The sequence below is a fragment of the Variovorax sucrosi genome, from assembly GCF_051216635.1.
In the GTDB taxonomy this organism is placed as follows: Bacteria; Pseudomonadota; Gammaproteobacteria; order Burkholderiales; family Burkholderiaceae_C; genus Variovorax.
Map to the genome: position 1 here is coordinate 1 of NZ_JBPJZU010000013.1, position 55,283 is coordinate 55,283.

The window sequence follows — 55,283 nt, forward strand, 5'->3', positions numbered from 1 at the left end:
CCCGGTCGACGGTTCGATGAACGCGAGCGCGCCGATCATTCACCACCCTGACGTCAAGCGCATGCTGATGACGATGCGTGCTTACACGGAAGGCTGCCGCGCGATGGCGAGTGTGGCAGCTGCAGCCTACGACGCGTCGCATCACCACCCCGATGCAGAGGCGCGCCAGCAGAACCAGGCCTTCTACGAATTCATGGTGCCGCTCGTGAAGGGCTACAGCACCGAGATGAGCCTGGAGGTCACTTCGCTGGGCGTGCAGGTGCACGGCGGCATGGGCTTCATCGAGGAGACGGGTGCGGCGCAGTACTACCGCGACGCGAAGATCCTCACGATCTACGAAGGAACGACCGCCATCCAGGCCAACGACCTGGTCGGGCGCAAGACGGCGCGCGACGGCGGCCGCACGGCCAAGGCCATCGCCGCGCAGATCGAGACGACGGAGGCCGAGCTTGCCAAGCGTGACAGTGCCGATGCGCACGCCGTGGCCAAGTGCCTGAAGGCGGCGCGCGAAGCCTTCGTCGAGGTGGTCGACTTCGTCGCGGGCCAGACCAAGGCCGGACCGAAGTCAGCGAACGCGGTGTTCGCAGGCAGCGTGCCCTACCTGATGCTGGCCGGCAACCTGGTAGCCGGCTGGCAACTGGCCCGTTCGCTGCTGATCGCCGAAGACCTGGCGAAGGCCGGCACCGATGTCGCCTTCATGCAGGCCAAGGTCGTCACCGCGCGCTTCTATGCCGAGCACATCCTGAACAAGGCGCCGGGCATCCGCGACAGCATCGTCGACGGCGCCGAAAGCGTGACGGCGCTGGCACTCGACGCCTTCTGAGCCGCGCGCTGCGCACCGCTGTCACCCAGACGACGCGCGTGCCCGGCGCCTTCTTATAAAAGCCATCTCGACTCAACCGACGGAGACCTCATGTCCAAGCTGCCCCCCGTGCTCGCGAACCTGCCGCTGCCCATCATCGGCTCGCCGCTGTTCATCATCAGCAACCCGAAGATGGTGGTCGCCCAGTGCAAGGCCGGCGTGGTCGGGGCGATGCCGGCGCTCAACGCGCGTCCGGCGGAACAGCTCGAAGAGTGGCTGATCGAGATCACCGGAGAACTCGCGGCCTACAACAAGGCGAACCCGGACAAGCCGGCCGCGCCCTTCGCCATCAACCAGATCGTGCACAAGAGCAACGATCGGCTCGAGCACGACATGGCGATGGTCGTGAAGTACAAGGTGCCGATCGTCATCACCTCGCTGGGCGCGCGCACCGACGTCAACGATGCGGTGCACAGCTACGGCGGCGTGACGCTGCACGACATCATCAACGACAAGTTCGCACGGAAGGCGATCGAGAAGGGCGCCGACGGCCTGATCGCGGTAGCCGCCGGTGCCGGCGGCCATGCGGGCGTGAAAAGCCCCTTCGCGCTGATCCAGGAAATCCGCCAGTGGTTCGATGGTCCGGTGGCCTTGTCGGGTTCGATCGCCAGCGGCGACGCGGTGCTCGCCGCGCAGGCCATGGGTGCCGACTTTGCCTACATCGGCACCGCCTTCATCGCGACCGAAGAAGCGCGCGCCAGCGAGGCCTACAAGCAAGCGATCGTCGACGGCAGCTCGGACGACATCGTCTACTCGAACCTCTTCACCGGCGTGCACGGCAACTACCTGGCGCCGTCGATCGTCGCCGCGGGCATGGACCCGGCGAACCTGCCCGAAGGCGACCTGAAGACCATGAACTTCGCCAGCGGCGACGGCAGCAAGGCCAAGGCCTGGAAGGACATCTGGGGCTCGGGCCAGGGCATCGGCGCGATCACGGAGGTGACCAGCGTGGCGGCTTACGTCGAGAAGCTCAAGCGCGAATACCAGGCGGCACGCCAGCGGCTGGCACTCTAGGTGCCGCGCAACCGCCGCATGGCAGCTGTTCCGCGCGTCCCGATGCCGATCGATTCGGCGGCCGTGCGCATGCCGTTGCTCGATGCGGTCAAGGGTGTGGCCTGCGCGCTGATCGTCGGCCACCACCTGGCGCGTTACGGACCGATGGCCGAAAGCGCCTCGGTGCTGGCGCCGTCGCTCTTCGGTTGGCTTGCGCAGCACGGGCGGCTTGCCGTGCAGATTTTTCTTGTTCTTGCCGGCTTTCTGGCAGCGAGCAGCCTCGCGCCGGATGGGCGCTTGCGCGTCGAGCGTCCGATGGTGCGCGTGTTGCGCCGCTATGCGCGGCTCGTCATGCCCTATCTGGCTGCGCTGTCCTGCAGCGTCGTCGTCGCTGCGCTCGTGCGCCCCTGGCTGAACGACGAGGCGGTGCCCGATGCCCCGGTGATCGCGCAACTCGTCGCCCATGCGCTGCTTTTGCAGGACCTGCTGGGCTATGACGCGCTGTCGACCGGGGTCTGGTATGTGGCCATCGACTTCCAGCTCTTCGTGCTCGCGCTGGCGGCGTTCTGGTGGGTGCATTGGCTCGAGCGGCGGTGGAAGGTCGACGCCGCGCGCGCACGTTGGCTGGCCGTCGCGCTGGTGCTGGGGCTCGTTGCCGCATCGCTCGCGGTCTTCAACCGCGATTCGGCGCTCGACGACACCGCGCTCTACTTCTTCGGTGCCTATGGACTCGGCATGCTGGTCTTCTGGATCGGCCGCGCCACGCGCGACAGCACATGGCGGCTGGCCGCACTCACGCTGGCGTTGTTCGGTGCGGGTGCGCTGGCGATCGATTGGCGCAGCCGCATCGCAGTTGCACTGGTGGCGGCACTGGCCATTGCCGTGGCGCAGCGCCGGCAGTGGCTGCGGCCGACGGCCTGGCCCGCCTTGTGGCAGCCGTTGGTGCACCTCGGCGAGATTTCCTATTCGCTGTTTCTGATCCACTTTCCAGTGATCCTGCTGGCCAACGCGGTCGTCGACCGCTGGTGGCCGGACCAAGCGTGGATGGCCCTCTGGGGCATGGCCTTCGCGTTCGCGCTGTCGTTGGCGGCAGGCACCTTGCTGCACCGGCAAGTGGAAATGCGGGCCGCCACGTGGAGAGCCGTGCTGGCGCTTTTCGCCGGCCTGCTCGCTTGCGGCGCGCTGAGCGCCGCCTGATGCGCCCACATCTGGCGGCCCATCGTCTGCCCCTGCACCCTGGCCACGCCTGCCTGCCTGCGTCGCAGGGGGTAGGCATTCCAGGCCGCAATGGCCTGCCGTTTCTCTGATCTTCATGCCATAACCGGGCTTGCACCGACTTGCGTGCGCGCAAGCGGCAAAAGTCGAACCCCGTTAAACTTCATGAAGTTTCAGGAAATACTGAAACTTCGAAAGCACAACCGATGACTTCCTCTCCCGCCCGCTCTGCTGGTTCGACCGTGCTGTCGACCGACAGCCTGCGCCGACTGGCGGCGCCACGGGTGGGAAGCCTGGTGCAGGGTGGGGCTGCGCTTTTCTGGCTCCCACAAGCGGCGTTGCTGGCCTGGGCGGTTCAGCGCCTGGGCGCGGGCGAGGGCATCGACGCGGTGTGGTTGCCCGCGCTCGGTATCGGCGTGCTGGGCGCCCTGCGCGCCGCCTGCGAGGCTTGGGGCACGCGCCGCATCTTCGGCGAGGTGCGGGGGCAGCTCTCGGTGCTGCGCGCACAGGTCGCCGCCGCGTTGGCCGCGCGCTCGCCGCTCGACATGGCGCGGCCCGCGTCCGGGCAGGCCGCCAGCGCGATCGCCGAGCAGGCGGAGGCCGTGCTGCCGTACCTGGTGCGCTACCAGCCGGCCCGCTGGCGCGCGATGCTGGTGCCGATCTTCATCCTCGTCGCGGTGGCCTGTTTCTCGTGGGTCGCCGCGCTGATCCTGCTGCTGGCCGCGCCGCTCATTCCGATGTTCATGGCCATCGTCGGCTGGCGTGCGCAGGCGGCAAGCCAGCAGCAGATGGTCGAGATGGGCGCGATGAACGCCTTCCTGCTCGATCGCCTGCGCGGCCTCGCGACGCTGCGCGCGCTCGGCGCGGTGGATGCGACGGCACGCCGCCTCGGCGATGTCGCGCAGTCGCTGCGCCGCCGCACCATGGCGGTGTTGCGCATCGCGTTTCTCTCGTCCGCGGTGCTCGAACTGTTCGCCGCGCTGGGTGTGGCGATGGTCGCGGTGTACATCGGCTTCCACCTGCTCGGCACGCTGGAGTTCGGCAGCTGGGGCCGCCGGCTGAGCCTGGCGGAAGGCCTGTTCGTGCTACTGCTGGCGCCCGCCTTCTTCGAGCCGCTGCGTGAACTTTCGGCGGTGTGGCACGACCGCGCCGCCGGCGAGGCGGCCCTCGATGCGCTCGACGCGCTGGCCGAAGCGGGCGTGCCGATGCCGGGTCGCGCGAACGCGCATGCGCCGGCCGTCGTGCGACGTGGTGCGCCCTCGGTGCACATTGCCGATCTGCACTTCGCGCACCCCGGAGAGGCCGTGCTGTTCAACGGACTCGACCTGCATGTGGCGCCCGGCGAGCACATCGCGCTCACGGGCCCGAGCGGCGCCGGCAAGACGGCCTTGCTGAGCCTGATCGCCGGCCTGATGCCCGCCGCGTCGGGCGACATCGCCATCGGTGGCGTGTCGCTGAACGACGAAACTGCGCTGGCGCTGCGTCGCCGCATCGGCTGGATGGGCCAGCGCCCACATGTCTTCGCGGCGTCGGTGCACGACAACGTGGCCATGGGGCGCGCCGGCGTGGCGACCGATGACGTGGCGCAGGCCATGCGCGACGCCGGGCTCGGCGACGTGGCGCAGGCGCGGCCGGCCACGGCGCTGGGCGAGGGCGGTGGCGGCCTGTCGGGCGGTGAACTCGTGCGGCTGGCGTTGGCCCGGCTGGCGGTGCAACCCGAGGCGGACCTGTGGTTGGTCGACGAGCCGACGGCGCACCTGGACACCGACACCGCCGAGCGCGTGGTCGACGCGCTGCTGCGGCTGGCGCAGGGCAAGACGCTGATCGCGGTGACGCACGATCCCATCCTGGCCGCGCGCATGCAACGTGAGGTGCGGCTCGGCGACGTACGGTCCGTGATGGCACGGGAGGCTGCATGACGCGCGCCCGCCATCGCCGCCTGCGCGAACTGCGCACCGTGCTGCAGCCCTTCATTGCCACTGCTCCGCGCCGCCTCGCGCTGGGCGCGGCGCTCGCTGCACTCACCGTGCTCATGGGCATGGCGCTGCTGGGCCTGTCGGGGTGGTTCATCACGGCGACGGCCCTGGCCGGGCTGAGCGCCACGACCGCCATCGTCTTCGACGTCTTCATGCCGTCCGCCGGCATCCGGCTGCTGGCCCTGGGCCGCACCGGCGCGCGCTACGGCGAGCGCCTGGTGACGCACGACGCCACCTTTGCCGCGCTGGCCGACCTGCGCGAGCGTCTCTTCCGCGGATGGGCGCAGCCCGCGGCGGCGCGCGCGCTGATGGCGCGGCCGGCCCGGCTGCTGTTCCGGCTGACGGCCGACATCGACGCGCTCGAATCGCTGTACCTGCGCCTGGGCGTTCCGGCCATCGCTGCGCTCGGCGCCGCGCTGCTGGCCGGCGTGGTGACGGGCTTCATGAACCTGTGGATGGGCGTCGCGCTGGCGGCCTGGCTGCTGGTGGCGGGCTGGGGCATCGCGCTGTGGCTCACGCGGCAGGCGCGCCCGCATGCCATGCGGCGCGCCCAGGCTGCCGAGTTGCTGCGTGCGCGCGCCGTGGACCTGGTGTCGGGCCAGACCGAGCTCGCGATGGCGGGCCGGCTCGATGCGCAGCGCGAAGCGCTCGCCGCGGCGGACCGACGCCTGGCACGTGCCGACCTGGCGCTCAACCGGCTCGACGTGCGCGCTGGTGCCGCCTACAGCATGGCCGGCACGCTGACGCTCGCCGCCGTGCTGCTGGCCGTCGGTGCGCTGGTGGACGAGGGCGCCATCGGCGCACCGGCCGCCGCGCTGGCGCTGCTCGTGGCCCTGACCGCGACCGAACCCTTCGCGGCGCTCCGCCGCGGCGCGCTCGAAGCCGGGCGCACCTGGCTCGCCGTGCATCGGCTGGCGCCGCGCATGGTCGAAGCTGTCTCTCCGGTGGCTCTCGACGCGACAGGTCCGGACGTGACACTGCATGACGTGCATGCAACCCATGCCGGCAGCACCGCAGCGGCGCTGCAGGGCATCTCGCTGCGCATCGCCGCGGGCGAGCGCGTCGCGCTGGTCGGCCCCAGCGGCGCCGGCAAGTCCACCTTGCTGGCCGTGCTGGCCGGCGAGATCGCACCGACGCACGGCGAGGTGCACGTGCCGCCGCACTGCCTGCTCACGCAGCGCTCCGAAGTCTTCCAGGACAGCCTTCGCGACAACCTGCGCCTGGCCGATGCGTCGGCCGACGATGCGCGTCTGTGGGCGGTGCTCGATGCCGCCGGGCTCGCGGGCGAGGTGCGCGCCATGTCGGGTGGCCTCGGCACGCTGCTCGGCGAGGGCGGCCTCGGCCTCTCCGGCGGCCAGTTGCGCCGTCTGGCGTTGGCTCGTCTGCTGCTGCGCGACTCTCTCTTTTGGCTTCTCGACGAGGCCACCGAAGCGGTGGACACTCGCACCGCGCACGACGTGCTTCACCGCCTGGCGGCCCGGGCGTCCGGCCGCACGCTGCTCATCGCGACCCACCTTCGCCGCGAGGCGGCTCTGGCGGACCGACTGATCCGCATCGAGCAGGGCCGCCTGGTGGCCGACCTGCATCGCGGCACCCCGGCCTTCGACGCCGCCCTGCGCACGCTGCGTCCCGATTGACGCCGGACCGACGAACAAAGGAAAAAAGGAACTCCCATGGACCTCGACATCGTTGCCCTCTCGCGATTGCAGTTCGCGCTGACGGCGCTCTACCACTTCCTCTTCGTGCCGCTCACGATCGGGCTGGCCGTGATCCTCGCGATCATGGAGACGGTCTACGTCATGACGGGCCGCACCGTCTGGCGCGACATGACGAAGTTCTGGGGCGTGCTCTTCGGCATCAACTTCGCGATGGGCGTGGCCACCGGCATCGTCATGGAGTTCCAGTTCGGCATGAACTGGAGCTACTACAGCCACTACGTCGGCGACATCTTCGGCGCGCCGCTGGCCATCGAAGGGCTGATGGCCTTCTTCCTCGAAGCCACCTTCGTCGGCCTGTTCTTCTTCGGCTGGGACAAGCTCAGCAAGGTCGGCCATCTGATGACCACCTGGGCGGTGGCCATCGGCTCGAACTTCTCGGCGCTGTGGATACTGATCGCCAACGGCTGGATGCAGAACCCGGTCGGCTCGGCCTTCAACCCGCAGACCATGCGCATGGAGGTGACCGACTTCTTCGCGGTCTTGACGAACCCCGTGGCGCAGGCCAAGTTCGTGCACACGGTGTCGGCGGGCTACACGGTTGCGGCGATCTTCGTGCTCGGCGTGTCGGCCTGGTACCTGCTCAAGGGCCGGCATGTGCAGCTCGCCAAGCGCTCGATGACGGTGGCCGCGTCCTTCGGCCTGGCCGCGTCGCTGTCGGTCGTCGTGCTGGGCGACGAGAGCGGTTACCTGTCGACCGAGCACCAGAAGATGAAGCTGGCGTCGATCGAGGCGATGTGGAAGACCGAGCCCGCCCCGGCCGCCTTCACCGTCTTCGGCTTCCCCGACCAGGAAGCGCGCGAGACGCACTATGCGATCCACATTCCCGCGGTGATGGGGCTGATCGGCACGCGTTCGCTCGACACCCAGATCCCTGGCATCGAAGATTTGGTCAAGCTCGCCGAGCAGCGCATCAAGGACGGCATCAAGGCCTACGACGCGCTGCAGACCATCCGCGCTGCGGGCAGCGATGCGGCCGTGCCCGCCGCCGCCCGCGAAGCCTTTGATCGTGATGGTCGCTCGATGGGCTATGCCCTGCTGCTCAAGCGCTATGTCGACGATCCGCGGCAGGCCACGCCCGAGCAGATCAGCAAGGCTGCGTGGGACACGGTGCCGGCGGTGGCGCCGCTGTACTGGTCGTTCCGCATCATGGTCGCCTTGGGCATGTTCTTCATCGTGCTGACCGCCACCTTCTTCGTGTTGTCGACGCGGCGCCGACTCGACGCGCACCCGTGGCTGCTCAAGCTGGCCGTGTTCTCGATCCCATTGCCGTGGATCGCGGCCGAGGCCGGCTGGATCGTGGCCGAGGTCGGCCGCCAGCCCTGGGTGATCGAAGGCGTGCTGCCGACAGCGGTGGCCGTGTCCAGCCTGGGCGCGACCACGCTGCTCATCACCATCGCGGGCTTCGCGCTGATCTACACCGTGCTGTTCGTCATCGAGATGAAGCTGATGCTCAAGGCGATCGGCAAGGGCCCGGAGGAGCATCCCGTGCCGCCGCCGGCGGCCTTCCGCGCCGAAGCGGCGCCCGACCAGCGCCCCCCGTCGAGGCCCCTGGCGGGCGCGGCCGAATAACCGAGGAGCACCCATCATGATTCTGAGTGAACTGATCTCCTACGAAACACTGCGCTTCATCTGGTGGCTGCTGATCGGCGTGCTGCTGGTCGCGTATGCGGTCACCGACGGCTTCGACCTCGGCGTCGGCATGCTGCTGCCCTTCGCGGGGCGCGACGACCACGAGCGCCGTGTGATGATCAACAGTGTCGGCCCGGTGTGGGAAGGCAACCAGGTCTGGCTGATCTTCGGCGGCGGTGCGATCTTCGCGGCCTGGCCACAGCTCTACGCCGTGTCCTTCTCCGGCTTCTACCTGGCGATGTTCGTGATCCTGGTCGCGCTCATCCTGCGGCCGGTGGCCTTCAAGTTCCGCGGCAAGCGCGAAGAGCCGGCCTGGCGCGCGCGCTGGGACGCGGTGCTTTTTCTGAGCGGCCTGGTGCCGGCGCTGATCTACGGCGTGGCCGTGGGCAACGTGCTGCAGGGCGTGCCCTTCCGCTTCTCGTCGGACATGCACATCTTCTACGACGGCAGCTTCTTCGGCCTGCTCAACCCCTTCGCGCTGCTGTGCGGGCTGGTGTCGGTGATGATGATGCTGATGCACGGCGCGGCCTGGCTGCAGCTCAAGACCACCGGCCCCGTGGCCGAACGCGCACGGCGCTACGGCAGCTGGGCGGCCGTCGCGACGCTGGTGCTCTACGCGCTGGCCGGCGTCGCGCTGTGGCTGTGGATCGACGGCTACCGCGTGACCAGTGCGCTGCCGACCGGCGGCCCGTCGAACCCGATGCTCAAGACAGCGGCACTGCAGCCCGGCGCCTGGTTCGCCAACTACGCGGCGCGGCCGTGGTTGTGGGCCGCACCGGTGCTCGGCCTGCTGGGCGCGTTGCTGGCGCTGGTCGGCCTGCGGGCGCGGCGCGAGGTTGCCACGCTGCTGGCGAGCGGGCTTTCCATCACCGGCATCGTGCTGAGCGTGGGCGCGTCGATGTTCCCGTTCATCCTGCCGTCGTCGATCGACCCGCGCGCCAGCCTCACGGTGTGGGATTCGTCGTCGAGCCACCTCACGCTCTTCAACATGTTGGTCGCCACTGCCATCTTCCTGCCGCTCATCATTGCCTACACCAGCTGGGTCTACCACGTGCTGTGGGGCAAGGTCGACGCCGACGCGATCCGCGAAGAGCGCGGCCACGCCTACTGAACGCCCACAAATCAACGAAAGAGAAAACCATGTGGTACTTCGCCTGGATCCTGGGGCTGCCGCTGGCGGCCACCTTCGCGGTGCTCAACGCGATGTGGTACGAGCTGATGGAAGACGATGCCATTCGGCGGGACAAGATGGAGAGGCCTTGACGCGGTAGAACAAGGCCGCGGATCATCAGCGCGAACGTCCGCTTCGCAGCGGCTCAAACACCCGCTTTGGGCCCGGGGCTCCGATCGACCGACTGGCCTCAGTCGGCCAAAAGCGGACGGTCGACTGCGCCGCAGAACTCGCCAGATAGCTGCCGTTCGCACGGTCGGCGAGAAAGCAGGACATGCAGTTTCGAGCTGAACTCGCACTGCTTCGAAAAGACGAAGCGCGTCGACCCTCCGCATAGAAACGCCTGCTAAAGCAACTCGTTGAAGGCATGAAAGAAACCGTCTTTGCAACGGTGCCACAACCCTCGCTGCGCCCACTGCGCCGCATCGAGCTCGACGCAGTGCTGCATATCCTCCACGAACGATGCCTCCAGCCGACGGGCGATCGTAGTGTCCTTGACGCCCAGGGTGATCTCGTCGTTGGTCTCCAGCGACCGATCGTCGAAGTTGCTCGAGCCGATCGCGGACCAGACACCATCGACGGTCATCACCTTCTGATGAAGTAGGCAGTCCTGGAACTCGAAGATGCGGACACCGCCTTCGAGCAAGCGGTGGAAGTTTCGGTGTGCCGCGTGTTGCACCATCGGCATGTCCGAAGCCTCTGCCGAAGGGACCATCACTCGCACGTCCACACCGCGCCGCGCGCTGACGCAAAGCGCTTCGATCGCCTCGTCGTCAGGGAGGAAGTAGGGGTTCTGGATCCAGAGACGTTCACGTGCCATGCAGATAACGAGGTGATGCAGGATCTTCACGGCCGGTGGCGATCCCTCGGCCTTGATGCTGGCCACATGGATGGAAACCTCTCCAGTACGTTCAAGGCTGGGAAAGTACGCGTCGCCGAGGAACAGCTCTCCCGTGTCCTCCACCCAGTTCTCGGCGAAGACGGCTTGAACAGCGTGCACGGCGGGCCCGTCGAGCCGGACGCCCAGGTCACGGACATCGTCCTTTCTTGCCGCGGACTGGCACATCCAACCGTCCACGATGCAATGACCGCCAACGAAGGCGACCCGCCCATCCAGCACGACCAGCTTCCTGTGGTCGCGGTCGTTGAAAACGCCGATGTTGCGTATGTGATGCGGGTGATGAAAGTGGAGACGACAGCCGGCCTCCCGCAATCGGCGAGGCGCCTCGGTGCCGATGTTCTTGCCACCATCCGCGTCCACCAACACCCGGACAGCCACGCCCGCTCGGCAGCGCGCGACGAGCGCGTCCACAAGACGCGTCCCGAGTTCTCCTTCCTTCCACAGGAAGGTTTCGAAGTGGATCGAATGGGTTGCGCTGTCAATGGCACGGAACAGGGCGGCGAAGAAAGCGCCGTCGGCCAGGAGCTCGACAGCGTTGCCGTGGTAAACCGCCCCCTGTGTCAAGCCGGCGATCGACGGAATGAGTTCGTCGATAGAGGCGTCGCAGGCAATCTCGAGTTTGGGATCTCGGTGTCGCCGAATCGACCAGATCACGACGCCGAAGATAGTCGCCACGAACAGCAGCACGAACACGAGTGCTGTCGGCCACGAGGCTTGGTCAAGTAGGTTTTCGGTCACGAGCAAGTTTCGGAAATGGGGGCATGGTAGCGGCCGGCTTTCGCCGACATGCCACGCCTGCTCAGGTGTTCGCCGATACACGTTCGCTTGGCATGGCCGCAGAAGTTGAGCGAGGCAAGTCCACAAGCCACTATGCCGGCGGGAGCTTTCTGCATGGAGGCGACCTGATTCGCGCCTGGTACTTGACCAGCGGCTGCAGGCATTGCGCGCTGTGGCAGGATTTGGGCGCCGCCAGTGAAGCGCGGTGACCCCCACCCCTTGGTGGTCTATGAACTGACTCTCACCTAAGAAGGAGCCCCAATGGCCGAGACGACCAAGGTAAAGGGACCCGCCTCATACTTCCCTTCCATCGAAAAGACTTACGCCAAGCCAATAGCGTATTGGATGGATATTCTGGAGAAGCTGGGTCCGCTTAAGCACATGGAGCTCGTCAATCGCTTAAAAGCCGAGCACCAAGTGGGACACGGACACGCGAACGCCTTGGTGGCGGCGTTTCTCGCGGCCAATTAGCACGTCGAGCGCGTCTGACGACGGCGTGCCACCTGAAACTGAGAACCTCGAGATTTCCAACGTGGTTGTAGGGCCCGTGAGTCGAATCATTCACGACGACGCGTGTCGCATTTTCGAAGTAGTTTGGGAAAGCTACATCTCGTATGCCGTGACGAACGAGTCTTTTCAGCACGGGGACGAACCGGAGACCTTCAGCGGACAGCGACTTAGGCGATACACGCGGTCCCCGTTCCTCGAATACATTGCTCGCGCAACCTTTGCCTCGAGTGACCACCCCGGCCCTTTTGAACACATCGGGGTTACATGCCTCAACCACGGGATTGACGTCGTATCGACAGAGGCGCCGCGGGTCCGACTTCTCAAGCATGGAAGACCATTGCCTGTTCGGGTACGGCATAACGAGCGCCTTTGAGACTTGAGCCCGAGCACAAGGCCGCCTTCGGCCAAAAGCGGACCTTGCTGTCAGGTTCCAGAGTGACAGTCGTAGACTCGGAAAAACCGCTCGCGCCATCGATGCTTCCCGAGGGCACGGCGAGCACGCCACCAACCTGCAAGAGATTGGCCATGAGCATTTTCAAACGTGCAGCTAATGCCTTCGAATGGGTCCAAATGGGACTCTGGCCTTGAACCGGCCTTCAGGTCCACTGTTCTCTATCCATCATGCTTAGACACAGCCTAGCACTACTTTTCGTCTCTGCAATCGTCGCCGGCTGCTCGGCCGTCGGTGCGCCATTCACACCTCATACCGGTCTGCAAGCCAGCCAAGGCGTGGTGTACGTCTTTCGACCGGCCGCACGCCCTTTGTCTGTACTCACGGCGATTATCAAAGTCGACGGAACGGTCGTTGCGTCGCTTGAGAACGGCGCATATGCGCCCATACCTCTTCCAGCCGGCCGCCATGTGATTACCCAGCAATGGAAGGCAGGGCTACTCGCCAACTCCGACTTCGAGAATCGGCCGCTTTCTGTTCCACTCGATGTGGAGGAAGGCCGCGAGAGTTACCTCCGACTCGGAACGCTGGGTTCCTGGCAGGTCACCAGTGGTTGGCCCTTGACGGTTCAAAATGACTGGGAGTGGCAACTTCGCGTCGTCTCAGCCACGCAAGCAAGCGCTGAGCTCTACGCCTGCCGTCTTGCCTCCAATTGAGGGACCAAGCTTCTACGACGCTCCGCTGCAACGCGTGCGACCACCGTCCTCATCGAGGAGTAATGGCATGTGGCAGCAAGCGGACATCCAAGGAACCAGGTCGCGTCAAGTAGGCTTCTTCCATGAGCTACGCAAAGGTCTCGTGGTGCAAAAACGTTATTCCGTTAGCCATTGCGTGGAAGTTTGGTGGCGCTTCAATTCCTGGCCGGGTCAGACGGCCATACCCCTTCCGACAGCTGGATCAAGCGGTTGATCGTCGCCCAGCCGCATCGCCGGGCTTCCGTCAAGCGAGATCGCCGTCGGTTTTGCGACTTTAGAACCCCATCTAGCCAGCACCTCCACCGCAGTGTGTAGAGGCGAACAGTCACTGGGGGTCTTAGAGTCTCTCGTTCTCTTTGAGTACACCGGCTTTGCGCAGTGCGGCTTCCAGCCATTTGGCGGTCGTGTCGCCTTTCTTGATCGCATCAATTCGCGCGGCCTCGTCCTCGACCTTTTTTCCCGCTGCCTGGAGAAGAAGCTCTACCTTCTCCCGCTCCACCACGACCACGCCGTCGGCATCGCCCACCACCAGGTCGCCCGGCCGGACCGCGACGCCGCCGATAGACACCGGATGCCCGATCCGGCCCGACGCCACTTTCGTCGGACCATTGGGATTAGTTCCGACCGAGAAAACGGGAAAGTCCATGTCGTCGATTTCAAGGCTGTCGCGCACCGCACCGTCGATTACCACGCCGGCGATTCCGACTTGCCTGCAGGCCGTCATCATGATCGTCCCCATGAGCGCGGCGCTCAGGTCGCCCTTGCCGTCGATCACCAGCACGTCGCCAGGCCGGGCTAGCGCGATGGCCGCGTGGATCATCAGGTTGTCGCCCGGCCGCACCTCGACCGTGAGCGCACTGCCGGCCAGCTTCATGCGGGGGCGCAGAGCCCGGATGCGACCGTGCAACGCACCGCGGCGGCCCGCGACGTCGGCGAGGATGGCCGGTTGGAAGGCCGAGGCCTGCCGGACCAGATCGGGGGAGACGCGCTCGAAGTCGCGAATGATGTCGGATAGCTGGTTCATTGTCGGTCTCATTTCTATTCGGCTTTGACGTCGGCGTCTTTCACCACGCGGCCCCACTTGCGCTTGTCTGCAGCCAAGAAGGCGCGGAACTGCTCGGGGGTGTTACCCACAGGCTCCAGGCCATCGGCGGCGAGCCGCTTGGCGATCTCGGGCATCGCGAGCACCTTGGCAACTTCCCGCTGGATGCGCTCGACCACGGCCGGCGGCGTGTTCTTCGCCGCGCAGATGCCCGCCCAGGTCACGGGCTCGAAGTCGGGCACGCCGGCTTCCGTCACCGTCGGAATGTCGGGAAAGGCCGCCAGCCGGCGCGGGCTCGCCACCGCCAGCGCGCGCAACTTGCCGGCACGTGCGTACTGCATGGAGCTCACCGGCTGGTCGAAGATCATCGAGACCTGGCCCGCGATGAGATCCGTCATCGCCTGCCCGGTGCCCTTGTAGGCCACGTGAACGATGTCGATGCCCGCGCGGCTCTTGAGCATTTCGCCCGCCAGGTGCCCGCCGGTGCCCGTGCCCGAAGAAGCGAAGTTGATCTCGCCGGGCTTCTGCTTGGCATAGGCCACGAGCTCCTTCACGCTCTTGACCGGCAGCGTCGTGTTCACCAGCAGCATGTAGGGCGCGTTGACGACCTGCGTGACCGGTGTGATGTCCTTCTCGGAATCGAAGGGCATGCTCTTCAGGATGTGCGGCTGGATCGACAGAGTGCCCGTGGTGCACATCAGCAGCGTGTGCCCGTCCGCGGGCGCACCGAGCATGGCCGATGCCGCGATGTTGCCGCCGGCGCCCGGGCGGTTTTCAATCAGGATCGGCTGCCCGAGCCCTTCGGCCAGCTTCGGCGCGATCAGACGTGCGACGACGTCGTTGGAGCCGCCGGGCGAAAAGCCCACGAGGATCTTCACGGGCTTCGACGGAAAGGCATCCGGGCCCTGCGCCCGGGCGGCGCCGAGGCAGACGGTGCCCGCGGCAAGGGCCGGCAGCAGCTTCAGAAAGGATCGCAGTTTCATTTCGGTTCCTGGTTGATGGCTTGGCCCGAGAGTTCGTCGCGCGCCCGTGCGATGCGGCGGCAACCCTCGAGCAGTTGTTCGGTGCTCGCAGCAAACGAGAGGCGGAAATGCGTCGGCACGCCGTAGGCGCTGCCCTGAAGCGCCGCCAGGTTCTGGGCGTCGAGCAGGTGCATCACCCAGTCGTCAGAGGTCTCAATCGCGACGCCCTGCTGCGTGCGAAGACCGAACAGCGCGCTACATGAAGCGAAGACGTAGAACGCGCCATCGGGCACGGCGCAATCGATGCCCTCGATGGCATTGAGCGCCGCAACCACCGTGTCGCGCCGTTCCGCGTATTCGCGCCGGTTAGTAGCAATGGAATCTTGCGGGCCCGTGAGCGCCGCGATGGCCGCCGCCTGGGCGATCGAGTTCGGCCCCGAGGTGCTCTGCGACTGAAGCTTGACCATCGCCTTGATGAGCGCCGACGGCCCTGCGCCGTAGCCGATGCGCCAACCCGTCATGGCGTAGGCCTTGGAAACGCCGTTCACCGTCAGCGTGCGGTCCTTGAGGTCGGGAGTCACCTGCGCCATGGTGGCGAAGCCGGCGTTGCCATAGATGAGGTGCTCGTAGATGTCGTCGGTGAGTATCCAGACATGCGGATGGCGGCGCAGGACCTCGGCCAGCGCCCGCAACTCTGCCCGCGTGTAGGTCGCCCCGCTCGGGTTGTTCGGCGAATTCAGGATCAGCCAGCGCGTCCTGCCGGTGATGGCACGTTCCAGGTCCTCGGGCTGGAGCTTGAAGCCCATGGCCGCCGGGCAGTCGACGCAGACCGGAACGCCGCCGGCGAGCAGCGCGATGTCCGGGTAGGACACCCAGTACGGCGCTGGCACGATCACCTCGTCGCCCGCCGCAACCGTGCACATGAGCGCGTTGAAGATCACCTGCTTTGCCCCGGTGCCGACGATGATTTCGTTCGATGCATAGGTCAGCTGGTTCTCGCCCAGGAACTTCCCTGCGATGGCCTCCTTCAGCGCCGGTGTGCCGCCTACGTCCGTGTAGCGTGTCTGGCCGGCCGCCATGGCGCGGATGGCCGCTTCCTTGACGTGTGCGGGCGTCTCGAAGTCGGGCTCGCCGGCGGTCAGGCTGAGGATGTCCCGGCCGGTCGCGCGCAGCTCACGCGCCCTTTGGCCCGCCATGGAACTGGGGGACGGTTTGATTCGGTTCAGGCGTGGTGCGATGTGAAGCATGCACGCAGTATCGAAGTCTGTTTGCCGCGGGACAAACGAGAAATCGGCGAGGCACGCTATTCCTTTTTTTCCTGGGCAGCTATGGATGTACATTCCGCCGGATGAACTTCACCTTCAAGCAGCTGGAGGCCTTTCTCTTCAGTGCCAAACTCCAGAGCTTCAGCGCTGCGGCGGTGAAGCTGCACACCACGCAATCGGCGGTCTCCAAGCGCCTGGCGGAATTGGAAGAGTCGCTGGGCGGCCCCTTGCTGCATCGCACCTCGCACGGCCTGGAGCTGACCCAAGTCGGCCGCGAATTGCTGCCGCTCGCGGAAGAGGCCCAGCGCCTCTGGCAACGCATTGCGCATGACATCAGCGTCGACAAGACGCTGCGCGGCACCTTCCGCGTCGGCGTGACGGAGCTCATCGCGATGACCTGGCTCACCCGCCTGATCCAGCTGCTGCAGAAGCTCCATCCCCAGGTGACGATCGAGCCCGTGGTGGACGCGGGCCTCACGCTCTTCGAGCGCCTCGAAGCCAACAAGCTCGACCTGGCCGTCATGCCCGGCACCTTCTGGGGCCAGGCCTTCGAATCGATCAAGGTTGCAGAGGTCGAGCAGGTCTGGATTGCGAGCCCGCGCCTGCAGATTCCCGCCCGCGCGCTGAAGCCGCACGAGTTTGCCGACTACCCCGTGATCGAGCAGCCCGCGGGCGCCTCGAAAAACAGGTTCTACGAAGCCTGGCGCGCGGAGCATGGTTTTCGCTTCGGCAAGGTCATGCTGACGAACAGCACGACCGTCCTGCGTGAACTGACCATCAGCGGCTTCGGCCTGAGCCAGCAGGCGCTCGACTATGTGCGACCAGACGTCCGGAGCGGGCTGCTACGCGTGGTCAAGAGCGATCCCATGCCGCCGCCGCTGGTGTACAGCGCGGTCTTCCGGCGCGACAACGTCAGCCCCACGCTGGAGCGCATCGTTGAGTTGGCGGTCAAGACCTGCGATTTCACGCTGCGAGCGAGCCAGCACCACGTAGCCCCGGCACGCGCCCTGCAGCGACAACATGTCGCGAAAAGGGCTAAGACACCCACTGGGAAAACTCGCGGATAACTGCCGCTGGTTGTTGACTGGGAGTGACGCGTCAACCGGACCACTGGCATCGTCAGATGCTTCGTCGGCAAAATCTTCGCCGGCGTCCTCTTGTTCTTCATGAGGGGGCGGCCACTCCGTTACGTTGAAATTATTGGATGGAGCTTAAGGGCGAGCGTCAGTAGACAGTCCTCACGGAGACATGCGGCCCGTCGCCTGTGCGTCCGATCCGGGCCGACAACCGAGTCTAGACACCGCCGCCCCGCAAGATGGGATGTCCGGCCGCTTACTGAGCTACCAAATCTCGTCGAACCGAACGGTCACTTGGCAAGAGTTCGCTGCGCTGGTGGCATCAGTGGGATGGGGAGAGGGGTACGACGAGTTCTCGTTCCGGCGTTCAAACTGCGCCTACCCCCTAGTCGTGCATGTGAAGGCGCTGGGAGATGCCAAGCGATTCTTTCACGCTTGTGGCTATCGCCGTCCGACGAGTGAGATGACGGTCATGTTCAAGAAACCGCCGCTGGTTTCAGCCTAGACCAGCAATGGCAAGATTCGGCCATTACCGGAAGTTCGTCACGCCCGTAGCCCCTGGCTGCAGAGCCTGAGTCATAAGTCACGCGCTAGCCGCCTTTCTACGACCGTAGATAGACGAATGTGAATGGTTCCCATACATTTGTCGCACCCCGAATACAAGTAGCTGGAAACCCGAATGCACTGCGATCTACGGCGCGACACCAACGTCTTGATCGCCACACATGTCCGCTTTGATTGGTCGAGGGCTGGAGCATCTATGAATGCGATCTTGCGCACATGGACGTTTTGGGTCCGAACTGCAGTCGAACAAGAATGCCGTGAGTATTTGGAGACGGTCAAGCTCGAGCAGATGAGGGCATCGCCAGGCAATCACCGCGCTGCTGCACTCTTTCGAGATCGCCAAGACGGGACTACTGTGGTGGTCGTCATGTCGGTTTGGGACTCGATGGAAAGCGTGCGCTCTTTCAGTGGTGATGACCAAGAAGCTCCATCGATTGATCCTGCAGACCGAGGAAAAATCTTTGACCTTGAACCGAAGGTGCGCCACTACGCCATGTCCGACATCGCCGCGCTTGCATTGATTCCACTTGAGTGGCGCGATTCTCTCCTGCCAACCTGAGCTGCCCAGCGTTCGTCAGGAGCGGCCGGGCAGCATGCAGTCGCCGACAGTGCCACGATGAGTCCCCCAGCATGCGCGCCAGGCGGAACATACGGGACAGCAACTGCACGTCCTTGTTCGCCGACGCCGCCCGCTCCCGGTTGTCGTAGAGATGCTTCGTGATGGCCACGGTGTGCGACGATTGATTCCCAAAGGCGCTGCGGGCGCCCGTTGAAAGGTCGTCAGTCGGCCAAAAGCGGAACTTCGGGCCCGCCGCAAATAATTCAGCTTCGCTTGTTTGGTCGAGCGGCCTTGGCATTGAGTGCATGCCGTCAGATTTCAAAGAACCTCGCCAGTGGTTCCGGCCTGGCGTGGAAGGCTACTTGAGCCCTTCTGTGTCGAGCGCTTTGCGGACGGCCGGCCGCTCGCGCATGCGGACATACCAAGTTTCGAGGTTGCGCAGGCCATCGAAATGGATATCGGCCTTGTAGACGGATTCCAACCACGGTGCCTGGGCCCAGCCAGTCAGCGCGTACAGGTAAGCGTCGGCCACAGTAAACCTTTCCCCCATCAGGTAGTCGCGGTCAGCCAACTGTTCGTCAATCCAGGCATAGCGCCTCTCCAACTTCGGCTTGGCAGCTTCGACGTATTTGCCGGCCAGCACCGAGTACAGCAGGGGTATGAAGCCTTTGTGTACTTCAGAAGTCAGAAAGCTCAGCCACTCTTGAAGGCGATAGCGCTCGAGGGTGCCATTCTTCGGCGCAAGGCCCGACTCCGGGTTCAAGTCGGCTAGATATTGCACGATGGCAGGGCCTTCGCGCAGTGCCGTGCCGTCGTCGAGTTCCAGCAGTGGGACATAGCCGAACGGACTGATTTCATGGAAGTCGCGGCCGTCCTCGGTCCTGTGAGTCTTGTAGTTCACCTTGACCAGGATGACGTCCAGGCCGAGTTCATTCAGGACGATATGGGGTGAAAGCGAGCAGGCCCCGGGTATGTAGTACAGCTTCATGCAGGTTCATTCCAATGTAAGAGGCGCCGGATGCGCCGCGAGCGATGCTATGGCGCTGGGCTAAAATTGGAAGAAGGCAATAAAACTGCACGTAGGTTAAAAAAGTATACCGACTGCCCTTTTCGGAAAGAGGTGCTATGAAAGCGAACGTGACGGGCTGCTCGGTGGAGGAAGCCATGCGCCTCTTGGGCGGCAGGTGGCGGCTCCTCCTCGTGTCCTATATCGTCGACGGGCCCAAGCGCTTCAGTGAGTTACGCCGAGACGTTCCAGGTATTTCGCAGCGCTCCCTCACCCTCGACCTCCGCGCGCTCGAGGCGGCGGGTCTGGTGAAGCGCACCGTACATCCCACCGCGCCTGTGAGGGTCGAATATGCGCTGACGGCCGATGGCGAGCGCTTGGAGCCAGTCGTGAAGGTGATGATGGACTTCGGGCTTTGGCTGAAGCAAAAGGCGCAGGCTTGAGTTCATCGGATTTTCGTTCGCCCACACATGCAGGCGGGTCAGGAAACTACGACGAGGGCTGGGTGGCGAGTGGACAGCGCCGGCTGCGGGCATTCCGCTGCCGTCGGGGGGACGGGATGCGGCCACAAGCTGACGGTGAGTTTGCGGGTTCACCCACGCTTCGCCGCCCGGTCCGAATGTGAACTTTCTTTCAAGCCAAGATAGCTCAGAATGCCTCCGGCGAACAAGAGAGCGACCGCCAACGCAATCGACACATGCATGCCGTGCAGAAAGAGGCTTGGTTCTGTGTCTCGCACGAAGAACCCACACACAGCCACGCCCAGCATGCCTCCAATCTGTCGGGCCGAATTGAGGACACCTGAAGCGATGCCGGCGTGCGCCGAGTCGACCGATGACAAGGTCGCGTTGGTCATGGTCGGAACCACCAGCGCGATGCCACTGGCTGCCAGTAGCATCGGCAACACCAGCGTCAGATAGGGGCGGTCTGCGTCGACGCGAAGCAGCAGCAGATAGCCCAACGACGCGAGCGCCAGTCCGGCGACCATCAAGGCGCGCGTACCCACGCGCGTGACCAACCGTCCGGCAGCGATGTTCATGACCATCAGGATGGCTGTCATCGGCAAGAACGCCAGGCCGGTCTGTTGAGGAGTGAACTGCTGGACCGCTTGGAAGAACAGGCTGAAGACGAACACCAGCCCGTAGTACGCAAAGTTCACCACCAGCCCCACGGTAGTTGCTATCGAGAAGGTCGCACTGCGGAACAACGACAGCGGAAGCATCGGCGCCTTGCTATGCTGCTCCAGCCAGTAGAACGCGGTTGCACTGAGGAGCGACGTGGCTATTCCGCCGCAGACCCAGGGATGGCACCATCCCAGCCGACTGGCTTCTGTCAACGCGGCGGTCAGCGAAGCGAGCGTAAGGATGGCTGCGAGCTGACCCGGCAGGTCGAGTCCACGACCTGCCTTCGTGAATGCGGTGGGCACGTTGCGCAAAGTCAGCGCCAACCCGAGCACGCCAACCGGAAGGTTGATGAGAAAGATGCCACGCCATCCCACATGTGCGATGAGCAGGCCGCCCAGGACCGGGCCGGCTGCCAGCGCGATACCTCCGGCTGCTCCCCACCAACCAACTGCGCGGCTGCGTTGTGCAGGATTCGGAAATGCCTGCTGAAGCAGCATCAGGGAACTGGGCACCAGCAGCGCCGCGCCCATGCCCTGGATGATGCGTGCGACCACCAGCAACGCCAGGCTCGGCGCCAGACCGCAGGCGAGGGAGGCCACCGTGAAAACGCCGAAGCCCGCCACGAAGACCCTTTTGGCGCCCATCCGGTCACCCAGCGCGCCGCAGGTCAGTAGCAGCGCCGCGAATACCAGCGTGTAGGCGTTGACGACCCACTGCAGCCCGGCGACATCGGTGCCGAAATTCGTGCGCAACGTTTCAAGTGCGACGTTGACCGCGCTGACATCTAGCAGCACCAAGACGAACCCCAGGCCCGCAGCGACCAAGGTCCATCGCTGGCGGGGGGTTAAAGAAGCGGTAACCATCGAACGGCACCCCATGAGACAGAGAAGGGCTCGAATCTAGGCGCCAAGTCGTCCTGCGTAAATTCTCAGAAAATGCAAGCCATCCTGGAGAAAATGCACAGATGTTCGATTGGGAAGACCTCAGGCATTTCATCGCGGTGGGTCGCGCGGGCACCTTGTCGGGCGCGGCCCGTGAGCTGAAGGTCGACCACGCGACCGTCAGTCGCCGACTGAACTCCTTGGAGCGCGATTTGCAAGTACGCCTCGTGGAGCGGCTTCCGCGGGCTTGCCGCCTGACGGATGCGGGAGCGCATGTGTTTACGCTGGCGCAGGTCTTGCAGGACGATGCATTCGCAATCGAGAGAGCCGTTCGCGCCAGCCAATCGCCACTCGCTGGCAAAGTCTCCCTGAGCGTGCCGCCGGTCTTAGTGGCCAGCTTTCTGGCGCAGCATCTGGCCGAGTTCCGCCAACGGTTTGCTGCCATCCAGCTGTCCGTATCCGGCCAAGCGCAGCAGGTGTCGCTGAGTCGGCGCGAGGCGGACATCGCTGTTCGACTGGTCCGACCCAAGGAGCCAGACAGCGTCGTGCGGAAGTTGGGAACCATGGCTTTCGCTCTGTACGCCAGTCGGAGCTACGAAGCTCTGTCGCACCCGGAGCTTTGGGAGTTCATTGCCTATGACGCGCGCTTCGAAGACATGCCACAGCAAAAGTGGCTTCGCAGCGTGGCTGGCAAGCGCCTCATTGCCTGCGAGCTCGGCGACATCAATAGTCACCACGCGGCGGTCCGTGCGGGCGCAGGCGTGGGCGGGCTTCCTTGCTTTATTGGTGACGCCGATGAGAGGCTGGTGCGCGTCTCCGACGACGAACCTTCGTTTGGCAGAGACATCTGGTTGGTGGTCCATCGCGACCTGAAGAGCGCTGGGCCGGTGCGCGCAGCGATGGACTTTCTTATTGTGGTGTTTGGGCGAAACCCCGCCTTCAACGGTTCCTCGACGTCCGGCTGAACGGGGGATGTCCGCTGCCGAGAATGATGCACGTCCGGCACGGCTCGCTGAAGCCGGGGGGGGCGAGGCCTAGGCGGCAGAATGCGGCCAGAAGCGGACCTTCGCCGCGGGCGCTCAATGAACTCTCGTCTATGAACATCCAGGAAGCGCGCTCCTCCGATGCGCTGATGATTGCCGCCGTCCTACAAGAGGCAGCTGAATGGCTCGCCGGCGACGGTCGAGCTCTTTGGTCAGCAGCCGAAATCGGTCACGAACGCGTCCTGCGGGACGTGAGCAGCGGGCTCTTCTACGTTGCCCGTCAAGGCGAGCACGTGGCTGGTGTCATGAAGTTCGAGTTGGAGGACGCCCATTTTTGGCCCGAGCTCCTGGCTGGCACCTCGGCCTTCGTTCATAAGCTCGCCGTTCGCCGAGCGTGGGCGAAGAAGGGAGTTTCGACCGAGCTGCTGTCCTATGCGCGGACTCGAGCCCAAGAGCTTGGGCGTGCTCACCTTCGCCTGGACTGCGTCGCGGACCGCCAAGGGCTACGAAGTCTTTATGAAGGCTTCGGCTTCGACCTGCACAGCGTGGTCGAGATAGGAGCCACTTCGTTTGCGAGGTATCAACTCTCGACGGCTGAACCGTAGGGCGCGCGAAGGCTCGACCGGCTAAAGTCGGCCATGAGCGGACATTCCAGCGCTGACCCAGTTTCAACTCATGCTGACTTCTAAAGCGAATTCAACGATGCGGCTCGTCTGGCCCTCGCAGGAGTACCTCGCCAGCTATGTCTCTGCACTGGAGCGCGGGTGGTCGCCCAACAATCTTCGCCCAGAAGCCGCCCAAGACGAGCTTGCAGCAATCCTCGCCGACTCTGTACGCTTTCTCGATAGCTTGGTGGACCGAGAAGCAAAAGGCCCTCCCGTCACGCTTCCCGATGGCACCAATGTCCCTCGCCTTCCCGGGTACAGGCGCTGGATGTGGGACGGGCAGTTCTGCGGCAGCATCGGCCTGCGTTGGCAGCGGGATACGAATGGTTTGCCCGACTATTGCTTGGGCCATATCGGATACGGCGTCGTTCCATGGAAGAGCGGGCGGGGCTATGCAACGCAGGCGTTGCGTACGCTGCTATTGGACGCCCCTCGCGAGGGTCTGACCTATGTGGAAATCACGACCAGTCCGGACAATCTCGCATCGCAACGAGTCATACGAGCAAACGGCGGCGTCCTCGTTGAAGAGTTCATCAAGCAGCCCGAACTGGGCGGCACGCCCGAGCTGCGGTTTCGAATCGAAGTTTGAGCGACGCCTTGTGCCCCCGCCACGTCAAGATTCGGCCAAGCCCAGCCGTTGGCTGCTCACTTAAATCAACCCCGTAACCCTTGGTCGAGGGCAGGACTTGTCAGTTTGCGCGTTTCGCTGTCCGCCGGCCTGCTCCAGGTACTCTACAAACCCGTCGAAGGCATCCAACAAGGGCTGGAACCGCGCCGCACCGCCTTCCAGTTGGCACAAGGCGTAGCAGGTCGCCTCCAGCGTGGACAGTTGGTCAGGCCCATGGGCTTTGCGGATACGGTAGTGCGAAGGCGGCAGGTTGCGCAGGGCCAAGCGGGGCAACTGTTGCAGTGGCGGGCTTTGGTAGAGCATCTTTCGGCTTTTGCGCCAGGTGCCGTCCAGCGCGACTAGGCGCAGGCGCGACGGGGCTTGCGGCCACTCGGGCGGTAGCGGGGGTGGGACCCGCAGGTCCGGGGCGGTATCTTGCAGACTGTCCGGGTACAGCAGCAGCGTGTGCTTGCCGTCCACCGGCCAGACCGGCACGGCGAATGCCTCACCCACCACCAAGCGGCAGTGCGCCAAGCTGAGGTGCAGCAGGCGGGCACTGCCTTTGGCCTGGTGTACCTCCAGGGGGTGCTGCAGCACTAGTACCTCCACCGCGTGGGCGGTGGGCGCGACCCAGCGGCAAATGCAGGCGCTGAGCGGGCGCAAGCACGCTGTGCACAGGGGGCGTGCGACCAAAGCTGCGGACATGGCTGGATTTTATTCAGCGTGCCTGGCTAGACAATGCGTGGAAGGGGATGTCTCTCGGCTTTGGCGCGACGACCGGATTTGGACAAAGTCGGAAGACCGCTTCGGGCCGAGGCTGTGTGAAAACGCTTCCCTCCCTCACCCTCCAAAAATAAAATGAGGTTCCCCGTTTCCAGCGAGGTGGCCCATGAAGCGATTCATCGAAGGCGCAGACCGACACCAGGTCACGTTGTTGCCGGAATGCCTTGATGACTACGTCGGCGAAGACAACCCGGTGCGCATCGTCGATGCGTTCGTCAACGAACTGAATCTAGCCGCACTCGGCTTTGACGGCGCGGACCCCGCTACCACTGGTCGCCCTGGGTATCACCCCTCGGTCTTGCTCAAGCTGTACATCTACGGCTATCTCAACCGGATCCAGTCCAGTCGCCGGCTGGAACGCGAGACGCAACGCAATGTCGAACTCATGTGGCTGACCGGTCGCCTGACACCGGACTTCAAGACCATCGCCGACTTCCGCCGTGACAACGGCAAAGGCATTCGCAACGTGTGCCGCAGCTTCATCGTTCTGTGCCGGCAAATGAAGCTCTTCTCGCAAGCCGTGGTGGCCATCGACGGCAGCAAGTTCAAGGCCGTCAACAGCCGCGATCGGAACTTCTCGCCGGGCAAGATCGATGCTCGCAAGGAGCAGATCGAACAAAGCATTCAGCGCTACCTCGACGCCCTGGAGACCGCGGACCGCGTCCAGCCCGCCGACCTCGAAGCCAAGACCGATCGCCTGCAGGAGAAGATCGGCAAGCTGCGCGAACGGATGCGGCAACTTGACGAGACCAAGGAGCAGCTCAAGCGCGAACCAGGTCAACAGCGCTCACTGACCGATCCTGATTCACGCTCGATGCTTCAGTCCGGCAAAAGCACAGGCCTGGTCGGCTACAACGTCCAGACGGCAGTCGAGGGCAAGCACCATCTCATCGTCGCCCACGAGGTCACGAACATCGGCAACGATCGAACTCAGCTCACCAGAATGGCAGTAGCCGCGCGCGAAGCCATGGGCAAGACCAAGCTGCAGGCCTTCGCCGATCGCGGCTACTTCAATAGCCTGGAGATCAAGGCCTGCGAGGACGCTGGAATCGCAGCCTTCGTTCCCAAGCCGATGACCTCCAACGCGAAGGCGCACGGTCGCTTCGGCAAGGCCGACTTCATCTACATCGCAAAGGATGATGAGTACCGGTGCCCTGCCGGTGAGCGAGCCATCTACCGGTTCAGCAGATGGGAGGACAACTTGGACCTTCGCCTCTACTGGCCCAGTGCCTGCCCAGGTTGCGCGTTGAAGGATCAATGCACGACCTCATCCGCCCGACGGATTCGCCGCTGGGAACATGAAGCCGTGATCGATCGTATGCAGCAGCGCTTGGACCGCAAGCCCGATGCGATGACGTTGCGACGCGCGACCATCGAGCATGTGTTCGGAACGCTGAAGCACTGGATGGGCTCGACGCACTTCCTGATGAAGACGATGGCTCACGTCGGGACGGAGATGAGTCTTCACGTGCTTGCTTACAACCTCAAGCGGGTGACGAGCATCTTGGGCATTGCGGGATTAATGAAGGCGATGCGGCTGGTGGGGGCATGAGCCTCTGCGGGCTTCCCATTTACACGTCGATGGGACGGCTCGACGGCCTCGACATCGATCGCAGAGGCCTCGGTGTTGGCAAACGAGATCCGTTGGCCTCAGCACGTTGTCAATCGCATGGCGGCGTCTCGCGTTTTTACACAGCCTCGGCCCATAGCAGCCGGTCGCGGATGGTCCGTCTTGGTCGAGTACCGCACCGGCCTGAGCCCGGCACGGCTTCTCTCCACAAGTCAACCCGCCTTCTTCTTCTCCTTGCCCCCACCCGTCAGCCGGTCCTTCAGCCCCAGCACCTTCGTCACCGTCGCCCCCATGCCCATCAGTTGCATGGCGGTCTCCGGCGCCAGCCGCTGCACGTCGTCGAACCACTTCATCAGCCGATCGATCAGGTCGTGCATCTCGCGCATGCGTTCCTGGGCGTGGCGTTCTGCGCCGTTCGTAGGTTCTTCGAGCAGGGCGCCGCGCAGCATCGACAGCGTGGGTTCAATCTCGCGGCGGCGGCGCTCCTCTGCCAGCACGCGAAAGATCTCCCACACGTCGGAAGGCGCTTCGAAGTACTCGCGGCGGTCGCCGGGCTGGTGGCGCAGGCGCACGAGGCGCCAAGCCTGCAGTTCCTTCAAGCCCATGCTGACGTTGGAGCGCGAGAAGGCGAGCAACTCGGCGATCTCGTCGGCGTTGAGGCCGCGCTCCGACAGGAAGATCAGCGCATAGATCTGACCGACGGTGCGGTTGATGCCCCACTTGCTGCCCATCTCGCCAAAGTGGGCGACGAACTGGCGGTTGAGGGGTGGGAGTTCGGGCAGGGAGGCGGGCATGCGCCCATTGTCGTCCTGCTACCGGAGTTTCAGGAATCCCTGAAAGTCACCGGTCATTTCCAGGGCGTCGGCGACGGCACTTCGGCGGCCGGCTCGCAGTCGACGCTCTTGAAGTCGGCGGGCGAGACGATCTCCAGGTACTCCATGTCGGGCGAGTAGTCGAACAGGTAGTGGCGGATGCCCGGGCGCTGGTGCACCACGTCGCCGGCCTCGACCAGGGTTTCCTTGTCCTCGTACATGAACTTGGCCCAGCCCTTGGTCATGATGACGATCTGAAAATCGGCCTCGTGGCGGTGCCAGCCGGTGCCGGTCTCGGGCGCCATGTTGGCCTTGACCAGGTGGGCGATGACCTTGCCGTTGGTGGCTTCGGCAATGCCGAGGTCGCGGTACAGGAAGAAGTCGCGCAGGCCGCCGGACACGAATGGCGTGTCGCCGGGCTTCACATGGGAGAACTGGGTGGCAGTGCGGTCCAACATGGGCAATCTCCTTCGGGGTGGGGATGCTGCGCCGCATCATGCATAAAGCGTTCCCGCGGCGATGTTGCGCGAAGGCACGCCGGGCCGCCATACTGTGCCGAACCCACGAGAGGAGTCGCGATGAGCAACGAACTGCGCAAGAAGCTGCATGAAATGTCGGTCCTGGTCGACACGGCCCCCGATCCGCAGACGCGGGCGATCGTCGAGGCGCTGCGGCTGCAGACGGCCGTTCTGAACGAGCGGCTCTTCGCCATCGATCTGCAGATCGGCGAGCTGATCCAGCGGATGGACGCAAGGGTGCAGTAGTCCCATCGATGCCCTCCACTGGGGCAGGTGCGACCCTTTGTGGGGATAATCCCGCCCCATGAGCGGCAACACTTTCGGCAATCTTTTCGCGGTCACCAACTTCGGAGAGTCGCACGGCCCGGCGATCGGCTGCGTCATCGACGGCTGCCCGCCCGGCATGGCGTTGACCGAGGCTGACATCCAGGGCGACCTCGACCGCCGCCGGCCCGGCACCAGCCGCCACGTCACGCAGCGCAACGAGCCCGATGCGGTGCAGATCCTGTCCGGCGTGTACGAGGGCCGGACGACCGGTACGCCGATCGCGCTGCTGATCCAGAACACCGACCAGCGCAGCAAGGACTACGGGCAGATCGCCCAGCAGTTCCGCCCCGGCCATGCCGACTTCACCTACTGGAAGAAATACGGCATTCGCGACCCGCGCGGCGGCGGGCGTTCGTCGGCCCGCCTGACGGCACCGATGGTCGCAGCCGGCGCGGTGGCCAAGAAGTGGCTCTACGAGAAGTACGGCACTGTCTTCCGCGGCTGCATGACGCAGATCGGTGAGATCGTCGTTCCCTTCGAGGACTGGTCGCACGTGCCGCACAACCCCTTCTTCGCACCGGTGGCTGACGTGGCGAATCTCGAGGCCTACATGGACGCGCTGCGCAAGGCCGGCGATTCGTGCGGCGCGCGCATCCGCGTGACGGCGTCGAACGTGCCGGTGGGTCTGGGCGAGCCGCTGTTCGACAAGATGGACGCCGAGATCGCCTACGCGATGATGGGCATCAATGCAGTCAAGGCGGTGGAAATCGGTGCCGGCTGGGACAGCGTCACGCAGCGCGGCACGACGCACGGCGACTCGATCACGCCGACCGGTTTTCTCAGCAACAACGCGGGCGGGATTTTGGGCGGCATCACGTCGGGCCAAGACCTGGAAGTGAGCATCGCCATCAAGCCGACCAGCTCGATCATCAGCCCGCGTCAGTCGATCGATGTCAACAACCAGCCGGTCGAGGTGGTGACCAAGGGCCGGCACGACCCCTGCGTCGGCATTCGCGCCACGCCCATCGCCGAGGCGATGCTGGCGCTGGTGGTGATGGAGCATGCCTTGCGTCAACGGGCTCAGAACGGCGAGACGGCGCCGTCGGAAGCCGGGCCACTGCAGGCGTCCTTCCTGTAGTGGCGGCGGCGCCGTCCTCGCCGGCCCCGCCTTTGCCATCGGGCGGTGCCGGCCACCTGCTGGCTTTCGCCGCGCTGTCGGCCAGCTACTTCGCGCACATCGGCTTCTTCAACCCCTACCTGCCGCTGTGGCTGAAGGACCAGGGGTTGCCCATCCTCACCATCAGCCTGCTGGCGGCGGTGCAGTCCTTCACCCGCGTGTTCGCGCCTTACGCCTGGGGCGCGCTGAGCGACCGCACCGGCGAACGCGTGCGGCTGCTGCGCATCAGCGCCACCATCGCGCTGGCCGTGTCCTTCGGCCTGTGGGTGCCGGGCAATGCCTGGTGGATTGCGCTGGTGCTGTTGCTGCTCTTCACGCACACCAGTTCGATGATGGGCCTGACCGAGGCGGCGATGGCGCAACTGGTGGCCGGCGACTGGGGCCGTTACGGGCGCATCCGGCTGTGGGGCTCGGCGGGCTTTCTCGTCACCGTGTTCGTCGCCGGCGCTTGGTTCGATCGCTTCGGCATGGGGCACTTCCCGGCGTGGACGGCCGTCACGCTGGCGCTGGTGCTGCTCGCCGCCTGGCGCTTGCCCGACGTGCGCGAGCCGCACGCGGGCCATGCGAAGGAGCACGTGCCGGTGCTGCCCGTGTTGCGCCAGCCGGTGGTGCGCTGGTTTTTGCTGTCGCTGTGCCTGCACGTCACCGCGCACTTCTCGATCTACGGCTTTCTCTCGCTCTACCTCGACTCGCTCGGCTATGGGAAGGGAATGATCGGCGCGCTCTGGGCGCTGTCGATCGTGACCGAGGTCGCCTGGTTCTTCGTGCAGGGGCGCTTCATCGGCCGGCTGACGATGTCGCACTGGCTGCTGTTGTGCAGCGCGGTCGCGGTGCTGCGCATGGCGATGACCGGCGTGGCCGGGCAGTGGCTGGCCGCCATTCTGTTTGCGCAGCTGCTGCACGGCCTGAGCTTCGCTGCGCACCACACGACCTGCATCGCGCTGATCACACGCCATTTCCCCGGCCGCCTGCGGGGGCGGGGGCAGGCGCTCTTCACCGTGGTGGGGTACGGTATCGGGGGCGTGGCGGGTGTGCTGGCGGGCGGTGCGCTGGCCAGCCGCTTCGGTTTCGTGGCGATGTACGTCGCGGCCACGGTGCTCGCACTGCTGGGCACGGGGTGTGCCTGGCGCATGCTGCGTGCCGAGGCTGCGCTGGAACCGGCCGCCGTCGCCTGAATCGCACCCTGCATCTTTTTCCTTCCCTGACCAGAAACGGAGCCCCGATGTTTTCCATGCCGCCCGCCACCCAGGCGCTGATCCTCAGTTGCGTGGTCGTGTTCCTGCTGCAGTCGCTGGGCATCGACGGCCTGGCCGCCTTTGCCCTGTGGCCGGTCGGGTCGGGTGGCTTCATGCCGTGGCAGGTGATCACCTATGCCTTCCTGCACGGCGGGTTGTCGCACCTGGTCTTCAACATGTTCGGCCTCTTCATGTTCGGTGCCGAGCTCGAACGTGTGTGGGGTTCGAAGCGCTTCCTGGTCTTCTACTTCGCGAGCGTGATCGTCGCGGCGCTCACCCAGCTGCTGGTGGCCGCGTGGAGCGGCAGCCCCAACCCCACGGTGGGTGCATCGGGCGGCCTGTTCGGGCTGCTGGTGGGCTTCGCGATGCTGTTCCCTCACCGACGGATCGTGCCGCTGATCCCGCCGATCCCGATGCCGGCCTGGCTCTTCGTGGTGATCTACGGTGTGATCGAGCTCTTCCTGGGCGTGACCGGCAGCATGAGCGGCGTGGCGCATTTCGCGCACCTGGGCGGCATCCTCGGCGGCTGGTTGACCCTGCGCTACTGGCGCGGGCAGTTGCCGTTCGGCCGGCGGCTCTGACCATCCAAGCCAAGGACATCCTGCCATGAGCATCTTCGACAGCTTTCTCTCGACGCCCGCCATGCGGGCGGTCTTCGACGGGCCGTCCGTCGTCGCCGCCATGCTGCGCTTCGAGGCCGAATTGGCGCGCGCGCAGGCCGATGTGGGTCTGATTCCTGCCGATGCAGCCGAGGCCATCGCCGCATGCTGCGGCCTCGACGATGTCGACCCGGCGCAGATCGGCCTCGACAGCGGCCGCGCCGGCAGCCTTGCCATCCCACTGGTGAAGGCGCTGAAGGACACCGTCGGCCAGCGCCACCCGAGCGCGTTGCCGCACGTGCACCTCGGCGCCACCAGCCAGGACGTGATCGACACGGCGATGGTGTTGGTCACACGTGAAGCGCTGGCACTGCTGCTCGCCGATGTCGAAGCCGCCATCACAGCGCTGCTGCGCCATGCCGAGCAGCACGCCGCCACGCCGATGCTGGCCCGCACGCTGATGCAGCCGGCCTCGGTCACCAGCTTCGGCCTGGTCTGCGCGGGCTGGGCCGCGCCGCTGGTGCGCAGCCGCGAGCGCCTGCAGGTCGCGGCGCACGCGGCGCTGCAACTGCAACTCGGCGGGGCGGTCGGCACGCTGGCGCAGATGAAGGGGCAGGGCGCCGAGGTGCGCGCGCGCCTGGCCGCGGCGCTGCAACTGCGTGACCCCGGCGCCACCTGGCACACCCAGCGCGACAGCTGGACGGCGCTGGGCTGCGAGCTCGGCCTGCTGGCCGGCAGCCTGGGCAAGATCGCGCTCGACATCTCGCTGCTCGGCCAGTACGAGGTCGCTGAAGTCACCGAACCCGCCGAGCCCGGCCGCGGCGGCTCGTCGGCCATGCCGCACAAGCGCAACCCGGTCGCATCGATGGTGGCCCTGGCCGCCGCGCAGCGCGCGCCGCAGCAGGTCGCAGCGCTGCTGGCCGCGATGCCGCAGCAGCACCAGCGCGCCCTCGGGCCGTGGCAGGCCGAGCTGGCCGAATGGCCGCAGCTGTGGCTCACGGTGCAGGGCAGCGCCCATGCGCTCGCGGGTGCATTGCCGGGGTTGAACATCGATGCCACACGCATGCGCGCCAACATCGATCGGCTGCGTGCCGAGCTGCCGGCGCAAGCCGCCGACGAATGGTTCGACGCGGCGCTTGCTCAGGGTGCGGCCGAACTCGCCCGTGGCCAGGCGCACGAGCTGCAAGTGCGATTCGACGCTCTCCGCAACCCCAACTCATTCAAGGACGGTTCGCCATGAGCGACGAGACAACCCCCCATCCCGACTACGAACGCGGCCTGCTGCAGCGCCGCCGCGTGCTGGGCGACGCCTGGGTCGACCAGTCGCTCGCCAAACGCACGACCTTCAATGCCGAGTTTCAGGAACTCATCACCCGTCATGCGTGGCACGACATCTGGGGCCGCCCCGCGCTGGGCGACAAGACGCGCCGCTTCATGGTGCTGTCGATGATGCTGGGCACGCATGCGTACGAGGAATTCGCGATGCACGTGCGCGCCGCGCTCGACGGCCCGCCCGAGTCGCGCCTGACGCCCGAGGACATCAAGGAGGTGCTGATGATGGCCGCCATCTACTGCGGCGTGCCGGTGGCCAACCACGGCTTCGGCATCGCGACCGCGATCCTGCGCGAAAAGGGCTTGCTCGAAGAGCTGCCGAAGTGAGCGCGAAGGCGCCTGCGCCATCGCCATCGCCTGCGGCTTCCTTCGTGCTGCTGCTGCCGCTGCTGCTCGCGGCCCAGCCTGTCGCCACCGACAGCTACCTGCCCGCACTGCCCGAGATCGCGCGCGAGCTCGGCTCCGCCAGCGCCAGCCTCACCGCTTTCGTGCTGGCCTTCGGCATCGCGCAGCTGGCCTGCGGCCCGTTGTCCGACCGTGTCGGGCGGCGCCCGGTGCTGCTCACCGGCCTGGCGGTCTACGCCATCGCCGCGGCCGGCGCGATCTTCTCGCCGAGCATGGCGGTGCTGGTCGGTTTCCGCGTGCTGCAGGGCTCTGCGATGGCGGCCATCCTGGTCTGCGCGCGTGCGGCGGTGCGCGACCTGTACCCTGCGCACGAAGGCCCGCACGTCATGGCGCGCGGGCTCACCGGCCTGGGTGTGGCCGGCCTGATTGCGCCGGTGATGGGCGCCTTCACCGTGCAGGAACTCGGCTGGCGCTGGGTGCTCGGCGGCATGGCCACGTACGCGGCGCTGCTGTGGGTGCTGTGTTTCCGCCGCTTCGGCGAGACGCTGCACAGGCCCGGTGTGGGCGACCCGGCTGTGCCGAAAGGCAGTGTGCGCGAGGTGTTCGCCAGCCCGAGCTTCCGGGCCTGGGCCACGCTGGCGGCCACCACCTACAGCGGCATTTTCGCCTTCCTGCTGCTGTCGCCGATGGTCTACATCGGCTACCTCGGCCTCTCGCCGATCATGTACGGCTGGATCCCCGCAGGTGGCTCGCTGGTCTACATCGGCAGCACCACGATGTGCCGGCGCCTGTTGCGGCGGCTGGGCGTCGTGCGCACCGTGCAACTGGGCGCGACGCTGAGCCTGGCCGGGCCGCTGATCCAGGTTGCCGGCTGTGTGCTGGCACCGCAGTCGGTCGTACCGCTGTTGCTCGGCCACGCCGTGTACTGCCTGGGCCACGGCATCCACCAGCCCTGCGGCCAGGCCGGCGCGGTGGGCGACCTGCCGCATCTCGCGGGCCGCGCCGTGTCGTGGTCCGGCTTCGGCATGATGTTGGTCGGCTTCGTCGTCGGCCAGACCGCAGCCAGCTTCGTCGACCCGCAATCGTCCAACGGCGCGTGGCCGATGGTCGTGCCGATGTTGCTGGCGGGCATGGTGCTGGTGCTCATCGCTTTCTTCTGGCTGCCGCGTCTGCCGGTATCCGCAACCCGCAAGGAGACCTTGAAATGATTTCCCTGAATGTCCTGCGCGAGGGCGAAGGCCCGATCGTCGTGCTGAGCCACGCGCTCGGCTGCAACCTGCATATGTGGAACGGCGTGGCCGCGTTGCTGGCGCGCGCCCACACCGTGATCCGCTACGACCATCGTGACCACGGCGGGTCTGCCGTGGTGCCCGGTGCCTTCTCCGTGCAGACCCTGGCCGACGACGCCGCCGCGCTGATCGAGCGCGAGGCCGCCGGCGAGCCGGTGCACTTCGTCGGCCTCTCGATGGGCGGCATGACGGCGCAAGCGTTGGCGGTGCGTCGCCCCGAGCTGCTGAAGACCGTCGTCATCGCCAACTCGAGCGCGTACTACCCCGACACCGCCCCGTGGACCGCGCGCGTGGCACGGGTGCAGGCCGATGGCGTCGCAGCGGTGGCCGATGGCGCGGTCGAACGTTGGATCACGCCGGGCTGGCGCGCCACGCCCGAAGGCACCGCCGTCGCCACGGCGCTGCGCGACATGCTGGTGAAGACCGATGCCGCCGGCTACGTCGAGAGCTGCAAGGCGGTTTCGGCCATCGACTTCCGCGAGAGCAACATGCGCATCACCGTGCCCACCCTCGTCATCGCCGGCACCCAGGACCTGGCCACGCCGCCCGCGATGTCGGAGCAGATGGTGGCGCAGATTCCCGGCGCGAAGCTCGCCACCATCGATGCGGCCCACCTGAGCGCGGTGGAGAAGCCCGACGAATTCGTCGCGCTGCTGATCGACTTCTGGCGCAGCCTGTGACCGAGGAGGGCACCGCCATGTTCGACCCCGACCTGCCCGCGCAGGGCCTGCGCCCCACGCAGGCGCAGATGCTCAAGCACCTGCGCCGCTCCAACACGGTGGCGCGACGGGCAGTCTCGCTCGGCCACCACCCCTTCGGCGCCGTGCTGGTCGGCCCGGACCAGGAGACCGTGCTGCTCGAGCAATGCAACATCGACACGGTCAACCACGCCGAGTCGACGCTCGCACGGGTGGCAGCAACCAACTTCACGCCCGAGTTCCTGTGGAGCTGCACGCTCTACACCGCCGTCGAGCCCTGCTGCATGTGCGCCGGCACCGCCTACTGGGCCAACATCGGTCGCGTGGTCTATGGCATGACCGAGGCGCAGTTGCTGGCCGAGACCGGCAGCCACACCGAGAACCCGACCATGAACGTGCCGTCGCGCCATGTGTTCGACCATGGACAGAAGCCGGTCGAGCTCATCGGGCCGGTGCCGGAGATCGTCGAGGAGACGGTGGCGATGCAGCGGGCCTTCTGGGCGTCGCGTTGACACCGGCGTCCGCAAGCCGGCTTGCCGCGCAGCGCTCGTTCTTCAGCGCAGCAGGAGCGGGTGCTTGAGCTTCTTGCAGTCCTTGCCGTTCGTTTCGCGGATGAAGCGCTTGTCTTCCGGCGTGATCCAGCGCATGTTGTCGCGCTGGTCCTGGCCGCCGGCACAGAGTTCGACGATGTAGCCGACCTGCCAGCCCGGGCAGGCGCGGCTCACCTCGCCGGTGGTCGGGCATGGATGCTCGCGCACGAAGGCACGCTTCTCCTCGTGGTCACGTGCGCCACGGGCGTTGGCGAAGCCGCACGAGGCGGCGAGCAGGAGACAGAAAAGTAGGTGCTTTTTCATGGATGAGATCGCGCGGCCGCAGGGCCGCGGTGCTCTATGCTATCCGCCTCTTCGCCGCGCGCGGCGCTGCCGCCTGCGGCCTATTTCTCCTTTCCGATGCACCCGCCCCCACCCGACGACCTCGAAGCAGTCCCCCCGCAGGCGCCGTTGGTGGCCTTGACCGGCGCGACCGGTTTCATCGGCCGGCACCTGGTCACGACGCTGGCCCAGGCGGGCTGGCGGGTTCGATTGCTGCTGCGGCGCGAGCCGGCCGGATCGGTGTGGCGCCGCGCCCGGCCGGAGGTCGTGGCGGGCGCCCTCGACAACGAAGCCGCACTGGCGCGTCTGGTAGAGGGCGCCGATGCTGTGATCCATCTGGCCGGTCTGATCAAAGCGGCGCGGCGTGCCGACTTCTTCGCCGTCAATGCCGACGGTGTGGGGCGCATCGCGCAGACCACCCGCCGCGTGTCGCCGGGCGCGCATTTCGTGCTGGTGTCCAGCCTGGCAGCGCGCGAGCCGGCGCTGTCGGACTACGCGGCCAGCAAGCGCGCCGGCGAGGCCGCGGCACTCGACGCGATGGGTGCACGCGCGACGGTGCTGCGTCCGCCGGCGGTCTATGGGCCGGGCGACCGCGAGACCTTGCGCTTCTTCCAGGTCGCGGGCTGGCGCCGTGTGCCGTTGCTTGGTCCGCCCGAGTCCCGGGCTGCGCTCATCCACGTGCAGGACGTGTCGCGACTGATCGCCACGCTGGCAGCAGCGGTGCCGCAGGGCCAGGTGCTGGCGGCCGCAGACAACCGGCCCGAAGGCTATGGCTGGGCCGAGCTGCTGGGTGCCGCCGGGCGTGCCATCGGCAATCCGTCGCCGCGCTTTGTCCAGGCGCCGCAGGGGTTGCTGCGCGGCGTTGCGTTGCTGGGCGACCTGGCCCGCCTGGGCGGCTCGGCCAGCATGCTCAATTCGCAGAAGCTGCGCGAACTGCGCCATGCCGACTGGGCGGTCGCGCCGGCAGAACTGGCACGGCCTGACGGCTGGGCGGCGCAGTTCGACATCGACAGCGGCTTTGCCGACGCGGTCGCCTGGTACCGGGCGGCGGGCTGGCTGCCGGGCTGATGGTCGCCACCGCGCCGGCCGCGCCGATGCCCTCCAGCGCTGCGCCAGTCTGGGTGCTGCTGGGCGCGCGCCATGGCGACAACCAGCAGCTGCTCGCCATCGCCGAAGGGCTGGGTGCGCCTTACCGCGCGATCCGCTTGCGCTTCAATGTTGCCGCCAGCCTGCCACCGGTGCTGCTCGGTGCGGGTCGACTGAGCTGGCAATGCAAGGATGCAGGCCCCCTGCAGGCGCCCTGGCCGCGCGTGGTGCTGGCGGCCGGCCGCAAGAGCGTGCCGGCGGCGCAGTGGATCCGGCGCCAGTCCGGCGGGCAGACGCGGCTGGTCCATGTCAATCGGCCCTGGGCACCGCTGGCATGGTTCGACCTGGTCGTGACGACCCCCCAGTACGCGGTGCCCGAGCGCGCCAACGTGCTGATGCACCGGCTGCCCTTCATGCCGGTGCCGGTGCCGGACTCGGCGCCTGTCTCGCTGCCGGCGGATTGGCAGGCCGCTGCGGCGCGCCTGCCGCGCCCCTGGACCCTGGTGATGGTGGGCGGCGACAGCCGGCCCTTCGTGCTGGACTCGCCAGCGGCTGTGCGCCTCGCCGCGTTGGTGAACCACGAACTCGGGACCCACGGCGGCAGCGCCTGGGTGCTCGGAAGTCCGCGAACGCCTGCAGTGGCAATGGACGCCCTGGCGCAGGCGCTCGACATGCCGGCGCAGGTGGTGCGCTGGGGGGAGGGCGCCAACCCCTATGCCGCCCTGCGCCGGAGCGCCGATCGCATCATCGTCACCACCGACAGTGCATCGATGCTGACCGAGGCGCTGCTGAGCGGCAGACCCGTGGTGCCTTTCGAACTGCCGCGACAGCCGGACTGGCGCTGGCAACTGGCCAGCGCCTGGCGCAGCGCTGCCGACAGGCGGCCGGGCGCATGGGTCGCGCGCAGCTTCGACGCGATGCGCGACCTCGGCCTGCTGTCGTCGTTGCGTGACTTGACGCTGCTGCAGCAGTCGTTGGAGGCGTGCGGCGCCTTCGACGGCAGCGGTCGCGTGCTCGAACTGGCGCGCCAGGAGCGCGAGGAAACGATCGCACGCATCGCCGGATGGCTCCCGCGGTCTTAGGAGTGCCGCCTTCTTGCCGCCTGCAGCCAGGCGGCATGCTCAGGCGGTGGCGCGTGCCGCCCGCGCGACGCAGTCCATCGCATCGGCGCGCACATGGCCGCGTGCGATCTCGGCGTCGAGCAGCGTGCGTTCGATGGCGCCGCTTTCCAGGCACTCGCCCAGCAGGCGGAAGAACAGCCGCTCCTGCGCCGGGTCCGGGTGCCGGCGGTAGCGGCCAGCCCCGCGGCCGGTCAGCTTGCGCAGCCAGATGCCGGCGCGCGACTTGAAGGTGGTGCCGCGTGGCGTGAAATCGGAGGGAAGACCGGTCTTCCAGGGCTGCGTACGGCGGTGCGTGTTGTGCAGCAGTTGGGTCTCGGGCGTGAGCCGGTCGAAGTCGTTCCACTCGGGCGCCAGCGCCCCGACACTGCCGGGCGGCTCGAGCAGCAGCCACATCCAGTCGCGGTAGTCGCGCTCGCCGCGGAACACCCGCTCGAAGTCGTTTTCCCACTGCCAGTGCCGCAGCCGGGCGCAGTCCATCAGCATGACGCTCGATGCATAGTGGAGCGGACGGCGGAAGTCGCCGTCCATCTGGCGTGCCATCACCGCGGCGCCGCCCATGTCGCGCTCGAGCAGCGCGTTGATGTCGCCGAGCGCGAAGATGTCCGGGTCGATCAGCACGGCGCGGCCGGTGTAACCCATCTGCTCGGGCACGGCAAAGCGCAGCGGCGTGAACGACTGCAGGTCGTCGTTGCGCCAGACCGCCTGCTGGCCCTCGCGCAGGTAGCGGCGGCCTTCGAAGCGCTCGAAGGCGGGGAAGTCGGTCGTCCGGAGGATGCGGACGTCGAAGCGCTCCGGATCGGCGCTGTGGCGCCGCAACGCATGCTGCGCCACCAGGGCGCCGACGATCTGCTTGGGGTTGGTGTGGATGAAGACGGCGTTGCGCATGCCGTATTTTCACCTCTCCGACGGCCGCTTCCTGCGGCGTTCTAGCTGCGCTGCCAGTAGGCCTCGTTGCGCTCGACGAGCAGGTCGCCCGCGCGGCTCTTGCCTTCAGCCTTGCGGCCGCCTTTCATGTGGTCCATGAAGCGGCCGAGCCGGGAGTTGATCAGCACATGCGAGGCTTTCCAGCCGGCGCCTTCGGCAATGTCGTGCGTATGCGCCCCCCGCGATTCGGCACGTTCGCGGACCACATCGAAGAGGAAGGAGTCGTGGAACTCTCTCTCGGCGAACAGCAGGTCCTGGGCGTACATGGCCTCGAACTCGGCCAGCAGTCGCCGGGTCTCGGGGTGTCGCAGGTTATAGACCACGAAGCCGCACTCGCTGTGGTTGGGCCGCCGCAGGCAGGACACCGCGCTGTCTGCCGGCGCAAGCGCGGCCAGCTCCGCAAGGTCGACGTCCGCGAAGAACAGCGTGTCGGCATCGATCCAGATCAGCGCGTCGGCATCGGTGCGGCGTGCGGCGTCGAAGATGGCGAAACTCTTGTGCGAAAAGCGCACCGCATCCCATCGGTAGGCGGCCTTCCGGGTGCGCCAGGGCAGCGGTATCGACAGTGCACCGAAACGCAAGGTCCGGCGCGGACGCCACTGGCCGTTCGCACGTGGATTCTCCCGGTGGCGTGCCTTGAAAGCGACCAGTTCGGGGCTCGCCATGTGCAGATCGTGCGCCTCGATGCGCCCTGGCTTTGACGGCGGCTCGAAGCCTTCGTGGTAAAGCACCAGCGGCACTTCCTGGGGCCAGTGGGTCAGGAAGGTTTCGACCATCGTCCGCCCGTAGCCCTCGTAGCCGGCAGCATGGCAGGTGGTGACGACCGCGAAGCGGCGAAGCGGGTCGGGGGAATCCATGGGACGCGTGCGTGCCGGTGCGCTGCTCAGTGGCGCGCGCGCTCGAGCGCCGCGATGATTTGCCCGATGTCTTCGTCGCTGTGTGCCGCGCTGAGGCTGATGCGCACCAGGCTCAGGCCGGCCGGCGTGGCCGGCGGGATCATCAGGTTGGTGTAGATGCCGCTGTCGAGCAGCGCTTGCCACAGCGCCTGCGCTTCCGAGCGCTCGGCAAAGACCAGGGCCGCCACCGGACCCGGGGTGGTCGCACCCAGGCGGTAGCCGAGCTTGGTGGCCTCGGCATAGAGCCGTTCGGCATGCCGCGCCAGGCGGGCGCGCAGCGCATGGCCGGCCAGCATCTGGCGCAGCGCCTCGCGCGTGGCCGCGATGGAGGGCGGCGACGACGAAGCGGTGAAGATGTAGGGGCGGCTCACCATCCGCACGTATTCGAGTTCGGCGTGCCGGCTGATGCAAAAGCCGCCGACGCCGCCCAGGCTCTTGGAGAAGGTGCCGACGATGAAATCGACGTCGTCGAGCACGCCCAGCTCTTCGGCCAGCCCGAGACCGCGTTCCCCGAAGACACCGAAGGAATGCGCTTCGTCGACCAGCAGCCAGGCGCCGTAGCGCCGCTTGATCTCGGCGATTTCCTTCAGCGGTGCACGGTCGCCGAGGGTGCTGTAGACGCCCTCGACGACGATCAGGGCGCGATGCGCGTCCTCGCCCAGGCGCGCCAGGCGGCGATCGAGGTTCTCCGGGTCGTTGTGCCGGAAGCGGATCGTGGTGGCATTGCTCAGCCGGCAGCCGTCGTGGATGCTGGCGTGGCTGTCGGCATCGACAAGCAGGAAGTCACCGGTGTCGGCCAGCGCGGAAAGCACGCCCAGGTTGGTCTGGTAACCGGTGGAGTACACGATGCAGGAGGGCCAGCCGACCGCATCGGCCAGTGCACGTTCCAGGGCCCGGTGGCCGGCATAGTTGCCGCTGGCCATGCGCGAACCGGTGGAACCGGTGCCCTGCGTCTCGATGGCCGCGATGGCCGCCGCGCGGCAGGCGGCGTCGTAGGTCAGGCCGAGGTAGTTGTTGGTCCCGGCCAGGATCATGCGACGGCCACCGATGGTGGCGGAGGTCGCCGAGTGGATCTCGTCCATCGGGGTCGCGATCGGCGCCACGCCCCCCATTTCGGCCAGGCTCGCCTGCAGCTGGCGCTGGGCGCCGAACTTGTCCAGAAGACTCACGAAGCACCGCCGCTCAATTGGCTGATGCCGGCGCGAAGCCCGTTGATGGTGCGGGCCTGGGCCAGCGTTTCGACCGGGATGGACAGGTCGAGGCGGTCCTCGATCTCCATGACCAGGTCCATCACGCCGATCGAGTCGAGGTCCGCTTCCTGCATCAGGTCGGCATCGCCGGCCAATCCGACCGCACCGGGGCGGATGGCATCGAGGGCGTCGCGGATGGCGCGTTCGATCGTCGCCAGATTCAATTCAGTCACAGATGAGCACTCAGTCGGGGGTGGTGGTCAGGGCGACGCCGAGTTCGGCGTTCACGCTCCGCGGTTGGACAAGCCCATCGTCCTTGATGAAACCGACCTTCGGCTCCTCGCCGCAGCGCTTGAGGAAATCCTTGCGTGCCATGCTGCGCGACAGCTTGCCCGATGAGGTGCGCGGCAGGGTGTGCGGCGGCACCAGCTCGATCAGGCAATGGATGCCGAATTCCGCGTGGATCGCTTGCTTCAGGCGGACCGACAGCGATGCAAGCTTGTGCGGATCGCTCTCGCGGCACTGCACGACGAGGACGGCGGTTTCGTTCTCGTCCTGGTCCGTGACGGTGAAGGCCGAGGCATCGGTGGGACGCACTTCGGGTTGCTGTTCGGCCAGGTATTCCAGGTCCTGCGGCCAGATGTTGCGGCCCTTGATGATCATCAGGTCCTTGGCGCGGCCGGTGATGAACAGCGAACCGTCGGCGAAATAGCCCAGGTCGCCGGTGTTCAGCCAGCCGTCGTCCGACAGCACCTCGTGCGACGCCTCAGGGTTGCCGAAGTAACCCGACATCACGCTGGCGCCACGCAGGAAGACCGTGCCGCATCGACGCTCGGGCAGCGCCTGGCCCTGGGCACCGCGGACCTCGACTTCGAAGCCCGGCAACGGTCGACCGCAGTCGATGAAGGCCTTGCCCTTGACGGCGGCTTCACCCTCGATCGGCGGACGCGCCTCGCCCGTGCGAGACAGCCGGTCGATGTCGATCAGGTCGCTGCGCGGACCGCTGCCCACGGGCGCGAAGCTCACGCCCAGCGCGCACTCGGCCATCCCATAACTGGGCAGGAAGGCGCGTTCGTCGAAGCCGGCCGGCGCCAGGATCTCGGCCACCTGCCGCAGCGACTCGGGGTGGATCATCTCGGCGCCCACGCCGGCGACGCGCCAGGAGGACAGGTCGAGTGCCTCGATATCGGCCGGACGCAGACGGCGTGCGCACAGCGTGTAGCCGAAAGGCGGGCTGTAGGAGATGGTGCAGCGGTTGCGCGAGATCAGCTTGAGCCAGAGGCGCGGGCGCATCGCGAATTCGCGCGTGGGCAGGTAGTCGACCGTCCGTTGCGTCGCCATGCAGCCCAGCACGATGCCGACCAGCCCCATGTCGTGGTAATGCGGCAGCCAGGAGCAGAAGCGGTCTTCCGCGGTGAGCGCGAAGCCGTGGTTGAAGATGGCACTGAGGTTGGCCATGACCGCGGCCTGCGTGATCATCGTGCCGCGCGGAAAGCGCGTGCTGCCCGAGGTGTATTGCAGGTAGGCCAGGTCGGTGGGCGCGGGCGGCGTCGGCAGCGCTTCCTGGGCATCGAGCACCAGGAAGTCGTCCAGCGTGCCGGACAGCGTGAGCGGCAAGCCTTCGCTGGCTTCGTTGAGGAAGCCGATGAATTCAGGCGGCGCGAAGGCGGCAACGGCCTGGCAGTCGCGCATCAGCTGACGCAAGTGCCGCACATAGGCCTCGCGGCCGCCCAGGTGCACGGCCGCTGGCAGCGGCACGGGCACCAGACCCGCGTACTGGCAGGCATAGAACATCACGGCGAAATCCGGATGCGTGTGCGCCACCAGGGCCAGACGCTGGCCGCGACCGAGCGGCGCGAGGTGGCGCGACACCTCGAGGGCGCGCCGGCGCAGTTCGCGGTAGGGCAGCACGGCCGCGAGCTTGTCGCGGCCGTCGTAATAGTTGAAGCCGGTGTCGCCGGTGGCGGCGTAGTCTAGGGCTTCGGTCAGCGTGGAGAAGACCGCGCTGCGCAACGGAATGCCACTGAGCGTTGGCGTTGGCGTCGGCGCTGCACCGAGAAGCGTCGCTTCCGTCACTGTGCACCCCTCCGCTTCTCGTGTTCCTGAACTCTCAGGAGAACGCTAGACCACAACATTTTGGGCATGCACTGCTTCACTCTAAAACTTTGGAATGTACGGCTTGGGCCATCCGCTAGCTGCGTGCCCACTGGAAGGAACTCAAGGTCCGCGGAATTGAAAAAACCGCAAACGTCAAACTGTCATCAATGTTATGCACAGTATTCAGTTCTGGCGCTCATCGAGAAGTTCCGCCAACTGCGCCAAGGTCGGGTAATCGAAAAGATCGGTGACTTCGATCCGTTGGGGAAATTCACGCTCGATGGCTTCATGAATGCGCGCCAGGGTGAGCGACTTGAGATTGATTTCCAGCAGGTTGGTTTGAACCGTGATCTGCTGGTCGGGAATCAAAGGCTCGCAGATCTCTTTGAGGCGCTGGGCCGTGGACTTCGGCCCGTCGCCGGCGGGATCGGTTACGGCGTCCGCTGACAGATGCCCCGCCAATTCCACCAGTATTGTAGCGAATTCACCTTCTTCGAAGGCGCGGGCCAACGTATAGCGTTGTAGCTTGCCACTGGTGGTTTTCGGAATGGCCCCAACCGGGATCACATGGGTCAGCTCCAGGTCAGTTTGCTGGCCAATGGCACGCCGCAGTGCCTGGACTTTGGGCGCGAAGCCCGCCAGATCGCCCCGGTGCAGCAGGAACAGCACGAGCGATTCGGTGTCCTGGCCCGGCATGCGCACCCCGACGGCGGCAACGCGGTTGGCCTCCACCCCGGGAATCTGCTGGGCGATCAGCTCCAGATCGGCCGGATAGTAGTTCTGGCCGTTGACGATGATCAGGTCCTTGGCCCGGCCGGTGATGACGAGCTGTCCGTCGATATTCAAGCCGAGGTCGCCGGTATCGAGCCATCCGCCGGGCGCGCGGGACGCCGTCGTGGCGCCCGCGTCGCCCGCGTTGCCGAAATAGCCGCTCGACACGTTGTCGCCCCGAATCTGGACATGGCCAACCGTGCGGTCGCCCAGTTCGGCGCCCGTGTCGTCCACGATGCGGATCTCGCAGCCGGGAACGGAGCGGCCCAGCTTCACGAATTCGGCGGCGTGCGCCGAGCCATGTGCAGCCATGCGCACCGGCGCGCCGATCCGAAGGGCCGTGCGGTCGAGATCGATCGTCTCGACCGGCATGGACGGCGCGGGGAAGCTCACCGCCAGGCTCGCCTCGGCCAGCCCGTACACCGGGAACATGGCCGTCGGCTTCAGGCCGCAGGCTTGCATCGTCGCGCTGAAGCGACGGCACAGCGCGGCCGAGATGGGCTCGGCACCGTTGAAGATCAGCCGCACCGCCGACAGGTCCAGACCTTGCGGCGGCTTCAGGGCGAACTGCCGCAGATAGTGTTCGTAGCCGAAGTTGGGCGAGCAGAGCACCGTTGCCTTGCGCTGGCTGGCCTGGTCGAGCCAGAGCAGGGGTCGGCGCGCGAACAGCTCGGTGCGCATGATGGCGTGGCTCGCGCCAGCGGCCAGCATGTTCAGATGGAAGCCGATCAGCCCCATGTCGTGCGACAACGGCATCCAGCTGAGCGCCACATCGCGGTCCGAAAAGGCGGCCGCCTCGATGATGGAGGCGATGTTCGCCGTCAGGTTGCGGTGCGTCAGCAGCACGCCCTTCGGCTCGCCGGTGGAGCCGGAGGAATACTGAATGAACGCCAGATCGTCAGGGCGCGACGGCACCGGCTGCCCCACAGCGCCGCCGATGTCCAGGCTGCCCGGGACGAGCGCCCGGGCCCGGAGCGCTGCCGCCTCGGCGACCAGACCCTGGGCCGCGGCGAAGCCGTCCAGGCGCTCCAGCGACGGCGTGTCGATGTAGACCGACGCGTTGCCCAGCTGTGCGAACACCCGCAGCAGCTTGTGCCGGTGCGCATCGGTGCTGCCGGGGGCGAGCGGGACCGGGACGATGCCGCCCAGCACGCAGGCCCAGAACATTTCGAGGAAGCGCTCGTTGTCGCCGAGGCACAGGATCATCGTGTCGCCGGGCGAGAGCGAAAGGCGCTGAAGCGCGCCGAGCAGGGCGAGGGCACGCTGGCGCAGCCGTTGGAAGCTCAGCACGCGCTGCTCCTTGTCGCCCTCGATCAGGGTGATCTGGCGATCGTCGCGTGCCGTGGCGGGCAGGATGGCGTGAAGGGTGTCGAATCGCATGAGGCGTGCGGCTATCGGCGCGACACGAGCCGCATCTGAAGGGGATGGCGCGTGCGCAGGTTGATCTGGAATTCGGCCTCGGCCGGCGCGGTGCCGACGAGAACCAATCGGAAGCGCTGCGCCACCATCGTCAGGTGGGTCGCCATCTCGGCCATCGCGAAGCCGGCACCGACGCAGAAGCGGGGGCCGGCCGAGAACGGCAGGTAGGCGAATCGGTGCCGGCCCGCGGCGGCATCGGGCGCGAAGCGGGCGGGCAGGAATTCTTCCGGGCGGTCCCAGTGCGCCGTGTGCCGGTGCAGCAGGTACGGGCAGATGAAGATGTCGGTGCCGGCCGGGACGTGGTAGCCGCCCACGGTGTCGTCCTGCACCGCACGGCGGCTGAAGAGCCACACCGGCGGGTAGAGGCGCAGTGCTTCTTGCAGCACCTGCTCGACATGATCGGTCGACGCGAAGGGCGTCGCGGCGCTCGGGTCCGGCACCGCCTCGGCGCGCGAGGCGTCGGCAATGGCGGCATGCAGCGTGCGCTCCGCCTCGGGATGCTGCGACAACAGGTACCAGGTCCAGTTGAGCGTGCTGGCGGTGGTCTCGTGGCCGGCGACGATGAGTGTCATGACTTCGTCGACCAGGGCGCGGTCGGGCATGGGCTCGCCACTGTCCTTGTCGCGCGCCTGCATGAGCATCCCGAGCCAGTCGGATTCGTTCCGCGCCTCGGCCCGGCGGGCATCGATGATCGCGCGCACGAAGCGCGTGAGGGCCCGGAAGCGGGCGGCGAACTGCAGGTCGCGCCGGCTCTCGTCGGTCAGCAGATCGAAGGGGCTTGCGCCTTCGGCCTCGACCAGGCGATCGAAGTCGGTGCCGAAGAGCGCACGCAGCACGATCTCGAGGGCGATGCTGCTGAGCTCGTGCGTCAGGTCGATGGGCTCGCCGCTGTCGGCCTGCACGCTCCAGCGCGTCAGCAGGTCGGCGTTGACCTGTTTCACGACGGGCGCGAACCCCCGGGTGGCTTGCCCCTGGAACGCGGGCTGCACCATGCGCCGTTGCCGGGCCCAGACATCGCCCTCGCTGACGATCAGGCCGTTGCCGAGCAGAACGCGTACGCGTTCCAGGCCGGCGCCCTTGACGTAGTTGCCGCGGTTCGTCAGCAGCACGCGGCGGATGTCGTCGGGTTCGTGGAGGATCAGGCCATCGCCGGCCCGGCTGCGGGACGGCACGCGGCAGATCGGACCGTAGCGGGACAGCAGGTCCTGCAGCAGGGGCAAGGTCTCGTCATTGGCGTCGAGGTCGTAGCCCTGGTCGGGGCCCGGCGCCAAATTACCCTGTGCCATAATCCGAAATTGCCCTTGGTGCTGAGCCTTCGATTATGTCATGTGCGCGCCAACGCTGCGTCCATGTCCATCACCGTCCTGATCGCCAACGACTTCGTCCTGCCAGCGCCGCTCGAAGCCGCCTGGCTCGCCGATCTGCCGCCGCCTCGACGGGCGCAGATCGCGCGCTGGCCCAGTGTCCGGGCGCGGCACCGTTCGCTGCTGGCGAGTCGCCTGCTGTGCGAAGGGCTGCGGCAACTGGGGCATCGCGGTGCGCTGCTTGCCTCCTTGCGCTACACCGTCCACGGGCGGCCGAGCCTCGACCTGCCGGTCGATTTCAGCGTCTCGCACTGCGAAGGCCGCGTGGTGTGCGCCCTGTCCACCCAAGGCCCGGTCGGTGTCGACGTCGAAGCGCTCGGCGGGCTCACGGCGGACGACTTCCGGCTGTATCTGAATCCCGATGAACGCACCTGGGCCGGTCGCGATCCCCGGCGCTTCTACACCGTGTGGACGCGCAAGGAAGCGGTGGCCAAGGCCGGCGGGACCGAGCGCCTGTCAGACCTGCGCGCCGTCGATGTGCGGACGGGCGGCGATGGCGCTGCATTCGCCGGCCAGGTCTGGCAGACTCCCGAACTCGACGTCGGCCGCGGCCATGTGGCGCATCTCGCGCTTCGGGGCGGTGACGCGCCATGGCGCGCGGTGCGGGTGTCCAGGGCGCAGCTCGAGCGCGGCGTCCCCTCGCGCGGCGGCGAGCCCGGTCCGCAATGCCTCTGACGGGCCGATCGGCTCTCTCCTCGTCTCTTTTTTCTGATTGGTGAATCAACGTGTCCAGACCTGAGCGTGCCCTCATCCTCGGCGCCGGCCAAGGCAGCCGCCTCCTTCCGCTGACCGAACAGCTTCCGAAATGCCTGCTCGACCTGGGCGAGGGGCGCAGCATGCTCGAATGGCAATTGCGCGGCCTGTCGGAGACCGGCGTCGGCGAAGCCGTCGTCGTGACCGGCTTTCGTGCCGACCTGGTGGAGCAGGCGCTGCAACGCATCACGCCGCGCGGCATGACGGTGCGCACGCTGTTCAACCCCTTCTACAAGCTGGCCGACAACCTCGCGAGCTGCTGGATGGCCCGTGCAGAACTGCAGGGGCCTTGCCTGATTCTCAACGGCGACACCCTGTTCGAGCCGGAGATCGCACGCCGGCTGCTCGCCGCGCCCGTGGCGCCGATCACGGTCACCATCGACCGCAAGCCCGGCTACGACGCCGACGACATGAAGGTCGAGGTGGACGGCGACCGCCTGCGCGCCATCGGCAAGACCCTGTCGGCCGCGCGCGTCAATGGCGAATCGATCGGCTTCCTGCGCTTCCAGGCCGACGGTGCGGCGCTGTTCGTGGCCGAGCTCGAGCGCACCATGCGCACTGCCGAAGGCCCGGGCCTGTGGTACCTCTCGGCGATCAACCGCCTGGCGGGCGCCGGTGCGGACATCCGCGTGGCCTCGATCGAAGGGCTGCAGTGGGGTGAACTCGACTTCCCGGCCGATCTGACTTACGTGCGCGAACTGGCGGCGGGCTGGCTCGGCGCCGCCACCGAACGCCCGGCCGCCGAGGCATCGGCCGCCGCCTGAGGCGGCCGCGCCCCGGCGCGTCGGTGCGCGCGAGTTCAGGGCGCTGGCGCGACCATCCGCCGCACCAGGTCCAGGTCGGCGGCTTTGTCCACGTCGATGGCGGCGCGTCCGTCGCGCATCGACACCAGCATGAACCGCGCACCGCCCGACAGCGCACCGAGCCGTGCCGCAGCCGCGGCCGAACTCAGCCGGCCAAGGCGATAACGCAGCGCGAACAGCCAGCCCAGCCGCCGCATCATCCGAAGCGGCTCCTTGCGCAAGCGCTCCAGCTCGCCCCAGAACGCCACCGCTCCGGCCGCCTTCGGCTGCGCCAGCAGGAACAGGTTGCATCCCGAAAAGTCATCGTCGGAAAAGCGCAGCCAGGTGCGACGGGTCGCGGGCGCGGCCGCTTCCACCGCATGCCGCGGCGCCAGGGCGGCCGCCACGTCGGCATCGGGCGGGCAGGCAGCGAGGAACTCGCCGATCCAGGCCGCTTGCAGCAACGCATGGTCGGCCGTCGTCACTAGCAGGGGCGTGCCCTCCTGCACAAGCGCCGCGGCCACGGTGGCGCTCGGTCCGTCCTGCGTCGGCATCGTCACCCAGGGCTTGCCGCAGACGCCGTCCTGCAGGCCCGGCAGGTCGTTCAGCAGCGCAGGCCGTTCGATCGCGATCACGATGCGGCCCACCGCCGGCGACGCCGCCAGCGCCGCGACCACGCGCTCGATCATCGTCGTGCCGCCGATCTCGATCAGCGCCTTGTGGCTGACGCCGGCATAGTCGGCCAGCGGATCGCCGCCAAGCCGCGTGCCGGCCAGCACGAGTGCGGTGAGACCGCCCATCTCAGGCGGCAACGGCGCCACCGCCCAGCGTCTTGGCGTACACCCGATAGGTCTTGTACGCATGGGCGCCGAGCGATTCGATGATGTGCCGCATCGGCCGGTTGTCCTCGAGGATCCACGACAGCTCGACCTGGCGCACACCCTTGGCGCGCAGGCCCTGGCGCATGGTGTCGATGGCGAGGAAGGGCGCGATCGCGCCGGCCAGTTCGCCGCTGATGCTGCGGCTGATGCCCATCAGCGGCACGCGCGCCGTCTTCGTGCCGCGCTTGAGCCGCAACATCAGCTTGGCCCAGTTGAAGGGGAACAGCTTGCCGCCGAAGTCGGCAATCATTTCGTTCAGGTTGGGCAGCGCGATGCCGAAGCCCACCGCCTTGCCGTTGAGCTCGACGATGGCGACGCACTTCGGGTCGATGAACATCTTCAGGCTCTTGGCCATGTGCGCGATCTCCGCCTCGGTGAACGGGATGAAGCCCCAGTTCTGCGACCAGGCGTCGTTGAAGATCGCGGTGACCGTGTCGAACTCTTCGAGGTAGCGCTTGGTGTCGAGGTTGCGCACCGTCAACGCCGACGGCTTGCGCGGGCCGATCATCCGGCGCGCGGCGGCCGGCAGTTCGTGCTCGATGTCGTAGAGATAGGCGATCACGTCCTTCGCCTTCGCATAGCCCCGCGCCTCGACGTGCGCACCGACATGGCGGGCGTCATGGCCCATCAGCATCATCGGCGGCGTGTCGAAACCATCGACCAGCAGGCCGGTCTCTTCGTTGATCGACAGGTTGAAGGGGCCCAGCACCTTCGTCTTGCCACGGGCTGCGAGCCATTCTTCGGCGGTCTTGAAGAGCGCGGAGAAGACCTCGGCGTCGTCCTCCGCGCAGATCATCCCGAAGTGGCCGACCGCCGGGTCTTTCACGAGCTGGTCGATCTGCGCGCTGATGCGGCCGACATCGCGCCCGCCCCGCCGCGCCAGCCAGAATTGGGTCTCGGCATGGGCGAAGTACGGATTCTTCCGAGGCGACAGGGCGTCGCGCCGTTCCATCACCAGCTGCGGCACATAGTTCGGATCGCCCGCGTGGATCTGCGAGGGCAACTGGATGAAGCGGTCCAGTTCCGCCGGTGTGCGCACCGGAACGATTTCGAGAGTGGTCATCAGACAGCCGGTCGGGCCTTGTTGCGTACGAGGAAGCCGTGCCAGACCGTGCGCACGCCGTGCCAGGCGAACGTCAGACCTTGCCAGGCGGTGACGAGGTACAAGCCGGCCGGGCCGGCGCCGACCAGGAGCGCGAGCGCCATGATCGTCATGGTGATGTTGCGGCGCGCGATGAAGCTGCGCACGCGGCCGTCCAGCCGAGACGCCGCATGCAGCGCGAAGCCGAGGCGGGCCTTGGCGATGCCGAGCACGATGCGGTCGCCGAGGTAGAAGACGATCAGCCAGACGGCCGCCGCGTAGAGCGGGTCGTCCATCGACCGCCCGCCCAGGCCCCAGGCCCAGGCGAAGTACCAGAAGGGCGGGTGCACGATGTCCAGGCCGTGGTCGAGCACGTTGCCGATGGCGGAATCGGTCAGCGTCACGCGCGCGATCTTGCCGTCGACGCTGTCGAGCACGCTCATCCCGTAGGCGCACAGGAAGCCCAGCAGGAAATCGCCCCGCGCGAACAGCGGCACGGCCGCGACCGTGAGGATGATCGACAGCACCGTCACCGTGTTGGGGTGGATGCCCCAGCGGGTGCACAGCCGCACCATCGGCCACACCAGCGGCGGGTAGACCCAGCGCGTGAGCAGGTCGGTCGAGCCCTTGTAGTTGTCCCAGAACATCTGACGCTCGAGCCGAAGGCGCGTGGCCTTGTCGTTGACCGCGTAGATCCAATAGGGCAGCGAGCGGCGCAGCTTGTTGACGTAGGCGGGGAAGTCCTGCTCGTCGTAGGGTGCGATGCGGCCCGCGGCCAGCAGGGCGTCGGCCACCTCGCGCAAGGTCTGGGCATGGGCCGGGATGTCGTCGATCAGCGCGGGCTCGAGGCGCAGCACGACGGCACGCTCGGTACCCTGGCCGCGGGCGGCGACGCAGGGCGATGTGCCGCGCAGCAGCACGTCGATCAGCCGCGGGTCGACCGCGTTGCCGCCGTCGATGGCGACCAGCGCGCCACCGGCCAGCGCCTGGCGCAGGCGGGTGCCCAGTGGTGCGGTGTCGACTTCGGGCTTTGCGGCGGGCCAGGCGGTGCGCCCGGCATCGACGCCGGACAGCACGACCCGTGCCCCGGCATCGAGATGCTTCACGCTGCGCCGGAGGCGCTCGACGGGCGGGATCCCGAAGAGGTGTTCGGCGCGGGTAGCGCCGGTGGTGTCGATCCAGAGATTCATATTCGCTCGGAGGCTCGCAGTTGCAGGAGGCCGATCGCCGCGAACAGCGCCGGCGCGGCGAGAGCGATGACCAGGGGTGGCCAGCGGGCACTGAGCCCGAGGGCCGCGACGATGCCGTCGCAGAGAAGAAAGCCCAGGCCGAGGATCAGCGCCAGCGCCATTCTCGACCCGCCGCCGGCGCCGCGGGGCAGCGACACCGCGGTCGGCAGCGCCAGCAGCAGCATGACGAAGATCGCGAGCGGTGCGGCGTAGGAGCGGTACAGCACGCTCTGGTAGTAGCGATGCGGCTGCGTCCCGGTGCGGGTGCCTTCGATCACCTCGGCCAGCATGGCGGTCGAGAGGTTGGGCCGCGCCACGTCGAGCCGCAGCACGTCTTCGGGCCGCAGGTTGGTCTTCCAGGCGCGCTCGGCGACCCGGATGCGGTCGACGCGCTGATCGCCGAAGCGGATCTCCATCACGTTCTTCAGCTGCCAGCCCTGGCCGTCCCACTGCGCCTCGGCGGCAGTGAGCCGGCTGCTCAGCAGGCCGGCGTCGTCGCGGACGTACAGGCGAACGTCGATCAGGCGCCGCCCGTCGGGGCTGGTGCTTTCCATCGACACCGTGCCGCCCGAGGTATGCGCCCAGCGCTTGGTCGGCGCATCGTCGGCCGGCGCGCTGGCGCTCCACCATTCCTTCAGCCCGTTCTCGGCCGGCGGCAGCACGCGCTCGGACAGCGCGAACTGGGCCAGGGCCAGCACCGCCGCCACCGGCAGCAGGTAGCCGAGCAGCCGCATCATGCTGACGCCCGCGGTGCGCAGGGTGGCGATCTCGAGGTGACGCGCCATCGACTGCAGCGCCATCAGCGTGCCGATCAGCACCGCTGGCGGCAAGGCCATGACGAGTTCGGCCGGCAGCCGCAGCATGCCGTAGTAGAGGATGCCGACCAGGCCTTGGTCGCGCTTGAGCACGTCGGTCGTGATGTCGAGCAGTTCCAGCAGCTGCATCAGCGCGGTGATCACCAGCAGCAGCACGAGGATCTGCAGGCCGACCCGGCGCCGGATGTACGAGGCCATCGCGCCGTTCACGGCGCCACCTTGGCCCGGCGCCGCGGCTTCAGGCGCTCGATCAGGCGTTCCAGCACGCCCACGGTGCGCGACACCGGGTTGTCGCCAGGCCATGCGAGGCTGCCGCGGAAGATCCACAGGCTCAGCAGCGCGAACAGGAGGAAGGGCGTCCACACCGCCAGCGCGGCCGGCATGCGGCCGCTCTCCGCCAGGCTCTTGCCGAATTGCAGCGTGTGGTTGAGCAGCAGCAGCGCCAGCGACGCAAAGATCACGCCGGGCGTGCGGCGCCCGCGCTTGGACGCCATGCCCAGCGGCAGCGCCAGCAGCGGCAGCAGAGGCGGCAGCAACGCCCGCGCCAATCGGCTGTGGAACTCGGCTGCCGAGTCGGCTTCGCAGGTCTTGCACATGGCCTGCCAGAGCTCCGGCAGGGTGCGTTCGCTGGCGGACTCGCCGCGTTCGCGGAAGGGCGCCCGTGCGGGCGAAAAATCTTCCACGAAGCCATCGACGAAGCGGGTGGTGGAGATCACGCCGTCGTCCTTCTGCCGCACCCGGAGCCCGTCCTCCAGCTTGAGGCGCAGTTTGCGGGTGGTGGGGTCGCTCTCGAGCTGGCCGCGCACCGCCGTCGTGATCTCCTCGACCCCGGCCAGTCGCCGCTCCATGAAGACGCCGGTGAAGCTGCGGCCGCCGTCTTCCACCGTGTCGGCGCTGAAGCTGAAGCCGTGCGCGATGTCGATGAAGCGGTTTTCCTCGATCTTCGCGTCCCAATTGGTCTGCAGCACGGCGTCCATCTTGACGTGGTAGTCGTAGCGCGCGAGCGGCTGCAGCCGGCCGAAGAGGTACAGGTTGAACACGCTGAGCAGCACCGCGAGGATGAAGTAGGGCGCGCAGATGCGGGCGATCGAGCGGCCGGTGGCGAGCATCGCGTCGAGTTCGCTGTCGTCGCCCATGCGCGCGGCGGCCATGAAGATGGCGGCGGTGAACGCCACCGGCAGCGACAGACCGAGGTAGTGCGGCACCAGGTCGGCGGCCAGCAGCAGCACGCTCGAGATCGCCGCCCCGGTGGAAGCCGCGATGTCGAACAGGCGCAGCAGCCGCTGCAGCATGGTGGCGAGCAGCATCGTTGCCAGCGCGGCGAACAGCGGCATGGCGAACAGGCGCACCGCATAGCGGTCGAGCCGATCGAACGAGAGAAAGGGCAAAGGACGCGGCCTCTGGGATCAGGCAGCGGTGCGCTGCAAGGCGTCGCGCAGGGCGGTGCCGAGCGAAGCGATGGTCGCGGCGTCGAGCGAGACGGCGGCGTCCAGGGCCGGCGGTCCGGGCCAGCCGGCGTCGGGGAAGGCCGCGCCTTCGAAGCTGCGAACGCCGTTGTAGCGCGGAATCACGTGGAAGTGAACGTCCGGGTCCACCATCATCAGCATGAGGTAGTTGATCCGCTCGTAGCCGACGAATTCGCGCAGCGCGGCCTCGATGCTGCGAACCATGCCCTGCATCTCGGCGAAGGCCTTGGCACTCACATCGGCAAAGGCCTGCACCGGCTCGCGGCACACCAGCACCATCGCGCCGAGCGTCGGTTGCTTCGGCCTCAGCAGCAGCGTCCAGCAGTCGGTCTGCGCGAGGCGGGTGGCGGGATCGCCGAATTTCGTTTCAGTGGCATTGGCCATCGCAGTGGTCCAGGGTCGTCGTCCAGAGTCGGGTATTGCAGGTGCGCTCAGCGAGCGACATTCTCGCCTGAGTCGCGAGGGCGGACCCGCGGCAGGCTCAGCGCATAGGCGCCGTCGGCCACGAACGCCTCGGCCTCGGTCGACCAGCGGCGCACCTCCACCAGGGCCTGCGGGCCGCTCGCACCGTCCATCAGCCGCAGCCGATGCCACAGCGCGCCCTGGTCCTTCGGATTCGGCACCGCGGAGGAGGACGGCACGCACAGGCAGGGAATCGGCAGCGTTGGGCCGGCCACCACGTCCATGCGGGCGTCGCGCGCATGGCCGTGCAGCACCAGCTCGGCACCGGCACGCCGCAGCACGGCACGCAGCGCGTCGCGGTCGGCCAGCGCCTTGCGCCAGCCGATGGCCCCCTCGGCCGGCGGGTGATGCAGCATCACGATGCGGGTCCGCCCGGCCTGGCCCTCGGCCATCAGCACCTGTTCGAGCCGCGCGAGCTGCGCCGCGCCGAGCCGGCCGCGGGCCAGCAGCGGCGCGGTCGGCAGCGCCGAGTTCAGCCCGATCAGCGCCACGCCATCCCGGTGATGCACGAAAGGCCAGCCATCTTCCGCGCGGGTCCAGCTCTGCCACAGCCCGAGGCCTTGCGCAGGTGGCACCGGCACCAGGGCGTCGTGGTTGCCCGGCACGATGCTGATGCGCTCCGGCGGCGCCAGCGCCGTCAGCCAGCGTGCCGCCTGTTCGAACTCGCCCGGCAGCGAGAAGTTGGTGATGTCGCCGGTGACCAGGATGTGATCGACCGCATGGGTGCGCAGGTCCTGCGCGAGCGCATCGAGGATGTCGTTGCGGTGCAAGGCGCGCCGCCGCTGCCAGGACCAGGCGCTGAGCTGGCGCTTCGACAGGCGTTGCCGCGGCGACAGCACAGGCTCGAAGGGGAGGTGCAGGTCCGACACATGCGCAAACGTAAATCCGCTCATCGATAATCGCCCGCTGCTTCTTTCCTAGACACTTCGCTTCGATCATGCCAAAACTTCATACCCCGCGCGCCGGGCTGTCCAAATGAGCGCCGATAAGGCGCCCACCCAGCGCGTTGCGGGGATCGTCGTCGGCCAGTCGGCCTTGCGTGTCTGGGGCCTCAGTTCGGAGGCGCGGCTGCAGCGGCAGTTCGCGCGCGCGGGCCTGGCCGGCACTGCGGCCGATGCGGACCGCGTCGTGCTGCTGCGGGCCGACTGGGTGTTCGACGAAGCGCTGGTGCGCGGCCTCGCCGCTGCGACGGACGACGTCGCGCTGCGTGCCGGCGAGGGCGATGGCGAGGTGGTCGCGCTCTCGGTCGCGGCCGCGCATGCCGCCGAAGCCGCCACGCGCCTGGCCGAGCGGCAGGCCCTGGCTGGTGCACGGACCGTCTCGCCGGCCCAGATCGCCGACGGCTACAACGACAAGCTGCGCAAGCGCGAACCCCCGTACCTGCTGCCGCTGACCGCGGAAAGCATGGATGCCATCGAATGGCGCACTTTCCGCGGCGCCTACAAAGGCGTCACCGACCTGGTCACGCTCTACGCCTGGCCGCGGCCGGCGCGCTACGTCACGCGGCTGTGCGCCGAAGCCGGCATCACGCCGAACCAGGTGACCACGCTGAGCCTCGTGCTGGTGCTGGCCGCCATGTGGCTGTTCTGGACCGGGCACTACGCGCTCGGCCTGGTGGCCGCCTGGGGCATGACCTTCCTCGACACCGTCGACGGCAAGCTGGCACGTGTCACGCTGAAGTCCTCGCGCTTCGGCGATTTCTACGACCATTCCATCGACCTGGTCCATCCGCCGTTCTGGTGGTGGGCCTGGATTGTCGGGCTGCCGGCCGTTGGTCTGCCGCTGACGCATGCCGCGCTGGCGCTCACGGCCATCGT

Annotated in this window: 56 protein-coding genes (1 of these 56 running past the window's edge); 31 read left to right on the plus strand and 25 right to left on the minus strand. The window is 67.0% G+C overall.

What is annotated here, in order from left to right:
• The 8 genes from ACSFBE_RS22255 to cydX form a co-directional block, all read left to right on the plus strand.
• Nucleotides 1-823: acyl-CoA dehydrogenase C-terminal domain-containing protein (locus ACSFBE_RS22255; RefSeq protein WP_435492575.1), on the plus strand; the 823-nt coding region annotated here is incomplete at its 5' end.
• 90 nt (nt 824-913) lie between these two features.
• Nucleotides 914-1,876, plus strand: coding sequence for an NAD(P)H-dependent flavin oxidoreductase (locus ACSFBE_RS22260; protein WP_435492576.1), 963 nt, complete (start codon nt 914-916; stop codon nt 1,874-1,876).
• Between the two features lie 42 nt (nt 1,877-1,918).
• Entirely contained in the window at nt 1,919-3,052 is a 1,134-nt protein-coding gene (locus tag ACSFBE_RS22265; RefSeq protein WP_435492577.1) for an acyltransferase family protein, read from the plus strand.
• A gap of 224 nt (nt 3,053-3,276) precedes the next feature.
• The gene (gene cydD / locus ACSFBE_RS22270) at nt 3,277-4,989 is read left to right on the plus strand and encodes a thiol reductant ABC exporter subunit CydD (RefSeq protein ID WP_435492578.1); all 1,713 of its coding nucleotides are present in this window, start codon (nt 3,277-3,279) and stop codon (nt 4,987-4,989) included.
• Nucleotides 4,986-6,683: an amino acid ABC transporter ATP-binding/permease protein gene (locus ACSFBE_RS22275; protein ID WP_435492579.1), complete on the plus strand. Its 1,698-nt coding sequence runs from the start codon at nt 4,986-4,988 to the stop codon at nt 6,681-6,683. The genes cydD and ACSFBE_RS22275 overlap by 4 nt, the downstream gene beginning before the upstream one ends.
• Nucleotides 6,684-6,719: 36 nt before the next feature.
• Nucleotides 6,720-8,333, plus strand: a complete 1,614-nt coding sequence (locus ACSFBE_RS22280) for a cytochrome ubiquinol oxidase subunit I (RefSeq protein ID WP_435492580.1) — start codon at nt 6,720-6,722, stop codon at nt 8,331-8,333.
• Nucleotides 8,334-8,349: 16 nt separating this feature from the next.
• A complete protein-coding gene (cydB, locus tag ACSFBE_RS22285; RefSeq protein ID WP_435492581.1) occupies nt 8,350-9,504 on the plus strand; it encodes a cytochrome d ubiquinol oxidase subunit II in 1,155 nt (384 codons plus the stop codon).
• A gap of 29 nt (nt 9,505-9,533) precedes the next feature.
• On the plus strand, nt 9,534-9,656 hold the full coding sequence (gene cydX / locus ACSFBE_RS22290; RefSeq protein ID WP_435492582.1) for a cytochrome bd-I oxidase subunit CydX: 123 nt from the start codon (nt 9,534-9,536) through the stop codon (nt 9,654-9,656).
• A gap of 254 nt (nt 9,657-9,910) precedes the next feature.
• On the opposite strand, the gene ACSFBE_RS22295 is transcribed toward cydX, so the two are convergent.
• Nucleotides 9,911-11,203 (minus strand): phospholipase D-like domain-containing protein, encoded by a 1,293-nt coding sequence (locus ACSFBE_RS22295; RefSeq protein ID WP_435492583.1) that lies wholly within the window; start codon nt 11,201-11,203, stop codon nt 9,911-9,913.
• 300 nt (nt 11,204-11,503) lie between these two features.
• On the opposite strand from ACSFBE_RS22295, the gene ACSFBE_RS22300 reads away from it, so the two are divergent.
• On the plus strand, nt 11,504-11,713 hold the full coding sequence (locus tag ACSFBE_RS22300; protein WP_435492584.1) for a DUF4287 domain-containing protein: 210 nt from the start codon (nt 11,504-11,506) through the stop codon (nt 11,711-11,713).
• A 359-nt stretch (nt 11,714-12,072) separates the two neighbouring features.
• On the opposite strand, the gene ACSFBE_RS22305 is transcribed toward ACSFBE_RS22300, so the two are convergent.
• A complete protein-coding gene (locus tag ACSFBE_RS22305) occupies nt 12,073-12,279 on the minus strand; it encodes a hypothetical protein (RefSeq protein WP_435492585.1) in 207 nt (68 codons plus the stop codon).
• 94 nt (nt 12,280-12,373) lie between these two features.
• On the opposite strand from ACSFBE_RS22305, the gene ACSFBE_RS22310 reads away from it, so the two are divergent.
• The gene (locus ACSFBE_RS22310; protein WP_435492586.1) at nt 12,374-12,859 is read left to right on the plus strand and encodes a hypothetical protein; all 486 of its coding nucleotides are present in this window, start codon (nt 12,374-12,376) and stop codon (nt 12,857-12,859) included.
• Nucleotides 12,860-13,235: 376 nt separating this feature from the next.
• On the opposite strand, the gene ACSFBE_RS22315 is transcribed toward ACSFBE_RS22310, so the two are convergent.
• From ACSFBE_RS22315 to ACSFBE_RS22325, 3 genes are read right to left on the minus strand one after another with little or no spacing between them, the layout of a single operon-like run.
• Nucleotides 13,236-13,922, minus strand: coding sequence for an RraA family protein (locus ACSFBE_RS22315; RefSeq protein ID WP_435492587.1), 687 nt, complete (start codon nt 13,920-13,922; stop codon nt 13,236-13,238).
• A 14-nt stretch (nt 13,923-13,936) separates the two neighbouring features.
• A complete protein-coding gene (locus tag ACSFBE_RS22320) occupies nt 13,937-14,923 on the minus strand; it encodes a Bug family tripartite tricarboxylate transporter substrate binding protein (RefSeq protein ID WP_435492588.1) in 987 nt (328 codons plus the stop codon).
• The gene (locus ACSFBE_RS22325; RefSeq protein WP_435492589.1) at nt 14,920-16,149 is read right to left on the minus strand and encodes a pyridoxal phosphate-dependent aminotransferase; all 1,230 of its coding nucleotides are present in this window, start codon (nt 16,147-16,149) and stop codon (nt 14,920-14,922) included. Before ACSFBE_RS22325 ends, ACSFBE_RS22320 begins: the two co-directional genes overlap by 4 nt.
• Nucleotides 16,150-16,322: 173 nt before the next feature.
• Between ACSFBE_RS22325 and ACSFBE_RS22330 the strand changes: the two genes are divergently transcribed.
• A complete protein-coding gene (locus ACSFBE_RS22330; RefSeq protein WP_435492590.1) occupies nt 16,323-17,234 on the plus strand; it encodes a LysR family transcriptional regulator in 912 nt (303 codons plus the stop codon).
• A gap of 769 nt (nt 17,235-18,003) precedes the next feature.
• Entirely contained in the window at nt 18,004-18,366 is a 363-nt protein-coding gene (locus ACSFBE_RS22335) for a hypothetical protein (RefSeq protein WP_435492591.1), read from the plus strand.
• Nucleotides 18,367-18,724: 358 nt separating this feature from the next.
• On the opposite strand, the gene gstA is transcribed toward ACSFBE_RS22335, so the two are convergent.
• Entirely contained in the window at nt 18,725-19,354 is a 630-nt protein-coding gene (gstA, locus tag ACSFBE_RS22340; RefSeq protein WP_435492592.1) for a glutathione transferase GstA, read from the minus strand.
• 137 nt (nt 19,355-19,491) lie between these two features.
• Here gstA and ACSFBE_RS22345 point away from each other — a divergent pair, with 137 nt between their 5' ends.
• A complete protein-coding gene (locus ACSFBE_RS22345) occupies nt 19,492-19,815 on the plus strand; it encodes a winged helix-turn-helix transcriptional regulator (RefSeq protein ID WP_435492593.1) in 324 nt (107 codons plus the stop codon).
• Between the two features lie 149 nt (nt 19,816-19,964).
• Here ACSFBE_RS22345 and ACSFBE_RS22350 read toward each other — a convergent pair whose 3' ends face one another.
• The gene (locus ACSFBE_RS22350) at nt 19,965-21,320 is read right to left on the minus strand and encodes an MFS transporter (RefSeq protein ID WP_435492594.1); all 1,356 of its coding nucleotides are present in this window, start codon (nt 21,318-21,320) and stop codon (nt 19,965-19,967) included.
• Between the two features lie 140 nt (nt 21,321-21,460).
• Between ACSFBE_RS22350 and ACSFBE_RS22355 the strand changes: the two genes are divergently transcribed.
• From ACSFBE_RS22355 to ACSFBE_RS22365, 3 genes are all read left to right on the plus strand, one after another.
• Nucleotides 21,461-22,342, plus strand: a complete 882-nt coding sequence (locus tag ACSFBE_RS22355) for a LysR family transcriptional regulator (protein WP_435492595.1) — start codon at nt 21,461-21,463, stop codon at nt 22,340-22,342.
• Nucleotides 22,343-22,473: 131 nt separating this feature from the next.
• Complete coding sequence (locus ACSFBE_RS22360) at nt 22,474-22,965, plus strand: GNAT family N-acetyltransferase (RefSeq protein ID WP_435492596.1); 492 nt, start codon at nt 22,474-22,476, stop codon at nt 22,963-22,965.
• 70 nt (nt 22,966-23,035) lie between these two features.
• Nucleotides 23,036-23,614, plus strand: coding sequence for a GNAT family N-acetyltransferase (locus tag ACSFBE_RS22365; protein WP_435492597.1), 579 nt, complete (start codon nt 23,036-23,038; stop codon nt 23,612-23,614).
• Between the two features lie 60 nt (nt 23,615-23,674).
• Here the strand turns inward: ACSFBE_RS22365 and ACSFBE_RS22370 are convergent, their stop codons facing one another.
• Entirely contained in the window at nt 23,675-24,337 is a 663-nt protein-coding gene (locus tag ACSFBE_RS22370; protein WP_435492598.1) for a tRNA-uridine aminocarboxypropyltransferase, read from the minus strand.
• Between the two features lie 184 nt (nt 24,338-24,521).
• Here ACSFBE_RS22370 and ACSFBE_RS22375 point away from each other — a divergent pair, with 184 nt between their 5' ends.
• Nucleotides 24,522-25,967, plus strand: coding sequence for an IS1182 family transposase (locus tag ACSFBE_RS22375; protein ID WP_435492599.1), 1,446 nt, complete (start codon nt 24,522-24,524; stop codon nt 25,965-25,967).
• Nucleotides 25,968-26,197: 230 nt separating this feature from the next.
• Here the strand turns inward: ACSFBE_RS22375 and ACSFBE_RS22380 are convergent, their stop codons facing one another.
• Both ACSFBE_RS22380 and ACSFBE_RS22385 read right to left on the minus strand, forming a co-directional pair.
• Nucleotides 26,198-26,779 carry a GbsR/MarR family transcriptional regulator gene (locus ACSFBE_RS22380; protein ID WP_435492600.1) on the minus strand — a complete coding sequence of 194 codons (582 nt, stop codon included), beginning with the start codon at nt 26,777-26,779 and terminating at the stop codon, nt 26,198-26,200.
• Nucleotides 26,780-26,832: 53 nt separating this feature from the next.
• Nucleotides 26,833-27,255 carry a cupin domain-containing protein gene (locus ACSFBE_RS22385; protein WP_435492601.1) on the minus strand — a complete coding sequence of 141 codons (423 nt, stop codon included), beginning with the start codon at nt 27,253-27,255 and terminating at the stop codon, nt 26,833-26,835.
• Nucleotides 27,256-27,375: 120 nt separating this feature from the next.
• On the opposite strand from ACSFBE_RS22385, the gene ACSFBE_RS22390 reads away from it, so the two are divergent.
• Genes ACSFBE_RS22390 through ACSFBE_RS22430 form a run of 9 tightly spaced genes read left to right on the plus strand, consistent with a single transcriptional unit; the run spans nt 27,376 to nt 34,769 of the window.
• Complete coding sequence (locus ACSFBE_RS22390) at nt 27,376-27,561, plus strand: hypothetical protein (RefSeq protein WP_435492602.1); 186 nt, start codon at nt 27,376-27,378, stop codon at nt 27,559-27,561.
• 58 nt (nt 27,562-27,619) lie between these two features.
• Complete coding sequence (aroC, locus tag ACSFBE_RS22395; protein WP_435492603.1) at nt 27,620-28,720, plus strand: chorismate synthase; 1,101 nt, start codon at nt 27,620-27,622, stop codon at nt 28,718-28,720.
• A gap of 32 nt (nt 28,721-28,752) precedes the next feature.
• Entirely contained in the window at nt 28,753-29,934 is a 1,182-nt protein-coding gene (locus ACSFBE_RS22400; RefSeq protein WP_435492604.1) for an MFS transporter, read from the plus strand.
• 47 nt (nt 29,935-29,981) lie between these two features.
• Entirely contained in the window at nt 29,982-30,575 is a 594-nt protein-coding gene (locus ACSFBE_RS22405; protein WP_435492605.1) for a rhomboid family intramembrane serine protease, read from the plus strand.
• A 25-nt stretch (nt 30,576-30,600) separates the two neighbouring features.
• Nucleotides 30,601-31,833 carry a 3-carboxy-cis,cis-muconate cycloisomerase gene (gene pcaB, locus ACSFBE_RS22410; protein ID WP_435492606.1) on the plus strand — a complete coding sequence of 411 codons (1,233 nt, stop codon included), beginning with the start codon at nt 30,601-30,603 and terminating at the stop codon, nt 31,831-31,833.
• Nucleotides 31,830-32,252 carry a carboxymuconolactone decarboxylase family protein gene (locus ACSFBE_RS22415; protein WP_435492607.1) on the plus strand — a complete coding sequence of 141 codons (423 nt, stop codon included), beginning with the start codon at nt 31,830-31,832 and terminating at the stop codon, nt 32,250-32,252. The genes pcaB and ACSFBE_RS22415 overlap by 4 nt, the downstream gene beginning before the upstream one ends.
• Nucleotides 32,249-33,478, plus strand: a complete 1,230-nt coding sequence (locus ACSFBE_RS22420; RefSeq protein ID WP_435492608.1) for an MFS transporter — start codon at nt 32,249-32,251, stop codon at nt 33,476-33,478. Before ACSFBE_RS22415 ends, ACSFBE_RS22420 begins: the two co-directional genes overlap by 4 nt.
• Nucleotides 33,475-34,239, plus strand: coding sequence for an alpha/beta fold hydrolase (locus tag ACSFBE_RS22425; RefSeq protein WP_435492609.1), 765 nt, complete (start codon nt 33,475-33,477; stop codon nt 34,237-34,239). The genes ACSFBE_RS22420 and ACSFBE_RS22425 overlap by 4 nt, the downstream gene beginning before the upstream one ends.
• A gap of 17 nt (nt 34,240-34,256) precedes the next feature.
• On the plus strand, nt 34,257-34,769 hold the full coding sequence (locus ACSFBE_RS22430; RefSeq protein ID WP_435492610.1) for a nucleoside deaminase: 513 nt from the start codon (nt 34,257-34,259) through the stop codon (nt 34,767-34,769).
• A gap of 42 nt (nt 34,770-34,811) precedes the next feature.
• On the opposite strand, the gene ACSFBE_RS22435 is transcribed toward ACSFBE_RS22430, so the two are convergent.
• Complete coding sequence (locus ACSFBE_RS22435; protein ID WP_435492611.1) at nt 34,812-35,111, minus strand: HNH endonuclease; 300 nt, start codon at nt 35,109-35,111, stop codon at nt 34,812-34,814.
• A gap of 96 nt (nt 35,112-35,207) precedes the next feature.
• Between ACSFBE_RS22435 and ACSFBE_RS22440 the strand changes: the two genes are divergently transcribed.
• Nucleotides 35,208-36,197 (plus strand): NAD-dependent epimerase/dehydratase family protein, encoded by a 990-nt coding sequence (locus tag ACSFBE_RS22440; protein WP_435492612.1) that lies wholly within the window; start codon nt 35,208-35,210, stop codon nt 36,195-36,197.
• Complete coding sequence (locus ACSFBE_RS22445; RefSeq protein WP_435492613.1) at nt 36,197-37,297, plus strand: ELM1/GtrOC1 family putative glycosyltransferase; 1,101 nt, start codon at nt 36,197-36,199, stop codon at nt 37,295-37,297. Before ACSFBE_RS22440 ends, ACSFBE_RS22445 begins: the two co-directional genes overlap by 1 nt.
• Nucleotides 37,298-37,336: 39 nt before the next feature.
• Here ACSFBE_RS22445 and ACSFBE_RS22450 read toward each other — a convergent pair whose 3' ends face one another.
• The 7 genes from ACSFBE_RS22450 to ACSFBE_RS22480 form a co-directional block, all read right to left on the minus strand.
• Nucleotides 37,337-38,221: a hypothetical protein gene (locus ACSFBE_RS22450; protein ID WP_435492614.1), complete on the minus strand. Its 885-nt coding sequence runs from the start codon at nt 38,219-38,221 to the stop codon at nt 37,337-37,339.
• Nucleotides 38,222-38,262: 41 nt separating this feature from the next.
• Nucleotides 38,263-39,117, minus strand: a complete 855-nt coding sequence (locus ACSFBE_RS22455) for a hypothetical protein (protein WP_435492615.1) — start codon at nt 39,115-39,117, stop codon at nt 38,263-38,265.
• A gap of 26 nt (nt 39,118-39,143) precedes the next feature.
• Nucleotides 39,144-40,325, minus strand: coding sequence for a serine palmitoyltransferase (spt, locus tag ACSFBE_RS22460; RefSeq protein ID WP_435492616.1), 1,182 nt, complete (start codon nt 40,323-40,325; stop codon nt 39,144-39,146).
• Nucleotides 40,322-40,579, minus strand: coding sequence for an acyl carrier protein (locus tag ACSFBE_RS22465; protein ID WP_435492617.1), 258 nt, complete (start codon nt 40,577-40,579; stop codon nt 40,322-40,324). Before ACSFBE_RS22465 ends, spt begins: the two co-directional genes overlap by 4 nt.
• 10 nt (nt 40,580-40,589) lie before the next feature.
• On the minus strand, nt 40,590-42,422 hold the full coding sequence (locus ACSFBE_RS22470) for a fatty acyl-AMP ligase (RefSeq protein ID WP_435492618.1): 1,833 nt from the start codon (nt 42,420-42,422) through the stop codon (nt 40,590-40,592).
• Nucleotides 42,423-42,626: 204 nt separating this feature from the next.
• The gene (locus ACSFBE_RS22475) at nt 42,627-44,594 is read right to left on the minus strand and encodes a non-ribosomal peptide synthetase (RefSeq protein WP_435492619.1); all 1,968 of its coding nucleotides are present in this window, start codon (nt 44,592-44,594) and stop codon (nt 42,627-42,629) included.
• A gap of 11 nt (nt 44,595-44,605) precedes the next feature.
• On the minus strand, nt 44,606-45,919 hold the full coding sequence (locus ACSFBE_RS22480) for a cytochrome P450 (protein WP_435492620.1): 1,314 nt from the start codon (nt 45,917-45,919) through the stop codon (nt 44,606-44,608).
• A gap of 63 nt (nt 45,920-45,982) precedes the next feature.
• On the opposite strand from ACSFBE_RS22480, the gene ACSFBE_RS22485 reads away from it, so the two are divergent.
• Both ACSFBE_RS22485 and ACSFBE_RS22490 read left to right on the plus strand, forming a co-directional pair.
• Entirely contained in the window at nt 45,983-46,672 is a 690-nt protein-coding gene (locus ACSFBE_RS22485; RefSeq protein ID WP_435492621.1) for a 4'-phosphopantetheinyl transferase family protein, read from the plus strand.
• A 50-nt stretch (nt 46,673-46,722) separates the two neighbouring features.
• Nucleotides 46,723-47,514 carry a phosphocholine cytidylyltransferase family protein gene (locus ACSFBE_RS22490; RefSeq protein WP_435492622.1) on the plus strand — a complete coding sequence of 264 codons (792 nt, stop codon included), beginning with the start codon at nt 46,723-46,725 and terminating at the stop codon, nt 47,512-47,514.
• A gap of 35 nt (nt 47,515-47,549) precedes the next feature.
• Here ACSFBE_RS22490 and ACSFBE_RS22495 read toward each other — a convergent pair whose 3' ends face one another.
• The 7 genes from ACSFBE_RS22495 to ACSFBE_RS22525 are packed head-to-tail and all read right to left on the minus strand — an operon-like array spanning nt 47,550 to nt 54,359.
• Nucleotides 47,550-48,332: a nucleotidyltransferase family protein gene (locus ACSFBE_RS22495; RefSeq protein ID WP_435492623.1), complete on the minus strand. Its 783-nt coding sequence runs from the start codon at nt 48,330-48,332 to the stop codon at nt 47,550-47,552.
• A 1-nt stretch (nt 48,333) separates the two neighbouring features.
• The gene (locus ACSFBE_RS22500; RefSeq protein ID WP_435492624.1) at nt 48,334-49,476 is read right to left on the minus strand and encodes a dATP pyrophosphohydrolase; all 1,143 of its coding nucleotides are present in this window, start codon (nt 49,474-49,476) and stop codon (nt 48,334-48,336) included.
• The gene (locus tag ACSFBE_RS22505) at nt 49,476-50,684 is read right to left on the minus strand and encodes a CDP-alcohol phosphatidyltransferase family protein (RefSeq protein ID WP_435492625.1); all 1,209 of its coding nucleotides are present in this window, start codon (nt 50,682-50,684) and stop codon (nt 49,476-49,478) included. The genes ACSFBE_RS22500 and ACSFBE_RS22505 overlap by 1 nt, the downstream gene beginning before the upstream one ends.
• Nucleotides 50,681-51,748 carry an LptF/LptG family permease gene (locus ACSFBE_RS22510; protein ID WP_435492626.1) on the minus strand — a complete coding sequence of 356 codons (1,068 nt, stop codon included), beginning with the start codon at nt 51,746-51,748 and terminating at the stop codon, nt 50,681-50,683. Before ACSFBE_RS22510 ends, ACSFBE_RS22505 begins: the two co-directional genes overlap by 4 nt.
• Nucleotides 51,745-52,926, minus strand: a complete 1,182-nt coding sequence (locus ACSFBE_RS22515) for an LptF/LptG family permease (RefSeq protein WP_435492627.1) — start codon at nt 52,924-52,926, stop codon at nt 51,745-51,747. The genes ACSFBE_RS22510 and ACSFBE_RS22515 overlap by 4 nt, the downstream gene beginning before the upstream one ends.
• A gap of 18 nt (nt 52,927-52,944) precedes the next feature.
• Nucleotides 52,945-53,388, minus strand: a complete 444-nt coding sequence (locus tag ACSFBE_RS22520; protein WP_435492628.1) for an HIT family protein — start codon at nt 53,386-53,388, stop codon at nt 52,945-52,947.
• A gap of 47 nt (nt 53,389-53,435) precedes the next feature.
• Nucleotides 53,436-54,359, minus strand: a complete 924-nt coding sequence (locus ACSFBE_RS22525) for a metallophosphoesterase family protein (RefSeq protein ID WP_435492629.1) — start codon at nt 54,357-54,359, stop codon at nt 53,436-53,438.
• A gap of 82 nt (nt 54,360-54,441) precedes the next feature.
• Between ACSFBE_RS22525 and ACSFBE_RS22530 the strand changes: the two genes are divergently transcribed.
• Nucleotides 54,442-55,283, plus strand: the 5' portion of a protein-coding gene (locus ACSFBE_RS22530; RefSeq protein ID WP_435492630.1) for a CDP-alcohol phosphatidyltransferase family protein. The gene runs 292 nt beyond the window's last position; the window shows 842 of its 1,134 coding nt (coding positions 1-842); the start codon lies at nt 54,442-54,444; the stop codon falls past the right edge of the window.

Coding starts and splice junctions, on each gene's coding strand:
- cydX (WP_435492582.1), top strand. CDS start 9,534: ATGTGGTACTTCGCCTGGATCCTGGGGCTGCCGCTGGCGGCCACCTTC.
- ACSFBE_RS22435 (WP_435492611.1), bottom strand. CDS start 35,111: ATGAAAAAGCACCTACTTTTCTGTCTCCTGCTCGCCGCCTCGTGCGGC.
- ACSFBE_RS22280 (WP_435492580.1), top strand. CDS start 6,720: ATGGACCTCGACATCGTTGCCCTCTCGCGATTGCAGTTCGCGCTGACG.
- ACSFBE_RS22355 (WP_435492595.1), top strand. CDS start 21,461: ATGTTCGATTGGGAAGACCTCAGGCATTTCATCGCGGTGGGTCGCGCG.
- ACSFBE_RS22440 (WP_435492612.1), top strand. CDS start 35,208: ATGCACCCGCCCCCACCCGACGACCTCGAAGCAGTCCCCCCGCAGGCG.
- ACSFBE_RS22335 (WP_435492591.1), top strand. CDS start 18,004: ATGAATGCGATCTTGCGCACATGGACGTTTTGGGTCCGAACTGCAGTC.
- ACSFBE_RS22265 (WP_435492577.1), top strand. CDS start 1,919: ATGCCGATCGATTCGGCGGCCGTGCGCATGCCGTTGCTCGATGCGGTC.
- ACSFBE_RS22415 (WP_435492607.1), top strand. CDS start 31,830: ATGAGCGACGAGACAACCCCCCATCCCGACTACGAACGCGGCCTGCTG.
- ACSFBE_RS22390 (WP_435492602.1), top strand. CDS start 27,376: ATGAGCAACGAACTGCGCAAGAAGCTGCATGAAATGTCGGTCCTGGTC.
- ACSFBE_RS22370 (WP_435492598.1), bottom strand. CDS start 24,337: ATGTCCGCAGCTTTGGTCGCACGCCCCCTGTGCACAGCGTGCTTGCGC.
- ACSFBE_RS22365 (WP_435492597.1), top strand. CDS start 23,036: ATGCTGACTTCTAAAGCGAATTCAACGATGCGGCTCGTCTGGCCCTCG.
- ACSFBE_RS22320 (WP_435492588.1), bottom strand. CDS start 14,923: ATGAAACTGCGATCCTTTCTGAAGCTGCTGCCGGCCCTTGCCGCGGGC.
- ACSFBE_RS22505 (WP_435492625.1), bottom strand. CDS start 50,684: ATGAATCTCTGGATCGACACCACCGGCGCTACCCGCGCCGAACACCTC.
- ACSFBE_RS22450 (WP_435492614.1), bottom strand. CDS start 38,221: ATGCGCAACGCCGTCTTCATCCACACCAACCCCAAGCAGATCGTCGGC.
- aroC (WP_435492603.1), top strand. CDS start 27,620: ATGAGCGGCAACACTTTCGGCAATCTTTTCGCGGTCACCAACTTCGGA.
- gstA (WP_435492592.1), bottom strand. CDS start 19,354: ATGAAGCTGTACTACATACCCGGGGCCTGCTCGCTTTCACCCCATATC.
- ACSFBE_RS22385 (WP_435492601.1), bottom strand. CDS start 27,255: ATGTTGGACCGCACTGCCACCCAGTTCTCCCATGTGAAGCCCGGCGAC.
- ACSFBE_RS22260 (WP_435492576.1), top strand. CDS start 914: ATGTCCAAGCTGCCCCCCGTGCTCGCGAACCTGCCGCTGCCCATCATC.
- pcaB (WP_435492606.1), top strand. CDS start 30,601: ATGAGCATCTTCGACAGCTTTCTCTCGACGCCCGCCATGCGGGCGGTC.
- ACSFBE_RS22345 (WP_435492593.1), top strand. CDS start 19,492: ATGAAAGCGAACGTGACGGGCTGCTCGGTGGAGGAAGCCATGCGCCTC.
- ACSFBE_RS22500 (WP_435492624.1), bottom strand. CDS start 49,476: ATGACCACTCTCGAAATCGTTCCGGTGCGCACACCGGCGGAACTGGAC.
- ACSFBE_RS22520 (WP_435492628.1), bottom strand. CDS start 53,388: ATGGCCAATGCCACTGAAACGAAATTCGGCGATCCCGCCACCCGCCTC.
- ACSFBE_RS22405 (WP_435492605.1), top strand. CDS start 29,982: ATGTTTTCCATGCCGCCCGCCACCCAGGCGCTGATCCTCAGTTGCGTG.
- ACSFBE_RS22300 (WP_435492584.1), top strand. CDS start 11,504: ATGGCCGAGACGACCAAGGTAAAGGGACCCGCCTCATACTTCCCTTCC.
- ACSFBE_RS22275 (WP_435492579.1), top strand. CDS start 4,986: ATGACGCGCGCCCGCCATCGCCGCCTGCGCGAACTGCGCACCGTGCTG.
- ACSFBE_RS22480 (WP_435492620.1), bottom strand. CDS start 45,919: ATGGCACAGGGTAATTTGGCGCCGGGCCCCGACCAGGGCTACGACCTC.
- ACSFBE_RS22525 (WP_435492629.1), bottom strand. CDS start 54,359: ATGAGCGGATTTACGTTTGCGCATGTGTCGGACCTGCACCTCCCCTTC.
- ACSFBE_RS22475 (WP_435492619.1), bottom strand. CDS start 44,594: ATGCGATTCGACACCCTTCACGCCATCCTGCCCGCCACGGCACGCGAC.
- ACSFBE_RS22315 (WP_435492587.1), bottom strand. CDS start 13,922: ATGAACCAGCTATCCGACATCATTCGCGACTTCGAGCGCGTCTCCCCC.
- cydD (WP_435492578.1), top strand. CDS start 3,277: ATGACTTCCTCTCCCGCCCGCTCTGCTGGTTCGACCGTGCTGTCGACC.
- ACSFBE_RS22425 (WP_435492609.1), top strand. CDS start 33,475: ATGATTTCCCTGAATGTCCTGCGCGAGGGCGAAGGCCCGATCGTCGTG.
- ACSFBE_RS22325 (WP_435492589.1), bottom strand. CDS start 16,149: ATGCTTCACATCGCACCACGCCTGAACCGAATCAAACCGTCCCCCAGT.
- ACSFBE_RS22445 (WP_435492613.1), top strand. CDS start 36,197: ATGGTCGCCACCGCGCCGGCCGCGCCGATGCCCTCCAGCGCTGCGCCA.
- ACSFBE_RS22305 (WP_435492585.1), bottom strand. CDS start 12,279: ATGGCCAATCTCTTGCAGGTTGGTGGCGTGCTCGCCGTGCCCTCGGGA.
- ACSFBE_RS22380 (WP_435492600.1), bottom strand. CDS start 26,779: ATGCCCGCCTCCCTGCCCGAACTCCCACCCCTCAACCGCCAGTTCGTC.
- ACSFBE_RS22310 (WP_435492586.1), top strand. CDS start 12,374: ATGCTTAGACACAGCCTAGCACTACTTTTCGTCTCTGCAATCGTCGCC.
- ACSFBE_RS22360 (WP_435492596.1), top strand. CDS start 22,474: ATGAACATCCAGGAAGCGCGCTCCTCCGATGCGCTGATGATTGCCGCC.
- ACSFBE_RS22495 (WP_435492623.1), bottom strand. CDS start 48,332: ATGGGCGGTCTCACCGCACTCGTGCTGGCCGGCACGCGGCTTGGCGGC.
- ACSFBE_RS22485 (WP_435492621.1), top strand. CDS start 45,983: ATGTCCATCACCGTCCTGATCGCCAACGACTTCGTCCTGCCAGCGCCG.
- cydB (WP_435492581.1), top strand. CDS start 8,350: ATGATTCTGAGTGAACTGATCTCCTACGAAACACTGCGCTTCATCTGG.
- ACSFBE_RS22455 (WP_435492615.1), bottom strand. CDS start 39,117: ATGGATTCCCCCGACCCGCTTCGCCGCTTCGCGGTCGTCACCACCTGC.
- ACSFBE_RS22430 (WP_435492610.1), top strand. CDS start 34,257: ATGTTCGACCCCGACCTGCCCGCGCAGGGCCTGCGCCCCACGCAGGCG.
- ACSFBE_RS22375 (WP_435492599.1), top strand. CDS start 24,522: ATGAAGCGATTCATCGAAGGCGCAGACCGACACCAGGTCACGTTGTTG.